The organism is Streptomyces flaveus, from assembly GCF_014647675.1.
Classification (GTDB): domain Bacteria; phylum Actinomycetota; class Actinomycetes; order Streptomycetales; family Streptomycetaceae; genus Streptomyces; species Streptomyces flaveus.
In genome coordinates this window covers 199,820-248,930 of sequence record NZ_BMPQ01000008.1, presented here as the reverse complement: position 1 = coordinate 248,930, position 49,111 = coordinate 199,820, and the positions used below count along the sequence as shown (strand labels likewise).

The window sequence follows — 49,111 nt, the reverse complement described above, 5'->3', positions numbered from 1 at the left end:
GCTGGATGACTACAACCTGGATGACTACAGCTCGGTGTGGTGGTCGTGGAAGAGGTCGGGGAGGTCGGCGTGGTTGCTTCCTACGAAGTAGAGGAGGAAGGCGACGAGCCTGCTGACTATCCCGTCGTTGTCGTTGTTGATCGCGTTGAGGTTCGCGTACATGGCGTCACCGCGCTCGTCCGCCTGGCCCATCGTCTCGTTGTTCTGGGCTTCGAAGGCCGGGTCCTCGGCGGGCAGGAAGGTGTTCGGGTCCGGCTGGTTGCCGCCGCTGCCGCCCGGCTGCGGGTCGCCCTCCGTCTCCTCGGCGACCGGTGCGAGGTTGTCGTCGACCGTGGTGCCGGTCGGGGGGATGGCCCCTGCCGCGTCGTCCGCGCCGGGGAGGCCGACGTAGGCGTAGAGGTGGAAGTTCGCGTAGTGGTCGTTGGTGTAGAAGACGAAGCCGTTGGCGTTGTCCCGGACGATGCGCTCGGCGTTGCGGTGGGTGCGTCGGGTGGGCCGGAAGTCGATGTCGTACTCGGTGAAGCTGGGCGCCACCGCGTTGGGGTAGTTGGCCTGGATGTACGCCGTGAGCTGGCCGTCCCGGTCGCCGTAGGTGCCGCCACGGTAGATGAAGCCGGTGATGCCGTTGGAGGGATTGGTCTCCTGCGAGGCCTTCTTGTCGGAGGGCCAGCCCTTGGCGGTCCAGAAGGCGGTCATCTCGTCCAGTTTCGAGGGGAAGCCGCCGAAGTTCTTGCCGTCGTCGACGGCGGCGATCGCCGTTCCCTGTGACTGGGGGCCCAGGGCGGTGAAGCCGCCCAGAAGCGTCGCGACTGCGAGGAAGAGCACCAGGAACTTCGCCGTGAACCGGCGCGAAGCAGGGGGGCGGTGCCGGTGGGCAGAGCCGTTGGGTGCGGCCGGCTCGGTGGCCGCCGTGAGGTCTGGGGTAGGCATGTGCTGTTCTCCAGATGGATTGTGTGGATCGTGCGGTTCGCGCGCCGGATCCGGCTGTCCTCCGCGGACGGAGGAACAGATGGACGATCTGCCGACGAGCGTCGTGCCTGACCGACGCTGGCAACCGGAAGGTTGATTGGCACGTCCCTTTCACCAGGGCAATCAACTTCGTGGACAGCCCCGGATTGTTCGCCGGGCCGTTTCGTCGCCGCTGTCAACGGCCGATGTCACAGAGGGGAAGGGTTCACGCCCGAGCGGCGCGATACGTACGTTTGCCGCCCTGAACGTCTTTTTCGCCGGCCCTACAGCCGCGTACTGCCACAGCCACGTGCGCCACAGGAAAGAGGACGGATTCGTGGGACGTCCCGAAAGAACGGTGGACCCGGCGGCCGGTCCGGTGCAGCGCCTCGCCCACGAGCTGCGGGAGCTGCGCAAGTCAGCCGGCGGCCCGTCGTACCGGACCATGGCCCGGACGGCAGGGTTCTCGGCGACGACGTTGTCCCAGGCGGCGGCCGGACAGCGGCTGCCGTCGCTGGCCGTCGTCCAGGGTTACGTACGAGCCTGTGGGGGCGAACCCGGGGAGTGGGAGCCGCGGTGGAAGGCGGCCGAAGCGGAGGCCGCGGAGATCCCCGTGGACGGGGAGGCCGACGAGGACGCGGCGCCGCCGTACCGGGGTCTCGCGCGCTTCGAGCCAGCCGACCGTGACCTGTTCTTCGGCCGGGACCGGCTGGCCCACGAGCTGTGCGAGCTGGTGTCCGAGCAGCGGTTCGCGGTGGTGTTCGGGGCGTCCGGAAGCGGGAAGTCCTCGCTGCTGCGGGCCGGACTGATCCCGCGTCTTCAGGACAAGATCGCGGACCGGGGGAGTCCGGCGGTGCTGCGGATCCTCACTCCGGGGGACCGGCCCGCCGCCCGGTACGAGCACCTGCTGGCCCCGGCCGAGGACGAGCCGGAGAGCTGGGTGGTGGTGGACCAGTTCGAGGAGGTCTTCACCCTGTGCCGGGACAAGGCCGAGCGGGCTCGCTTCATCGACCTGCTGCTGGCCGCCCGGAAGCCGGACAGCCGGCTGCGGGTGCTGATCGCGGTGCGGGCCGACTTCTACGCCCGGTGCGCCGAGCACCGGGAGCTTGCAGACATGCTGCGCGGCGCGGCACTGCTGGTCGGGCCGATGACGGCGGACGAGCTGCGGGAGGCGGTCGTCAAACCGGCGCAGGCCGCCGGTCTGCTGGTGGAGCGGGAGCTGACCGCCCGGATCGTCGAGGAGGTTCTCGACCAGCCCGGCGGGCTGCCAATGCTCTCGCACGCCCTGCTGGAGACCTGGCGGCGGCGCCGCGGCCGACTCCTCACCCTGGCCTCGTACGAGGCGGCCGGCGGCGTGGGCGGCGCGATCGCGGCCAGCGCCGAGGAGGTGTACGGGCAGCTGACCGCGGACCAGGCGGACGCCGCCCGGCGCCTGCTGCTGCGGATGGTCGAGCCGGGTCGCGGAATCCCCGACACGCGGCGCCCCCTGAACCGGGCCGAACTCGACGCCTGGGCGTGCCCCTACGTGCCGGTGGTGGTGGAGAGGCTGGCCCGCGCCCGCCTGCTTACCGTCGACGAGGAGGACGTCCACCTCGCCCACGAGGCGCTGATCACCTGCTGGCCCCGGCTGCACGGCTGGATCGAGGAGGACCGCGAGCGGCTGCGCCACCACCGGGCGCTGACCGAGGCGGCCCGCGCCTGGCTGGAGCACGATCGTGACCCGGGCGCGCTGTACCGGGGCGTCCGGCTGGCCCGCGCGGAGGAGCTGTTCCCGGAGCCCGCGCGCGACCCCGAACTGACCGGAGCGGAGCGGGAGTTCCTCGTCGTCGCCTTCGAGGCCCGTGACGCGGAACGCCGGGCCGCCGCCCGCTCGACGCGCCGGGCACGGGCCGCGGTGGGCGTGCTGTCGGCCGTACTCGCGGTGGCGCTCGTCGCCGGACTGGTCGCGTGGCTGGAGCACCGCGACAACCAGCGGCGGCGCACCGACGAGGCGGCCCGCCGTATCGCCGCCGTCGCGGAGTCCCTGCGTACGACCGATCCCCGCACCGCGCAGCTGCTGGGCGTCGCCGCCTGGCGCGCGGCCCGGCTGCCGGAGACCCGGCGGGCTTTGCTGGGCTCACTCGGCCAGCCGGAACCCGATTCCTTCAGCGACCCGGCGCCGGGCGACGGTCCCCGACGCTTCCTGACCGACTCGGGCCGCAGGTTGCTCAGCATCGAGGGACGCACATGGCGAACCTGGGACGTGGTACGGCACCGGCAGCTCGCCTCAGGTCGCCTGCCGGGGGACGGCAAGGTGATCGGCGCCGCTCCGGACGGGCGGTTGCTGTCGATCGTCGGGAACGACGGGGGGACGCGGCTGTGGGACACAGCCGCCGGGCGGTGGCGCGGCAAACGGTTGCCTTCCTCGGCCTTCGTGGACTTCTCAGGGACCAGTTACCTCGTGGGCGACACGAGCGACTACAAGGTGCAGGTGCGCTCGTCCGCCGACGGTGGCCTGCGGTTCGAGACGCAGGCGGCGAGTACCACGGTGGTGGCGCCGAGCACGGACGGCCGACTGGTCGCGTCCTGCCCCGACGAGGGTCCGCCCCAGGTGCGGGACCTCAAGGAGGGGCGCACGCTGCCCGGGAGCTGGGAACGGGACGGCGAGATCTGCGGCCAGGACCGGTCGCAGCTCGTGCTCGACGGCGGCGAGCGAAGCGAGATGGGGGTCCCCCCGGCCGAAGGCTGGGGGAGGCTTGCCGCGATCACCTGGACCGGGGTGCATGTATTCGATGTCCGGTCGGGGCGAGGGCTGGCAGACCTCGTGGATCCGGGGGTGAAGTACGCCTCCTTCAGCAAGGACGGGAAGTTCTTGGCGACCGCCGACGGGGAGGAAGTCAGGGTGTGGCGCCTCACCGGCGACGTGTCGACCCCGGTGTTCCGGCACTCCCTGAACAACCAGCACCCGTCCGGCGGCCTGGCCTGGGACCCGGACCGCCCCGTCCTGCGGTACCTGGAGGGCGGCACGGTCCATTCCCTCGACGTCGCGCAGGCCGTGACGCCCGCTTGGCGCGATGAACCGCTGCACGGGGAGCGCCTCAGCCCGGACGGCCGTACCCTCGCCACCGCCCGCCGCACCGGTGACCGCTACCGCTTCGAACTGCGCGACACGGGCAACGGCAAGCTGCTGCGGACGCTGCCGTCCCCGCCGCTCCCTGTCTCCCGCGACCCCGAGGAGCCGGTGCTCCTGGGGAACACCTCACCACTGCTGGCGTTCGGCCCCGACGGCAAGACGCTCGCGTACGGAATCTCGGAGCCCGGCAGCGAGGCGTCCTCGCGGCCCATCGCGATCTGGGACGTCGCGAAGGGCCGGGCCCGCACCACGCTGGACCTGGGGACGAGGACATCGGCATCCCCGGTGCTCACGCTCGCCCTGGGCCCGGACGCCCGCACGCTCTACGCCACCCGCGCCCCGGGCATCGGCGAGCTGAGCAACGAGGTCTGGGACACGGCGGCCCACCGTAGAACGGCGGTCCTGCCGGCCCTGTCCAGCAGCAACCTGGCCGTACGCCCCGACGGCCGGCTCCTGGTCGGCGACAACCGTACGGCTTCACTGCCGGACGGCAAGGTGACCGGACGGGACCTGGTCCAGGGCAACGGGATCGACGCCCTCGCCTTCGCCGCGGACGGTTCGCGGCTGGTGGCCGGGGACCAGACGGGCCGGGTGGCGCTGTGGGACGGGAAGGTCCGGGAGCGAGCCGGGATCCTGCGGAACGTCTTCCCGGCCCCGGTCAGCGTGGAGTCCGCCGACGACTCCGCCGGCGATCCCCTCGGCGACAGCTCGGAAGCCGTGAGCGCCCTCGCCGTCAGCCCCGACGGGAGCACCCTCGCCGTGGGCGGCGAGGCGGGCAGCCTCCAGCTCTGGGACATCGCCACCCAGCAACCCCTCGGCGGCCCGCTGACGACGCCGGGCGAGAAGATCGACACGGTGGCGTTCAGCGCCGACAGCGGCACGGTGTACGCCGGGAGCGCACACGTCCCGCTCCAGCGGTACACCATCGCACCGTCGAAGGCGGTCGAGACGGTGTGCGCGAGGCTGGCGGAGAGCGGTGATCCGGCCGGTCTGACGCGGGCGCAGTGGAAGACGCACGTGGGGGACGTGCCGTACCGGAGGGTGTGCGGCGATTGACGAGGCCGTCGGGCAGCTGACGCACCCGACGGGCGGTTGATTGCCCTGATGGAGAGGCTGGCTGATCAATTCCCGGGCGCTGAGGATCGAGCCGTCGCTGTCCCGGTCATCCCCCTCTTCCCCCCGGCCGGGACAGCGGCCGTAACACCCGACGAGGGTGTCGAACGATCCGACGGGAGAACCCATCCATGAAGGCTCTCAAGACCGGCCGCCGTCGCCTTGCCCTGCTGACGCCCGCCCTGGCCCTCTTCCTGATCCCCTTCTCCACAGGGACGGCCGGCGCCAACACCAGCCCCGGCTGGGGTGACGACAAGCCCGACGTGATCTGGGACTGCAACAACGGCGAAGCCGACTCGTGCCAGTACCACGAGGTCAACGCGTGGACCGAGCTGGGCAAGCGGCGTGAGGTCGGCAACCCGGTGTACAACTGCGCGGGCAGTGCCGACCTGGGCTACGACCGCATCTTCAGGATCGACCGCACCACCGAGTACTCCTTCAGCCAGACGACCGGGGTGGAGGTCAAGGCCGGCTTCTCGGACGTGCTCGAAGGAGGCATGTCCGCCAGCGTGTCGCAGGAGGAGGCCTGGAAGGCGGGCACCACGGTCAGCGCCAGCACCACCCTCAGGGGAACCATCAAGCCCGGTGAGGCGGGCGGCTACTGGTTCGCGCCGTACGAGCGGAACTCCCAGGGCTGGCTCGAGGTCCACTACGGCAAGCGCAAGCACGGCCACTACCACTGGTACTACCCGGGCCAGGGCTCCACGGGCGTCCACATCAAGACGCCGGTGACCCTGCCGGACGGCACGATCAAGGGGAAGTGGTACTGGGCGACCTGGAAGTGCTGACGCCTTCCGGTCCTGTTTCCTGAGAGCTCTCCCGAGTTCTTACGAGACCCTTGCGCACCGCTTACGAGACCCTGACGCGGCCCCGGAACCGGTTCGTCTCACGTCCCCCACTGACCACTCTGGTCCTGTTCGCAGGGCGCGGACGTGGGGGACGAGAGACCGAGGAGCCGGGCGTGGGAACGTACGACAGGAATGGCCGTCGCAGTGGTCACAAGAGTGGGCACCGGGCGAAGTCCAGGACGCGGCGGGTCATGATCGGGGCCGGGGTGCTCGCCTCGGTGGGGGCGGTGACGGCGGCGGTGTCCGTGGCCAATGCCGGGCAGTACGCCCGCACCACGTCCGCCGGAGCCGATCAGGCCGTGTTCGTGCAGGGCAACGAGCTGAACGGGAACATGATCCATGTGTTCGCGCGGGGTGACGACGGAAAGCTGTCCCCCGCGGGGGAGTTCGCGACCGGCGGCAAGGGCGGCGACCAGGTCGACGCGCCCACCGACTCGCTCGCCTCGCAGGGCTCGCTCGTCTACGACGACGCCTCCGGGATGCTCCTCGCCGTCAACGCGGGCAGCGGCACGGTGACGTCGTTCCGAGTCGAGGGCACCGAACTGAAGGATCCGAAGCAGGTGGATTCCGGAGGGGATTTCCCGGCGAGCATCGCGGTGCGCGGAAAGGTGGCGTACGTGATGAATGCGGGTGGAGCGGGCAGTGTTCAGGGCTTCACGATCACCGAGAAGGGGCTCAAGTCGCTGAAGGGCTCGCAGCGTTCGCTGGGGCTGGACAACGAGGATGTGCCGCGTTTCGACACCTCGCCCGGTGAGGTCGAGTTCACTCCGGACGGGCGCAGTCTGGTGGTCACCACCAAGGCCGCGAACACGGTCGAGGTGTTCCCGTTGAAGCGGAACGGGGTGCCGGCTGTCGACGAGGCGGTCGTCAACAAGTCCGCGGGCGGTGTGCCGTTCGCGATCAGCTTCGACAAGTCGGGCAAGCGGATGCTGGTCGCGGAGGCGGAGAAGTCGACGGTGACCGCGTATCAGGTGCGGCGCAGCGGCAAGTTGAAGGTGCTGCAGGAGCCCCTCGCGAACGGTCAGGAGACGCTGTGCTGGCTGGTGCGCGCCGGTAACTACTTCTACGGCGGCAACACCGGGAACTCGACGGTCAGCGGCTACCGCATGGCCAAGAGCGGCGAACTCGCCCTCACCAACGAGGTAGGCATCGCCACCCCGCCCTCCGCCAACTCGCAGGGTGTGATCGACCTCGCGGTGACCGAGGACGAGAAGTTCGTCTACGTGCAGAACGCGGTCTCCGGCACCGTCGACGGCTTCCGTGTCGAGAAGAACGGCGCCCTCACGAAGGTCACGACCGCCGAGGATCTGCCGGTCTTCGCGGAGGCCGGCATGGAGGGCATCGCCGCGAAGTGACTTCGTGAAATGACCGCGAAGTGACTCCGTCGGGCAACGGGCTTTTGGCCCGGGTCACCCGCCGGCCCGGGTCTTCTCGCCGGGTATCGGCAGTCCCGCCGCCGACGCGATGACGTTGGCGGTGCGGAGTCCTTCCTCGTACGGGATGCCGCCGTGGACGGGGCGGCAGCGGCCCAGTTCCGGGGCGTACTCGGCCATGACCGCGCCCGAGTGGTCGGTGGTGAGTTCGGTGAGCGGGGCCGGGCGGCCGCAGTCGGCGAGGACCGACTGGAACTCGAGGGCGTTGTTGAAGTCGCAGACTCTGTCGGCGGTGCCGTGGACCAGGTGGATCGGCAGGGGCGGTGCGGTGGCGCAGACGGCCATGGGGGAGGGGAGGCCGAGGAGGGGTTCGGGCTGGTTGTAGCGGGCGGCGATGCCGACGACCGCTGCGGGGCGCCAGCCTTCCGGCGGGTTGGGCTGGAGGGCGGTGGCCATGGCGGCTCGGCCGCCGAGGGACCAGCCGACGAGTACGACGCGGGCGGGGTCGGGGACGTAGTCCCAGGTGAAGCGGAGGGAGGCCGCGAGGTGGGGGCGTCCGCCATCGGCGGCGTCGGGGCGCCAGTCGGGGACGATGACGGTGGCGCCGAGGCGGGCGACGGTGGCGGCGAGGGCGCCGAGGACGTCGCGTTCGGCGGGGCCGCGGCCGTGCCAGAGGAGGACGGTCGGGGCGTCGGATCCGGCGGCGTGGTGGATGTCGAGGAGCTGGCCGTCGGCGGTGTAGCGGACGGTGTCGATGACGGTGGTGTTCATGTGTGCCCCCTGCCTCAGCGTCCCGCGACCCGGTCGGCGACACGTGCCAGCCGGGACGACCGTGCGGCATGCGTGACGCGTTCGCGGCGGTCGGCGGCTCGATACGTCGCGTACATGCCGTGTACCCCGATCCAGCGCAACGGTTCGGGTTCCCACTTGCGGACTTTGTGGCCGACCCAGGGCAGGGCGGTGAGTTCGGTCGCGCCGGACTGGCCGGAGTCCTGCTGGATCAGGTCGCGCAGGGTACGGGCGGCGAGGTTGGCGGTGGCGACTCCGGAGCCGACGTAGCCGCCGGCCCAGCCGAGGCCGGTGGAGCGGTCGAGGGTGACGGTGGCGCACCAGTCGCGGGGGACGCCGAGGACGCCGGACCAGGCGTGGGTCACTTCGACGCCGGTGAGCTGTGGGAAGAAGCGGAGGAGGATGGCCCGTAGCGCCTCGATGGTCGCCGGCTGCGTACGGCCGTCGTTGTCCGTGCGGGAGCCGAAGCGGTACGGGACGCCGCGGCCTCCGAGGGCGATGCGGTCGTCGGCGGTGCGCTGGGCGTACATGTACGCGTGGGCCAGGTCGCCGAGGGTTTCGCGGCCCTCCCAGCCCACCGATTCCCACTGCTCGGGGGTGAGCGGTTCGGTGGCGATCATCGACGAGTTCATGGGGAGCCAGGTGCGTCTCTGTCCTTTCAGCGAGGCGGTGAAGCCCTCGGTGCAGCGCAGGACGTAGGGGGCGCGGACGGTGCCGTACGGAGTGACCGCGTGCTTCGGGCGGATCTCGGTGACGGGGGTCGACTCGTGGATGGTGACGCCGAGTGCTTCGACGGCCTTCGCGAGTCCCTGGATGAGCTTGACGGGGTGGAGGCGGGCGCCGTGCGGGGTCCAGGAGGAGCCGACGGCGTCGGCGACGCGGATGCGCTCGGCACTCTCGCGGGCGCCGTACAGCTCGCGGTCCTTCTCGCCGTACGAGAGCTCCGTCTCGTGGAAGGCCTTGAGGCGGGTCAACTGAGCGGGGGTGTAGGCGACTTCGAGTACGCCTCCCTGGTGGATGTCCGCGTCGATGCCCTCTTCCCCGGCGACCCGGACGACCTCCGCGACCGTCTCGTTCATCGCCTTCTGGAGGCGTACGGCGGCCTCGTGGCCGTGCACGCGCGCGTGGCGGTCGCGTCCGGCGATGCCGTTGTAGAGCCAGCCGCCGTTGCGGCCGGAGGCGCCGTAGCCGCAGAACTTCTGTTCAAGGACGGTGATACGGAGGAAGGGGGCGGCCTTTTTCAGGTAGTACGCGGTCCACAGGCCGGTGTAGCCGCCGCCGACGATGACGACGTCCGCGGCGGCGTCCGAGGGGAGTGGTTCGCGGGGTGTGGGGAGGCCCTGTTGTGCGTACCAGAACGATATGCCGCCGTTGACGACGGTGCGGGCGGGGTTGGTGTCGTGGGTGGCGCCCGCGCTTTCCGTGCTGCTCATGGAGCGCGACGTTAGCCGTTGGGGGCAGTGGGTGTCTCCTCCGGATTCCGAACTCAGGGCTCCAGGACCACTTTTCCGATCGTGCCGCGATTCTCCAGCGCCCGGTGCGCGGCTGCCGCCTCGGTGAGGGGGAAGCGCTGGACGGCCGGGGTGAGGCGGCCGGCGGCGGCCTCGGTGAGGGCGCGGAGTTCCAGGGTGCGTACGGGGTTGGGGCCGCCCGCCTTCATCATCATCACCGGGCCGAGGACCTCTTCGGACACGCCCTCGACGATGAGCGGGCCGCCGTCGTGCAGGCCCTCGCCGGACCAGCCGAAGACGACGTGCTTGCCGCCGGGGCCGAGGAAGCCGACGGCCGTACGGGCCACCTCGCCTCCTACGCCGTCGAAGACGACCGTGGCCTTCCGGCCCCAGAGGAAGTACTTGACCTCGTCGGGCCAGCTCGGGTCCTTGTAGTCGACCGCGAGATCGGCGCCGTTCTTCTCGACGCGGGCCACCTTCTCCGGGCCGCCGGCGAGGCCGATCACGGTGGCGCCCGCGTGCTTGGCGTACTGCACGAGGAGGGTGCCGATGCCGCCCGCGGCGGCCGGGATCACGGCCACGGAGTCGGGGCCGAGCTCGGCGAACTGGAGGATCCCCATCGTCGTACGCCCTGTGCCGATCATGGCGACGGCCTGCGCGAAGTCCAGGTTCTCGGGGATCTCGTGGAGGCGGTCGGCGTCGGTGACGGCCAGTTCGGCGTACCCGCCCGGGGCGAAGCCCAGATGCGCCACGACCCGCTTGCCGAGCCAGAGCCCGGCGACGCCCTCGCCGAGGGATTCGACGGTGCCGGCGACTTCGCGGCCGGGGATGGTGGGCAGGGCGGGCAGTTCGGGCAGCGGGCCTTGCATGCCCTCGCGGATCGCGGTGTCGAGGAGGTGGACGCCTGCCGCGGCGACGGCGATACGGATCTGGCCGGGGCCCGGTGCGGGGGCCTCGACCTGCTCGTAGGTGAGGTTCTCGGCCGGGCCGAAGGCGTGCAGGCGGATGGCGTGCATGGGGAGTCTCCTCGGGTCAGCTGGTGCGCTGTCGTGCCCTCAGCCTCGTACCTCAAGCTTCCTTGAGGTCAAGCCCTGCCCTGCGCCGGATGTCGAAGGCGAGGGACACGGCCGTCAGGGCGCTGTTGAAGGACACCTCGGAGAGGACGCCGGGCGCCGCGACCTGGTCGCCCGCGAGGTAGACGCCGTCGCCGCGGTCGACGGCGGGCCGGTCGCGCCAACTGGTGCCGGGGAGGTCGACGGCGCCGGTACGGCCGCCCGCGATGGCCTCGCGGCGCCAGGTCACGCGCTCGCGCCAGCCCGGGAAGCCGAGGTCGAGGAGTTCCTCGGCGCGGGCGATGCCGGTGGCCCGCGACTCGTGGGGCGCGATCGGGATCTGGCCCTGGACGAGCTGTTCGCCGGCCGGGGCGAGCGTACGGTCCTGGGCGGTGAACCGCTCGATCCAGCCCGCCGCGTCCAGGTCGGACACGGCGAACGCGTCGCCCCGGCGGGTGCGTACGGCCAGATCGATCAGGACCGTACGACCGCTCGTCCAGGTCAGCGAGTCGTCGCGGAGGAGTCGGCGGGCGGCGTCGAGGGAGGTGGCGACGATGACGGGCCCGTGCCTGCCGTGCTCGTCGAGGCTGTCGACGCGGGAGAGGGTCTCCATGCGCACGCCCAGGTTCCAGGCGCGGGCCGCCATCCGGTCGATGACGCTCGCCCAGCCGCCGCGCGGGTAGTGCGCCTCCGGGGGCAGCTTCGTGGCACGCCGCAGCCGTTCCTGCACGAAGGCGGCAGAGAGGGCGCCCGGATCGTGGTGGAAGAGGGCGACGGCGGAGTAGTACGCGGCTGCGTTCGCGCCCTCCTCTCCGGCGATCTCGGTGGCCCAGGTCCTGAAGTCGACGTCCACGGGCGCTTGTTGGGACGTACGGCGGAGGAGCTTGAGCATCGCGAAGGGCGGGGTGCGGCGGAGGGCGCCCTTGTGGCGGAGGCGCAGTCGGGCCGCTTCCAGGGGTGGGAGCGGGGCGAGTTCGCCGATCAGGCCGCGTTGTTCGAGCCAGGTCCAGTGGGGGCCGCCCTTGTAGAGGGCGTGCGGGCCTTCGTTCGTCTTGTACGGCCCCTCCGCGGTGCGGGCGCGGCCGCCGAGGGTGTGATGGGCCTCGTAGATGGTGACCTTGGCGCCCGCCTCGGCGGCGGTGATGGCCGCGGTCAGGCCGGCGAAGCCGCCGCCGACGACGGTGATGCGGTGCATGGCTGGGGGTCTCCCTCTGGTCCGGTGCGTGCGTGTGGGCGGGTGCGCGCGTGTGCGTGACTCGTAGGTATGACTCGTTGAGGGCGTCGGTATGTGACATCGAGGGTGTTTGTGCAGGTCAGAGGGTTTGTCAGTGGTGGGGTGCAGGATGGAGGGCATGGTGAGGCGGGCGACGGATGAGAAGACGGTGGTCAAGAGGGCACGGCGTCCCGAGGTGCGGCTGCCGCCCCTTGTGCCGTACGGCGGCGAGCTGGAGCCGGACGGGGACTATGACGGCCTGGAGTTCCGGGAGGCGGACTTCGCCGGGCAGGACGGCGCGGGCGCTCGCTTCATGGACTGCGCGCTGACGGGGTGCGCGCTGGACGAGACGCGACTGCGCCACGCGCGCGTGATGGACTCCGTCCTCACGGGGATGCGGGGCGTCGGCACCGATCTGGCCGAGGTCACCCTCCGCGACGTGGAGCTGGTGGACGCGAGACTGGGCGGCGTCCAACTGCACGGTGCCGTACTGGAACGGGTACTGATCCGCGGCGGCAAGATCGACTACCTGAACCTGCGCAAGGGTCGGCTCCGGGACGTCGTCTTCGAGGGCTGCGTGCTGGTGGAGCCGGACTTCGGGGGAGCGCGACTGGAGCGGGTGGAGTTCGTCGACTGCGTGCTGAAGGGGGTGGACTTCAGCGCGGCGACACTGACGGATGTGGACCTTCGGGGGGCGGCTGAGGTGGATATCGCGCGGGGGGTGGACCGGTTGGCGGGGGCGGTGATCAGTCCGGCGCAACTGCTGGATCTGGCGGCGGTGTTGGCGGCGGAGATGGGGGTTCGGGTGGTCTCCGAGGGGTGAGCGGTTGGGTTCGTGGGCGGGTGTGCGAAGCCTTGTCGTCTGTGGCATGTGCGGGCCCGGCCCGGATCGAACGATCCTGGGACGGGCCGCGTTTCGCCTGCCGGTCAGCTCGACGTACTCGACGTACTGGCGAACATGCCGGGCTCGTACGAGCCCCCCGGGTTGTGCACGATCACGTTCATCCGGGTGGCCGCGTTGATCAGGGAGACCAGGCAGACCAGCGCACCGACCTGGTCGTCGTCGAAGTGCTTGCGCACCTCGGCCCAGGTCTCGTCGGACACGCCGTGGTCGCCGAGCCGGGTGCCTTCCTCGGCGAGCGCCAGCGCGGCCCGCTCGGCCTCGGTGAACACGGTGCTGTGGCGCCAGGCGGCGACCAGGTTGAGCCGGAGCGCGGTCTCACCGGCGGCCGCGGCCTCCTTGGTGTGGATGTCGACGCAGAGACCGCAGCCGTTGATCTGGCCGACCCGCAGTGCCACCAGTTCCCGCAGTGTCTTCGGCAGCGTCGACTGTTCCAGGGGCAACGAGGCGTTGTAGAACCGCTTGGCGACCTTCGCGGCGGTCGGGCTGTCGAACAGGTCGAAACGGGGTTCCATGACGTCGTCCTCACTCGTGGTGTTGCGTGCTTCTGCACTGGACGAACACAAGATGCCGACGGCCCGATCCTTGTGACGGCGCGGTGATGTGGCGTGCGTCACCGGTCGTGGGTGTCACAAAGCGGCGAGGGTCGGCGTCTGGTGTACGGCGCAGTCGAGAGCGAACGGGCAGGAGCCAGCGATGAACGACCGAACTACGAGCGACCGGACGAGGGACACGTCCGAGCCGGTCGCTCGTGGCGACCACATGGACGGCGTCACCCAGACGTTCGTCGCCCACCGCAACCTGCTGTTCACCGTCGCCTACGAGATGCTCGGCTCGGCCGCCGACGCAGAGGACGTCCTGCAGGAGACCTGGTTGCGGTGGGTGGGCGTCGATCTCGACACCGTGCGGGATCAGCGTGCGTACCTGGTCCGGATCACCACCCGGCAGGCGCTGAGCCATCTGCGCACGCTCGGCCGGCGCAAGGAGTCCTACGTCGGCCCCTGGCTGCCCGAGCCGCTGCTGACCGCGCCCGATGTGGCCGAGGACGTCGAGTTGGCCGACAGCGTCTCGATGGCGATGCTGCTGGTGCTGGAGACCCTCACCCCGACCTGTGGGCACCTCCCACGCCCTTAAGGCAGTGGGGGAGGGCGGTGTTCGTACTGCGCGAGGTGTTCGACCTCGGGTACGACGAGATCGCCGAGGCCGTCGACAAGAGCCCGGCCGCGGTCCGCCAGATCGCCCACCGGGCACGGGCCCACGTCGCTGCGCGCCGACCGCGAGGGGTCGCTTCCGCTGCCGAGACTCGCCGCACCGTCGAGGCCTTCCAGCGGGCGGTCGAAACGGGCGACCTGCAACGCCTGCTCGACATCCTCGCGCCGGACGTCGTCCTGCTGACCGACGGCGGCGGAGTCGTACCGGCCGCACTGGCGCCCGTCGTGGGGGCCGACCAGGTGGCCCACGTGCTGGGCAGGATCGCCGCCGCGATGTCGCTGCAGCCGACGCAGGTCAACGGCGACCCGGCGCTGATCGTCCGGCTGGGCGGCGAGATCGACACCGTCATGGCGATGCGTATCGACGACGGCCTCATCACCGGGCTCTACGCCGTGCGCAATCCCGAGAAGCTGTCGCATCTGGAGCGGGAGACCACCTTGCGCCGCTAGGGCCTGTTCTCGGTTCTGATCTCGGTTTGGGTGATGGGGGCCCGCGCCAGTGGGTGGCCTGGTAGCAGACCGGTTGGCGCGTGGTGATCTGGTCGATGGCGAGTGGGAGTTGGTCGGGCCACTGCTTTCGGTCGGGGGAGCGCGGCCGCTGTCTGGAGGGCTGCGGGAGCCGTTTGATGGGGTGGTGTGCTTCCAGGCGCTGCTGAAGGCGATGATCGCCGAGGCCGGTGCGTGGGAGCTGATGGATGTGAACCGGGTCAGCGTGGACTCCACGGTGGCCCGGGCCCATCAGGACGTGGCCGGAATGGTGGTGGATCCGGAGTTGCTGCCAGTGCTGGAAGAAGCTCGCACGGTGGCCGCCCGGTCGCCCACGACGCCGCCTGTACAGCACCGTTTCGAGCCTGATCTCCCGGTATCGACTGGAGGCCTGTTGATCACCGTCGACGGCATCAATCTGAGCAGCTCCGACATCGCGGCCCTCGCATACGGAGAGGCATCTGTCCGGCTCGCCGACGAGGCGCGGTCACGGGCTGCGCGATCCTTCGAACACGCGGTGCAGATCAGCACCGAACGCATGGTGTACGGCAGATCGACAGGTGTGGGCGCCAATCGCGACATCGCCATCGACGATGCGAACGCACATGCCCTGGCCCTCCTGCGCAGCCACGCCACATCCGCGGGGCCGCTCCGGAGCCCGGAACGCGTACGCGCGATGCTGGCCGTACGCCTCAACCAGCTCGCCGCCGGAGGCAGCGGGGCGGCGCCTGATCTCCTCGACGGGCTGGTGGTCATGCTCTCGGCCAACGCACTGCCGCCCGTGCGCGAAGTGGGCAGCATCGGCACCGGTGACCTCCCGGCGCTCGCGGTCACCATCCTCGCGCTGCTCGGAGAGGTCCCCACGTCCACGGCGCTTTTGGCGCCGGTCGCCTGCGGCCCGAAGGACGCCATGCCGGTCATCAACAGCAACGCCGCCGCGATCGCAGATGCTGCGCTCGCCCACGCCTCGCTGGCCTCGCTGTCACGGTCCGCGATCACGGTGGCGGCGCTGACGTTCGCGGCGGTGGACGGCAATCCTGAGGCGTTCGCCGAGGTCGTCGAGCAAGTGACGCCATTCAGCGGGGCACGCGAGGTGTGCCGGTCGATGCGCCGGCTCATCTCCCCAGTGACAGCACCCACGCGCATCCAGGACCCGCTGGGACTGCGCACCATGCCGCAGGTGCACGGCGCGTTCATCGACGCCCTCTCCCGCCTCGACGACGTCGTCTGCCGTATGGCGAACGCCCCGTCCGAGAATCCCGCACTGCTGCCCGGTCACGGTGTTGCCCATCACGGTGGCTTCCACGCCGTGTACCTGGCGCAGGCACTCGATGCGACCGTCTCGGCGGCAGCCCAGTCGGCGCAGCTGGCAATGGCCAGAGTGTCCATGCTCACCGAGCCCGCGTTCACCGGATTGGCGCCGTTCCTCGGGGCGGGGGCCGCAGGCGCGTCGGGTGTGATGGCCTGCGAGTACGTCGCGGCCTCCGCGCTCGGCTCGCTGAGAGCCCTTGCCATGCCGACGGCAGTCCAGAGCGTGACGCTGTCGCGCGGGGTCGAGGAAGACGCGAGTTTCGCTTCGCACGGTGCGCGGCAGGCATGGACCGCGGCGGACGACTACCGGACTGTGCTGGCGTGTGAACTCGTGGCCGCCGTACGTGCCTTGCGACTGCGCGGTGCGCGGTTGGACGATCTCTTTGACGACCTGACGCTGGAGATGGCCGACCGTGACCTCACCGCCGACATCGCCGCGGCGGCTCGCCTGCTGCCAAAGCTCGCCGACATCCCGCAGGGGACGCGAATCGCTTGATCACGGTCTTGGCACGGGCATACGAGAACGCCATGTTGATACGAGTGGTGACTGCTCCATCTGGTTCCGCTGAGGTTTGGCATCGGGCGTGTGTCGAGTCGGTTGAATACAGCCGGGAAGGGGCGGGCCCTGGGGAAAGAAAACCGCCGCCCACGCACCCGCACCCCGTTCAGTGCATCCTCGGGAAACGGGCTTGGAGGGTCCAGATCGCCGAGTTCTCCGCGAGAGCGTCATGCAGATCGCACAGATCGGCGATCAGATCGTGCAAGAAGTCCCGCGCCTCACGCCGGAGTTCGGCGTGCGAGAAGCTCAGCGCAGGCTCCTCCACCGGCATCCAGTCGGCTTCGATGTCCACCCACCCGAAGCGCCGCTCGAAGAACATCCGGTCGGTCGACTCGGTGAAGTCCAGCTCGGCGCGCTGCGGGCGCGAGGCCCGCGAGCCCGCCGGATCCCGGTCGATCCGCTCCACGATGTCGCACAGCGCCCACGCGAAGTCGAGTACCGGTACCCATCCCCAGGCTGTGGACAGTTCCCGGTCCGCCTTGGTGTCGGCGAGATAGACGTCGCCGCAGAACAGATCGTGCCGCAGGGCGCGGACGTCCGCGCGGCGGTAGTCGGTCTGCGGAGGATCCGGGAAGCGGGAGGAGAGGGCGTAGCCGATGTCGAGCACGTACGTGATGGTGTCACGCCCGCTCGGGCCCCTGACGTGCCCCGATCCCAGCCCCGATCCTCGTAGGATCGCGAACGTGCCCCGACCCGCCCGCCTCGTACCGGCCGTCGCGTCCGCCCTCGCACTCGCCCTCACCCTGACCGCGTGCGGAGGCAGCAGCGCGCGGGACAAGATCGGCGCCTCCGGCCTGAGCGACCCGTACTTCCCGAAGGCGGGCAACGGCGGCTACGACGTAACTCACTACGCCCTCACCCTGACCTACGACCCCAACTCCCGCCGCCTGACGGGAACGGCGGAGATCGAAGCGCGGGCGAAGCAGGACCTCACCTCGTTCAACCTCGACCTCAAGGGCATGAAGGTCACCGCGGCCGAAGTCGACGACACGTCCGCCCGCTTCCACCACAGCGGCGACCACGAACTGACCATCCGCCCGCCCGACGCCCTCGACAGAAACGCCACCTTCCACACCACCGTCCACTACTCCGGCCGCCCCGAGACCATCACCGACCCCGACGGTTCACGAGAGGGCTGGCTGAGGACGGCGGACGGCGCCCTCGCCCTCGGTGAACCCACCGGCTCGATGGCCTGGTTCCCCGGCAACCATCACCCGAGCGACAAGGCGACGTACGACATCACGATCACCGTCCCCGAGGGCCTGAAGGCGGTGTCCAACGGGGAGTTGAAGCGCGAGAAGACGGAGAAGGGCCGCACGACCTTCGCCTGGCACGTCGGGGAGCCGATGGCGACGTATCTGGCGACGGTCGCGATCGGCGAGTACGACGTACGCCGCTCGAAGACCGCGAACGGCCTGCCGGTGTACGTGGCCGTCGACCCCGACCAGTCGAAGGCGAGCGCCAAGGTCCTCGCCCGTATCCCCGAGATCATGCGGTGGGCGGAGGAGAACTTCGGCCCGTACCCCTTCTCCTCCACCGGCGCGATCGTCGACCGCGCGAACGACGTGGGCTACGCCCTGGAGACCCAGACCCGCCCCGTCTTCCCCGGCGCCCCCGACACCGCCCTCCTCGTCCACGAACTGGCCCATCAGTGGTACGGCAACTCCGTCACCCCCGCCTCCTGGCGCGACATGTGGCTCAACGAGGGCTTCACGACGTACGCGGAGTGGCTCTGGCAGGAGGACCACGGCGGCGACACGGCCCATGAGACCTTCGACGCGCTGTACGACCACGGCGAGGAGACATACGAGGACCTGTGGGCCTTCCCACCCGCGAGCCCGACGAGCGCCGCGCACATCTCCGACGACCCCGTCTACCAGCGCGGCGCCATGGTCCTCCACAAGATCCGCGAAACGACCGGCGACGCCACCTTCCACGACATCCTCCGCGGCTGGCCGACCACCCACCGCCACGGCAACGCGAACACGTCCGACTTCACGGCGTACGTGGAACAGCAGGCACCGGACGAGGACTTCAGCCCGATCTGGGACGACTGGCTGTACGGGTCCGGAAAGCCGAACCACGCCTGACCGCACCCGCGTCAGGCGTCACTTCCGAGGTCCCGGCGCATGGCGGCCTGCGCCAGCTTGACGGCACTCCGGTGTGCCATCTGTGCCTCCTGGAACGCGGCTGAGCCGAGGCCATTTCCCGAGGCGAGGACGTCCATCAGCCGGCGCAGGCTGTAGAACGCGTCGTCGATCGCGGCGACGATCTCCGGGGCGGCGAAGAGGGCCGCCGTGTCGCGCGCTTCATTGCACCCCGAGGCCCGGAGCGCCTCCCGTACCGCCGCGTCCAGTGCCGGCGCCTCCCACCGCTGGTCCCCGAAGGCCACGGCGCGCATCGACTCGTGCGCCTGCCGGAAGGCGGTCAGGCAGGCGACGTAGATCTCCTTGCGCTCCTGCCTTGCACGTTCGGCCGAGTCGCGGCGCCACCGTGCCCGTTCGGCGAGCAGCGTCGCACCGACGCCGACGAGCGCGCCAAGCCCCGTACCGGCCAAGGTCATCCATTCCACACGAGGTGCTTGCCCCCTGCGCCCCTGTGCGTCACGCCTCGCGCCCGTCCAACTCCGCAAGCAGCCGCGGCAGTTCGGGCGGCCACACGGACTCCGCCGCGTCGGCCAACTCCTTCCGGGTCCACCACTTCCAGCCCAGCATGCCCTCCGCGCTGCGCAGCGCGCGGATGCGGTCGTCGCCGTCCGGCTCGCGGCGCGGCCCATACGCCACGTAGATGTGCTCGTGCTGGCGGACGGGGACGTTCATGCGTGTGAAGTCGTGCTCCCAAGTGCACAGCAGGGGCCCGGGGGTGAGGTCGGTCCAGCCGGTCTCCTCGCGGAGTTCGCGCAGGGCGCCCTCGCGTGGGCTCTCGCCGGGTTCGAGACCGCCGCCGGGCATGGCCCAGTGGATGCCGACCTCTTCGTTGTCGTACCGGAAGAGGAAGACTGAGCCCTCCGGGTCGAGTACGGCGATACGGGCGGCCGGACGTGGGATGCGCGGTTCGAGAGACATGTCTGCAGGCTAGGACCTGTGCCGGCCGGTCGCGGTCGGCTAATTGCGTTGTCCGGCCACGGCATCTGGGATAGCAAGGGCGCGTGATACGTGGCGACAGGGTCGGGTTACGCACTCGGCAAGACAGTGATGTTCCGGTTTTCCAGGCCGAGTTGTACGACGACGTGGTGACGCGATCGCGCACCAACCCCCGTCCGTGGCGGCCCCTCCCGCCGGACGCGGCGGAGTCTCCCGCCGCGGGCGCCGAGCCGTCGGATGAGAGGGCGTACTTCTCGGTGGAGGGGCTGGAGTCGCAGGAGTTGGCCGGCGAGGCCCTGCTGTGGGGCATCGACCTGCACAACAGGACGGCCCACCTGGGGATCACCCTGCTCCCCGCCTTCCGAGGACGTGGCCTGGCGGCCGACGTCCTCGGTGTCCTGTGCGAGTACGGTTTCGCGGTACGCGGCCTGCAACGGCTGCAAGTTGAGCCCCTCGCCGACAACACCCCCATGATCGCGGCCGCGACCAGAACCGGCTTCACGCTCGAGGGCACCCTGCGCCGCTCCGCCTGGGTGTACGGCGCCTTTGCCGACGAGGTCGTCCTCGGGCTCCTCGCCGAGGAATGGGCACCTGCGAGGAAGGCCGGAGACGACCGATGAAGGCGTCCCAACGTGATCTGCTGCGCTGGCAGTTCGAGCTGACCTGGTCGCTCTTCGAGTACCACCTGGAGCGGCTGGAGCCCGAGGACTTCCTGTGGGAGCCGGTGCCTCACTGCTGGACGGTGCGCCCGAACCAGGAAGGGACATGGGTGCCGGACTGGGCGGATACCGAGCCCGAGCCCGTGCCGGTCCCCACGATCGGCTGGCTGAGCTGGCATATCGGCTGGTGGTGGAGCGTGAGCATCGATCACGCGCAGGGACGTACGCCTCGGGAGCGGACCGAGATCACATGGCCGGATGACGGCAGGGCTGCCGTCGAGTGGCTGCGCGGCCTCCGCGGTGACTGGCTGGCGGTACTGGACCGCCTCACCGACACGGAGCTGGACGCCACGGCCCCGTTCCCCTGGCAGAACGACCCCGAGCACACTGTCGCCCACATGGTCACCTGGGTGAACGCAGAACTGATGAAGAACGTCACCGAAATCGGCCAACTCCGCTTGCTGCGCGCCGCGTCCGCGGCGTGAGTCCGCCAGCCGTCATCCCTCCAGCGGCACGCAAGGGCCGCACGCCCCGACTCTCCGCGATGCGGTGTACGTCAGTCAGGGACTCGCTCATCCGCGAGAGCAGGAACCCGAGCTGGTCGTGCACCTTGATCGTTTTTTGGGTGGCGCCTAGGCTCCCATGCCCATGGGGACAGGGGGGACGGACCGTGGTCGCAGGCCGCGGCGCGACCGGCTGGTCAGACGTCGTGCGATCGCGGCCCTGCTGGCTGGGACCACAGGGTTGGCCGTTCTGGGCGCAGTGCTCGTCGTCCTGCCGGGTGTGGTGGTCGACCACGATCTCGCCGGGGCGAGCGTCGCTGCGCAGGACCGGCTGAAAGCGGTGAACGATGTCCGTACGACGCTTCTGCAGGCCGTGGGCGGCATGGTCGTGCTGTTCGGCGCGTACGCCACCTGGAGGCAACTGCAAGTCAGCCAGGCGGGCTTGCGCGCCACCCAGGAGGGCTATGTCACCGACCGGTTCAGCACGGCCGTCGATCAGCTCGGCAGCGACAAGCTGGCAACACGCATCGGCGGACTCCACGCACTGTGGCGCATCGCCGAGCACTCCGCCCGCGACCGCGAGGCCGTCATCTCCATCCAGGCCGCGTACCTGCGTACACACCTGCCCTGGCCGCCCGCCGGACCGGAAGCTCCAGCAGCGGACGTGCCCATCAACGACGTCGCGCCGCTGGAGATCCGAGCCGCCGACGCCCAAGTGGCGCTGACCGGCCTCGGCGTGCTGTGCCAGCACCGGGAGGAGTCTTGGGTCAACCTCGGCGTCACGGACCTGCGCCGGGCCGACTGCGACGGGCTGTGGCTGCCCGAGGTCAACCTCGACCGCTCCTGCATGGAGGCGGCGAGCCTGTACCACGCCAACCTGACGCAAGCCTCTCTCGTATCGGTCAACCTGCGGCACGCCGAACTCAAGACGGCGATCCTGCGCCGGGCCCGCTGCGTTCTGACCGACCTGCGGGGCGCCCGGCTGGTCGAAACCGACTTGCGTGACGCGGACTTCACCGAGGCCGACCTGCGCGAGGCGAACCTGCGCAAGGCCGACGCAGGCGGCGCTGTCTTCCGCCGCGCCGACCTTCGCCTGGCCGACTTGCGTGGCTCCGACCTGAGCACGGCCGACCTTCTCCAGGCACGTCTGACCGGCGCGCTGGCCAGCGAGCACACTCGCTGGCCAGCCGGTTTCGACCACTCGGCCGCCGGAGTCGTTGTCACCGAGGATCCCGGCCCCGAACCTCCGCCACTGCTCCAGCCCCCGGGGATAACCACGCAGCACCCGCCCCTGCGCTCCATGCCGTGACCGAAGGGCCCGGGGGCGTTGTCAGAACTCAGAGACATCGCCCCCGGTGAAACCGGGCGCTCTCTGCTCTGAGCGACAAGTGGTCTGGCTCGTCGTGGTTACTTCTGCGCCGCGGGCGCGCAACGGCTCCCAGGACCAGGGAGGTTGAGTTCCGCCAGGTAGTCGTCCACTGCGTCACGGGTGCAGTCGCTACGACCGTAGACGCTGTGTCCCGCGCCTTCGTACGGCAGCAGGACGGTCGTCTCGCGGGTCTGCCGGTGGATGTTGGTCGCCCAGGCGTAGTTGTTCGCCGGGTCGTGCAGTGAATGCAGCATGAGGATCTTGGGTGCGTCGGTGATGTGGAGACGGTGCTGTGGGTTGTTCACCTTTTCCGGCCAGCCGATGCAGCCCGCTACTGCGGCGTGTACGCGGGGGGTGCCGCGCATATGGGGTGCGGCCTGGAACTCGGCTTCGGTGAGGGCGGCGTATTGCCGGTAGTTCTTCGGCCGGAGGTTCCAGTCCTGGCAGAACACCGCGTGGAACGGTTCCGCGGTTGTCTGCTGCCGCGCTGCCTGCGACGTCCGCGGTTGAGGTGGCCCACCGCCGGTAAGCCGCGGTGCCTGCCGCTCCTGGGCGTCCAGCTTCGCCAGGTAGGTGGCCAGCTCGTTCCAGTCCGGGCCGTAGAACGCCTTGAAGGCGAACAGGGTGATGTCGTTCGCGGTGAGAGTCTGATCCGGGTTCTCCGGGTCGCGTATCTCCCCTTGGTCCGCGCGGGCGAGCAGGCCGTCCCATACGGCGGTGATGTCCCGGCCGTGCAGTGTGCAGGAGCTGGTGGACTTGCACCACTTCACGAACTGGTGGAAGGAGTCCTCCGCGGTGGCCGCCGAGGAGGTGATGAACTCCCGGGCGCCGAGGCTGTGGTCGACGTTCGCGGTGAGGGCCATGGCCCGGATCCGGTCGCCGTACTCCTCCGCGTACTGCTGGCCGATCAGTGTGCCGTAGGAATGGCCGAAGTAATTGATCTTCTTCTCGCCCAGTGATCTGCGGAGGGAGTCCATGTCCCGGACGACGCTCAAGGTGTCGGCGTGGTCGAAGACCGGACCGGTGTGCTGACGGCAGTCCTCGCGTAACGAGCGGTTGTACTCGGCGAGTTGATCGAACTCCGCCTGGTTGCGGGGGTAGGCCGACGGCCGCCTGTTCAGCAACTCCGTCGAACACTTCACCGGCTGACTGCCGCCGACACCCCGCGGGTCGAACCCGACGATGTCGAACTTGGCCTGGGTGTCCGCACTGAAGTGGGACGTGGCACGCCGTACGGCGAAGTCCACACCCGAATCGCCGGGCCCGCCCGGGTTCACCACTAGCACACCGACCCGACGATCCGGATCGGTGGCCTTGCGACGGGCCACCGCGAGATCGAACGTCTCTCCCGACGGGCGAGTCCAGTCGACGGGCAGGCGCAGGGTCCCGCATTCCGCTGCGGCGTCCTGCGCACAGGGCTTCCAGTCGATGGCGTCAGGCGACGTCGCGTTCCCGACGGGACTGCCGACGTCCTTTGTTTCCACAGCCGGCGCCGATGTCCCGGCAGCTAACACTCCGGCAGCGAGCGCTCCAGCGGCGAGCACTCCGGTGAGCGCTCTGAAGAGCGGTTGCATGCAGTTCCTTTCGACGGTCTTGCCGGTTGACCACGGGGCGCCCTCGGTCACCGTGGCAGCCCGCCAATCGGGGTCACAACCGTGCGGGACCGGAATCAGGGAAGAGGCAGGGACATGATCGGGGTGGTCCTCAGGGTGGTGCCTAGGGGATTCCACCTGTGGCCCTGATGGCCCGTGGACTTGCATGGGGTACGCGCAAGCCGTCATCTCTCCAGCGGCGCGCTGGGACTTTGAAGCTCGAACCAGACGTGCTTGCCGGTCCGGCCGGGGCTGTACGCCGGGCCGACGCCCCATGCGTGCGCGAGGGTTTGTACGAGGAGTAAACCGCGCCCGTCTTCGCTGTCCTGTGCGGCTTCGGAGGGCGGCAACAGCAGCCCCGCGGGCCCGTCGTCGTACACGGCCACGCGTACGCCGTCGGCCAGAACCGCCGTCTCCAGCTTGATGGTTGGCGTACCGGTGTGCTGTACGGCATTGGTGATGACCTCGGTGGGGACCCACTGCGCGGACGGCGTCGCCGGTGGCATAGCCGAAGAACTGCTTCTGCCGGGGCATGCGCAGGCGGGGGAAGCCGTCGTTTGACCGAGAAGGCAGCCTTCCACAGATGTCAGCCAGCCTCAGGTGTGCAAAAATCGCACACATGGAAGCGGTGCAGAGCTGGGATGAGGTAGGCGAGCGGATCGCTGAGGCGCGCTTGGCTGCGGATATGAGCCAGGGCGACCTGGCCTCTACGGTCGGGCTCGATCGCACAGCCATAGTGCGCATCGAAGCCGGGGAACGTCGTGTTTCCGCTCTTGAGCTTTCTCGTCTGGCCCAAGCGCTGGGAGTCCCTCTGGCGCACTTCCTCTCCCGTCCGCCAGCGCCTCTCGTGTCCCGTCGAGCCGCACTGGAGGACGTGTCGCACGAGGCGACTCGTGCCAGCTACCGGCTCGATGCCTGGCTCGAGCAGCACGCTCGAAACGCTCATTGGCTTGTCTCGGAGGGCTTTCTCACCCCTCCACAGCTGGACTCCTCCGGGCAGCGGACGGAAGGCCAGGTCGACCCGGGTGAGCTCGCTGCGGCAGCCCGGCAGGCTTTGGGCATGCCGTCGGGCCCGCTTGGGCCGATGGCAGACGTTGTGGAGCAGCTGGGTCTCTTCCTGACCGTCGTGAACGAGCCGGCCGAGGGGGCTTCACTCCTGCAGGACGGTTATGGGGTAGCTGTCATCAGCGGAGAAGCGCAGCCCGGAAGGCGGCGGTGGACGGCTGCCCACGAACTTGGACATCACCTTCTGCAGGACGAGTACCACAGCGATGCTGGTGTGGCAGCAGGCCGCGATGAGCGCGAGCGACAAATTGACCGGTTCGCTGAGTGCTTCCTCCTGCCTTCCCAGGATGTGCAGAGCGCGTGGCAGGAAGTTACAGAAGCCAAGAAAGCCAGGTCTGTCATGCTTGCCCTGGCAGCCAACTACCGAATGTCGTGGAGCGCAGTCGTAAATCGTGTGCGCAACCTGGGGCTGATCGACAGCGGTGAAGCCAGACGGCAGAAGGCGAACTCGCCCACGCGTGGAGATTTCCTGGCCGTACTCGGCGAACAGCCTATCCCCGATCTTGAGCCTGGTGCGACCGGTAAATTGTGGCGCAAAGCGGTGCTGGGCGCCTGGGATGCGGGCGCCATCACGGCTCCACGCACAATTGAATTGCTCTATGGTGCACTCGCGGCGGATGAACTTCCCACGCGTAGCCTGGAGGAGCCACTGCCGTGAGTGCGCCTTCTGTCGCTACAGGCGTGACCGCCAACTTCCTTGCCTGGGATACGTCTCCTCTTTTTCACGCGATCAAGGCGGGAAAACTCGATGTCCTCGGCGACGTCGCCCGAACCTGGCAAGGCGGGGGACGGCGGAATGTGACCACCCAGACAGTGGTGGACGAACTGAGTACCTACGGGCTGAGCCTGGCGAGTGCTGATTGGCTGGAGATCGTGCATGTCGATCACCTGAACGAACTCGCGGCACTCGTGAAGTGGATGGATCGGGTTTCTGGCAGTAAGTCGAACGAAGGAGAAGCTACCGTCCTGGCATGGGCCGAGGTCAACGGGGCGATTGCGGTGATCGATGACGGAGACGCTCGGAGAATTGCTCTCAGGCACTCTCTCCCCGTCTGGGGATCACTGCGCGTAATAGCGACCGCTGTGAGCGAGGGACACATAACGGAATACGTGGGAAATAACCTGGTCGACGCGTTGATCAATAGTGGTGCACGCTATCCCTGCGCTCGCGGTCAATTCATCAGCTGGGCCAAGCAGAACGGACTGCTGTAGCCGTACGGAATTACGTTCAGCGGCGCGCCAGTCGAATCCTGGCCAGGCGCAAAAGGGCGGAGCCCCCAGTCACCAAGTGACCGGGGGCTCCGACAAAAACAGGCATGCCGAACCTCAGACGTTCACGCCGAAGTCCTGGGCGATTCCCACGAGGCCCGAGGCGTAGCCCTGGCCGACCGCGCGGAACTTCCACTCGGCGCCGTTGCGGTAGAGCTCGCCGAAGACCATGGCGGTCTCTGTGGCGGCGTCTTCCGAGAGGTCGTAGCGGGCGATTTCCGTGCCGCCGGCCTGGTTGATGATGCGGATGTAGGCGTTGCGGACCTGGCCGAAGTTCTGGGAGCGGGTTTCGGCGTCGTAGATGGAGACCGGGAAGACGATCTTGTCGATGTCGGCGGGAAGGCCCGCGAGATTGACGTTGATCGCCTCGTCGTCGCCCGCGCCCTCACCCGTGCGGTTGTCGCCGGTGTGGACGATGGTCTGGTCCGGGGTCTGCTTGTTGTTGAAGAAGATGAAGTGACCGTCCGAGTAGACCTTGCCCTCCGGGTTGACCGCGATGGCCGAGGCGTCCAGGTCGAAGTCGGTCCCCGTGGTGCTGCGGACGTCCCAGCCGAGGCCCACGGTGACAGCGGTCAGGCCCGGAGCCTCCTTGGTGAGCGAGACGTTGCCACCCTTGGACAGGCTTACAGCCATTGTTGGGAGTCCTTCCATCGTTGACGTACGTACGACAAGTGCGGTGCGGTTGAACTCGGTGCTTCGTACGGGGACGAAGCTACCGTCACCCCTATGAACGCCGCGGGGGGTCCCCCAGGTTCCGCCCTCTTTACTTTCTTTACCCGAGAAGCCCAGGGCCCTGGAAAAAGCACGTGACGTGGACCGGACACACACGCGACCATGGAGCCATGTCTGGTCCCTACGTCATCCGCGGCTCCGTCTCGCTCCCCGAGGCCGAGCTGGTGTGGCGTTTCTCGCGCTCCTCGGGGCCCGGTGGCCAGCATGTCAACACGAGTGACACTCAGGTGGAGGTCCGGTTCGACCTCGCGAAGACGGAAGCCCTGCCTCCGGTGTGGAAGGCCCGCGCCCTCGAACGGCTCGCCCCGAAGCTCGTCGACGGAGTCGTCAGCGTACGAGCCTCCGAGCACCGCTCCCAGTGGCGCAACCGCGAGACCGCCGCCGTACGCCTCGCCGCCCTGCTAGCCGAAGCCACCGCTCCGCCGCCCAAGCCCCGCCGGCCCACCCGTATCCCCCGCGGCATCAACGAACGCCGGCTGAGGCAGAAGAAGCAGCGATCCGACACCAAGCGCGGGCGCTCCGGGCGCGACTGGGGACCGTAAGCGATCGAATTTCGCTGGTTCGGTTACCCCAGCTGCCGGTAGCGCCCCTTGAAGTACGCCAACGGCCCCCCGTCCGCACTCGGCACCGACGCCGCCAGCACCCGCCCGATCACCAGCGTGTGATCGCCCGCGGGCACCCGTTGCTCCGTCCTGCACTCCAGGGTCGCCAGGGCACCGCCCACGAGCAGCGCCCCGGACGCCTCTCCGCGTACGTACGGAATGTCCTCGAAGAGGAGGCGGTCGGAGATACGGCCCTTCATGGCGAAGCGGCCCGCGATGTGGCGCTGGCTCTCGGAGAGGACCGAGACCGCCCACAGGGGCTGCTCGTCGAGCAGGTCGTCCATGCGGGAACCCTCACGCAGGCTGACCAGGACCAGGGGCGGGTCCAGGGACACGGACATGAAGGCGGTCGCCGTCATCCCGACGTCCTCACCGCCCGGCCCCTCGGGATCCAGCGCGGGCTCGTGCGCGGTCACCAGCACCACGCCCGCGGCCAGCCGGGACATGGCGGCGCGGAACTCGTCGTCACTCACCCCAACAGCATGCCCGTCAGAGGTGGGGGTCAGGGGCACACCTGGGGCAGGAGGAGTCGTCAGCACCCGGAAAACGCTAGTCCCCTCGCTCCGGCCCGCGCATCGGACCAGCGCCCGAGCCAGGTCCTAGGACCGACGACCGACGATCGACGACCGCTGACCGACGGCCGGATGATGTCCGACCGACGTCCGCCCGGGCCAGGTAACCTCGCAGACTCCGCATAATTGCGTTCAGTAAACGCACGGTGAAAACGCAGAATCTCCACTCAATTGCTCACGTTCAGTTGTGACTTGAGTCACAAGAGCCATATTTTGTTGACCCTGTGTACCGAGTGGGGAGCGCGCTGTGATTCAGTGGCGGAGACGCTGCAGTCGATAGGCGACCCAGGGATCAGCCAAACAATCAGTAGGCGACCAGTCCACCGTCGACAGTCGATCAGTACCAGTACAGACGAGATACACAGACGAGAAGCGCAGTCGAGAAGCCCGGATAACTCTGGAGTTGCTGTCGAGGTCTCGGGGAGAGCGAGCATGGAGACCGAGTCGGAGCCGTACGTCCGTCTTGCGACCCTGCGGCAGCTGCATCAGGTCATGGCCGACATGAACACGGCACGCAGCCTCGCCGACACGCTGCAGACCGTCGCCGACGGAGTCGTGACGGGCCTGGGCTACGAAATCGCCGCCGTCAATCTCGTACGCCCCGATGGAGACCTCGTCGTCGCCGCCTTCTCGGGCAACTCCGCCGCCGAGGCACTCATCACCGGCCGCGTCGGCTCCCGCGCCTCCTGGGATCGCCGGCTGAGCATGGGCGAGGCCTGGGGCGACCTGCGTTTCATACCCCACACCGAGGGCTGGGTCCTCGACGACGACGACGTCCCGCAGTGGTACACCGACGGCCCCGCGCCCCGCTTCGAGGACGAGTGGCACCCCTCCGACCGCCTCTTCGCACCCATGTACACGCCGGGCGTACCCGGCGGCGCCTGCGGTGAGCTGATCGGCGTACTCTCCGTCGACCGCCCGCGCAACGGACGCCTCCCCGGCGCCTGGGGACGCGAGGCCCTGCAGATGTACGCGTTCCAGGCGGCCATCGCGATCAGCAACGCCCGGCTCAGGGCCAACATGCAGCGCGCCCTCGTCCGCCTCGAGCGGGAACAGCAGGCCCTGCGCGCCAGCGAGGAGAGCTTCCGCCAGGCCTTCGAGTACGCCCCCTCCGGCATGGCCATCGCCGAGATGGGCGGCGACCAGCACGGGCGCATCCTGCGGACCAACGACGCCCTGTGCCGCCTGCTGGGCCGCCCCGCCTCCGCGATGCGCCGCTACTCCTTCTCCGACCTCGTCCATCCCGAGGACATCGGCACCCTGCTGCGTACGTCCGCGGAGGGCGGTCGCGCCGAACTGCGGCTCGGGCGCCGCGACGGGACGTACGTCTGGGTCTCCCTGCGCAACAGCGTGGTCGCGGACGCCACCGACGGGCCGCGCTTCCTGCTCACCCACGTCGAGGACATCGAGGAACGCAAGCGCCGCGAACTCCAGCTCGCCCACCGCGCCTCGCACGACTCGCTCACCGGACTGCCGAACTCCGCCGAACTGCGCTCCCGGCTGTCCGCCCGCCTGTGCAGCCGCCCCACGTCCGTGGCACCCAGCCCGGTGGACACGCTGGACGCGGCCTTCGCGCAGCACGGCGAGTACGGGGAGCAGGGCTTGGCGCCCGTGTACGACTCGGACGGGCACGGTTTCGACTTCCGGCCGCCCCCCGAGGCCTTCGGCGCGTACGACCATCACGTGCACACCATCGCGCCGCAGGGCGAGACGGACGACGGCACGAAGGGGCTCGCGGTGCTCTTCTGCGACCTCGACGGCTTCAAGTCGATCAACGACCGCTTCGGGCACAACGCCGGCGACGCGGTGCTGATCGAGGTGGCGCGACGGCTGAGCGGCGGCGTGCGGGACGGGGACACGGTCGCGCGCCTCGGCGGCGACGAGTTCGTGGTCCTCGCCGACGGTCTCGGCCGGGCCGACGCGCAGGACCTCGCGGTCCGGCTGCGCAACGAGATCATCCAGCCGATACGGGTCGACGGCCGCGCGATGCGGGTCGGGGCGAGCTTCGGCATCGGATGGGCGCATTGCGGCATGACTGCGGACGAAGTGTTGAAGTCCGCTGACGAGCGGATGTACATAGAGAAACGGTCTCGTCCCAAAGCTCACCGGCGTGCGGGCTGAGGCGCAGGTCAGCGGTGGTGTGCGAGCTGAATCACCCGTTTGGGGCGTCTGGAGCGGGTAGGCTCACCCTTCTGTTCACCCATCGCATCTGCACCACACCCGTTGAGGAGACCTAGGGATGACGCCCGGCAACAACGGCGCGAGCACGCCCGAGGACGACGACCCGTTCGGCTATCTGTACGCCGACGGTCAGGCCGCCGGAGCCATGCCGCCCGACGGTGGCGGCGGCTACGGCTACCCCGGTTCGGTCAACCGGGTGCGGGCGGTCGGCGAGCGCCAGTACGGCCAGCAGGCCCAGCAGCAGGCTTCCCAGACAGCCCCGACCGCGCAGTACGCGCAGGCTCCGGCCCAGCAGGGGCAGGGTACGTACGGTCAGTCGCACTACCAGGCGCCGGAGACGTTGCCCGGCGGCTCACCCACGACGCGCACGCCGCTGCCGGGCAGTGGCTTGGGTGGTGGCGGTGGCGGCCGTGGCCGTGGTCCCAACACCAAGGGGCTCCTGATCGGCGCGATCGCCGTGGTCGCGGCCGTCGTGATCGGCATTGGCATCGCGATGGCCGGCGGCGACGAAGATCCCGGGGGCAACGACGCGGCGGGGTCGAAGCCGTCGGCCGGGCAGAGTGCTGAGCCGAGCTCGCCGGCTTCGAAGCCGGCGCAGGATGAGGTCGAGCTGCCGAAGATCGACGCGAAGGCGCTGCGTCTGGTGGACGGCACGACCATCGACACCCAGTTCGACGGCGCCAAGGCGGGCGGCGGTGTCTATGTGACAGGCTTCAACAAGGTCGGCGCCAAGGTCGTGTGGACCGTCAGGGACATCGAGAAGGCCGGCACCTACCGGCTGGACGTGCGCTACGGCATCCCCGGTGTCGACGCCAACGCGACCGTCGTGGTCAACGGCAAGGCGAACACCTCACCGCTGAACATGAAGAACTTCATCGGTGAGAAGCAGGCCCCGAAGGGCGACTGGGAGAAGGGCTGGCAGACGACCTGGACCCCGGTCAACCTGACCAAGGGCTCCAACATCATCGAGATCGCCTGCGCCGAGGGCAACCAGTGTGACGCGGTGTTCGACCAGCTGTCGCTGAGCAAGAGCTAGCAGCAGGTCCCCAGACGGCCATGCTCTTCACAACAACGAGTGGCTGAGCGGGTCAGCCGAGCGATGTCGTCAGCGCCCTCAGTAGGTGCACGACCCCCGCCGGGCCGTCCACCACCAGGTCCGCGCGCTTTTCCAGCTCCGTCACCTCGTTGCTGCCGCTGCACACCAGCAGGCCGGGAACGCCGTTCGAGCGGAGTTCCTCGACCGCGGCGAACGCCGGGAGGTCGCCCAAGTCGTCGCCGGCGTATGCCACCACCCCGGCGCCGACCTCTCGTACGTACTCGCGTAGCGCGACGCCCTTGTCCATGCCCGGTGGGCGGAGTTCCAGGACCAGGCGGCCCGGTTCGACGACCAGGCCGTGGCGGGTGGCGAGGTCCGTGAGGGGTTCGCGCAGGGCCTCGAAGGTGGCCTGTGGGTCCTCGGCGCGGCGGGTGTGGACGGCGACGGCGCGGCCCTTCTCCTCGATCCAGGTGCCCTGCGAGGCGCCGGAGCGGTCGAGGACGCCGGGCAGTTCGGCGCGGACGGCGGCGACGCCGGGGTGGGGCGGGGGCGCCGTGACGGTGCCGGTGACCGCGTCCCAGCGTTCGGCGCCGTAGTGGCCGAGGACGACGAGGTGTTCAAGGCCGGGTACGCCCGCGAAGCCTCCGTGGCGGACCGCGACGTCGGCCGGGCGGCCGGTGACGACGGCGACGGAGGCGACCTTCGGGGCGAGGGCGGCGAGCGCCGGGACCGCGTCGGGGTGGGCGCGGGCCTGCTCGGGGTCGGGGACGATCGGGGCGAGGGTGCCGTCGAAGTCGAAGGCGAGTACGGCCCGTTCGGGCCGCGCGAGGATGGCGTCGAGGCCATCACGTCCGGCCGGCGTCGCAGGAGTCGGCAATGGCGTCGGTGTCTTCGAGGGATCCGCTTGGCTGCCCATACGGCGACCCTATCCGTCAGCGATCTGTCAGCGCTCGGCCCGGCGGGCGTCCCGTATTCGGCGCAGCCGGTTCACGGTCACCGGGTCATGGGCCAGAGCACGCGGCGCATCAAGCAGGGCGTTCAGCAACTGGTAGTACCGAACCGGCCCCATCCCCAACTCCTCCCGTATGGCCCGCTCCTTGGCCCCGGGAGAAGCCCAGCCCCGCCCCTCCAGCGCAAGCACGTCAAGCTCCAACGGGGTCAGCTCCTCTGCCATACGTCGACGCTACCGCGCCCCTGAAAAGAGGCGGCCGCAGGCCCCTCTTTTCAGGGGCGCGGGGCTGTATCGATTTGCGGCTCCGCCGCGGGGCGCGACCAGCCACAACGCACCCGCACCCGCCAAACGACACCGAGCCCCGAGCTACTAGGCACCCTGCGCAACCAGCGGAGCTACTCCGCGTTGTCGGCCGCCGAAGCCGCCCGCTGCAGCGACCCCAGAACCGCGGCGGGCCGCGCATTGGGGCCCACCGCCTTCCCGATCTGCTGCTTGATGTCGGCGCTGACCTGCGCCCAGGACGTCTTGGCGACGGGATACAGCTCGGCGTTCTCAAGCTCGGACAGGAACGGGTCGAGATCCTTGTCGTTCTTGTCCGCGGCCATCGCGTCGGAGGCGGAGGTGGTCACGGGCAGCAGGTTGTACTCGTGGGAGAACTCGAGCACGTTCTTCTCGCTGTAGACGAAGTCGAGGAAGTCACCGATCTCCTCGCCGTTGCCGTTCTCCTTGAACGCCATCATCCAGTCGGCGACGCCCATCGTGGCCTTGGCCCTGCCGTCGATGCCGGGCATCGGCACCATGCCGTACTCCACGCCCTTCTTCTCGGCGGCCTGCATCAGCGAGGGGTGACCGTTCAGCATGCCGACCTCGCCGCGCGTGAACGCCTCGAAGGCGTCGGCGCGGTTGAGCTTGCCGGGCGGGGTCGGCCCGGTGAGGCCCTTGCCCACCAGGTCGTTCTTGAGCCAGTTGAAGGTCGCGATGTTCTGGTCGGAGTCGAGGCCGTACGAGCCGACGGTGGCGGTGTAGCCGTCGCCGCCGCTCAGCAGCCACATCATGGTCTCGGCCTGGGCCTCCTCGGGTCCGAGGGGCAACGCGTACGGCGTCTCGACTCCGCGGGACTTCAGGGTCGTGGCGGCGGCGGCCAGTTCGCTCCAGCTCTGCGGCGGGGTGAGGCCGGCCTCGTCGAAGAGCTCCTTGTTGTAGAACAACAGCCTCGTGGAGGAGGCGAACGGCATGCCGTACTGCACCCGGCCCACCTCGCCCGCCTCGGCGAGTCTCGAGACGAAGTCGGCCTGGACGGGTATGGAGAGCAGTTCGTCGGCCTCGTACAGCTGACCCTTCGCGGCGTAGTCGGCGTACGCGCCTATCTGCGCCATGTCGGGTGCGTCCCCGTCGGCGACCATCTGTTTGACCTTGGCGTCGACCTCGTTCCACGAGTAAACGCTGACGTCGACCTCGATGCCGGGGTTCTTCTTCTCGTACGCCTTGACCAGCTTGTCCCAGTACTTCTGGGAGCTGTTCGCCTCGGAGTCGCCGTAGTCGGCGGCCACCAGCGTGAGCGTGGCGTTCTGGGTGGCCGCGGTGTCGCCGGAGCAGCCGCCGAGTGCAGCCGTCACGCCCATTGCGGACACCATCGAGATGAAACCTGTCACTCGTCGCCGCACCGCTGTTTTCCTCATCTGTCGTACTCGTCACGGAAGTTGAAGACCGGATAACCGGAATGCAAAGGTCTACAGTACGCGAGTGGACTAGACCTCTCGTGGGGTCAGGGGCGAGACTGTACCTGTGAAACACGTCATCGCCCTCGATGTGGGCGGCACCGGGATGAAGGCCGCCCTCGTGGGGGCCGACGACGCCCAGCCCTCCGCGGGCCGTATCGACCAGCGGCAACCGCAGCCCACCACCGTGCTGCACCAGGCCCGCCGCGCCACGGGCCGGGAGCGCGGCCCGGACGCCGTGGTGGAGTCGATCCTCGGCTTCGCGGCGGACCTGCGCGCGCACGGCGAGCGCCACTTCGGCGAGCCCGCGTCCGCCGTCGGCGTCGCCGTCCCCGGCATCGTGGACGCCGAGCGGGGCATCGCGGTGTACGCGGCCAACCTCGGCTGGCGTGACGTACCCCTGCGGGATCTGCTCGGCGAGCGGCTGTACGGCGTCCCGGTCGCCCTCGGGCACGATGTGCGCACCGGCGGGCTCGCCGAGGGGCGGCTCGGGGCGGGGCGGGGAGCCGACCGGTTCCTGTTCGTGCCGCTCGGCACCGGGATCGCGGGCGCGATCGGTATCGACGGCCGGGTGGAGGCGGGCGCGCACGGCTTCGCGGGCGAGATCGGCCACATCGTCGTACGCCCCGGGGGCACCCCGTGCCCGTGCGGGCAGCGCGGCTGTCTGGAGCGGTTCGCGTCCGCGTCGGCGGTGAGCGCGGCCTGGGCCGAGGCGTCCGGCGATCCTCAGGCGGACGCGGCCGACTGCGCGAAGGCCGTGCAGTCCGGGGACCGGCGGGCGGCGGCGGTCTGGCAGGAGGCGGTGGACGCGCTCGCGGACGGCCTTGTCACCGCGCTCACCCTGCTGGACCCGCGCACGCTGATCATCGGTGGCGGCCTGGCCGAGGCGGGGGAAACCTTGTTCACACCGCTACGGGCGGCGGTCGAGCGCCGGGTGACCTTCCAGAAGCTGCCCACCATCGTCCCGGCGGCGCTCGGGGACACGGCCGGCTGCCTGGGCGCCGGGCTGCTGGCCTGGGACCTGCTGTCCACCACCCCTACTGCCCCCTCGGAGGTAACCACCTGATGGCCACTAGCAAAGTGCTCGCCGGTGCCCAGGTGGTGCTGCCCACCGGAATCGTGGACGGCGGACGCGTGATCGTCGAGGGCACGCGTATCGCCGGGAGTGCTCCCGCGGACGCCGACGTACTGGACCTGACCGGCCACTGGCTGGTGCCGGGTTTCGTCGACATCCACAACCACGGTGGCGGCGGCGCGTCCTTCACCTCCGGCACGGTCGACGAGATCCTCAAGGGCGTCCACACGCACCGCCTGCACGGCACCACGACGATCGTCGCGTCGACCGTCACCGGCGGCATGGACGCGCTCGCCCAGCGCGCCGGGCTGCTCTCCGAACTGGCCGAGCAGGGCGACATCGCGGGCATCCACTTCGAGGGACCGTTCATCTCGCCCTGCCGCAAGGGCGCACACTCCGAAGAACTGCTGCGCGACCCGGACCCGGCGGAGGTCCGCAAGCTGATCGACGCGGCGCGCGGCCGGGCCAAGATGGTGACGCTCGCCACGGAACTGCCGGGCGGCGTCGACTCCGTACGCCTCCTCGCGGAGCACGGGGTGATCGCGGCAATCGGGCACACGGACGCGACGTACGAGCAGACGGTGGAGGCCATCGAGGCGGGCGCCACCGTGGCGACGCACCTCTACAACGCGATGCCCGTCCTCGGTCACCGCACGCCCGGCCCGATCGCCGCGCTCCTGGAAGACGAGCGGATCACGGTCGAGCTGATCAACGACGGTACGCATCTGCATCCGGCGTCCCTCCAACTGGCGTTCCATCACGCGGGCGCGGACCGGGTGGCGTTCATCACGGACGCGATGGACGCGGCCGGTTTCGGCGACGGCCGTTATCTGCTCGGCCCGCTGGAGGTCGAGGTCAGCGAGGGCGTGGCACGCCTGGTGGAGGGCGGCTCCATCGCGGGCTCGACCCTGACCCTCGACCGCGCCTTCAAGCGGGCCGTCACCCTGGACCGCCTGCCCGTCGAGGACGTGGTCGCCGCCCTCTCGGCCACCCCGGCCAGGCTGCTCGGCCTGTACGACCGGGTGGGCTCGCTGGAACCGGGCAAGGACGCGGACCTGGTGATCCTGGACGCCGACTTCGCCCTCAGGGGCGTGATGCGCCGGGGAGAATGGGTGGTTGAGCCCCAACTGGGCTGATTCTGCCGTTTGTTGAGCCGAGCGGCTGGCCTGCGGAACTGGGCCGACCGCCGTCTGGCTGGCATGATCGGTCATCCGGACAAGGCCGGACAAGGCAAGCGCGCACTCGGGGGAGGTCGGCCCGGATGATCCTCACGGTCACGCTGAACACCGCTCTCGACATCACCTACCGCGTACCGTCCCTGCGCCCGCACACCTCGCACCGCGTCACCGAGGTCACCGAACGCCCCGGCGGCAAGGGCCTGAACGTGGCCCGGGTGCTGGCCGCGCTCGGCCACGAGGTGACGGTGACGGGTTTCGTGGGCGGGGCGACTGGGCGGGCCCTTCAGGACCACCTCACGTCCACACCGGGCGTCGTGGACGCGCTGGTCCCGGTGACGGGCCCGACCCGCCGCACTATCGCGGTGGTCGACACTACGACCGGTGACACGACTCAGCTCAACGAGCCGGGCCCGCTCGTCTCCCCCGCGGAGTGGCGGGCGTTCCAGGACGCATACGAGGACCTGCTGCCCGCCGCCTCCGCGGTGGCTCTGTGCGGCAGCCTCCCGCCCGGGGTGCCGGTAGGCGCGTACGCCCAACTGGTCCGCACGGCCAGGTCGTTGTCGATCCCGGTCATCCTCGACACCAGCGGCGAACCGCTGCGCCGTGGCGTCGCCGCCCGCCCCGACCTCGTCAAACCGAACACCGACGAACTCGCCGAACTCACCGGCTCCCACGAGCCGCTGCAGGCCACACGCGACGCCCGCCGCCGCGGCGCCCACGCGGTGGTCGCTTCCCTGGGCGCGGAGGGCCTGCTGGCCCTGAACGCGGAGGGGCACTGGCGAGCGACGCCGCCAGGCCCGGTCGAGGGCAACCCGACGGGCGCAGGCGACTCGGTGGTCGCGGGCTTGCTGTCGGGGCTGGTGGAGAACTTGCCGTGGCCGGAGAGGCTGGCCCGCGCGGTGGCCCTGTCGACGGCGACGGTACTGGCGCCTGCGGCGGGTGAGTTCGACGGGCGGGCGTATGACGAGTTGGTGGGGCGCGTGACGGTGACCGGCGAGGCTTCGGTGGCGTAAATCGGCCAACCATGGCCGATTGTCATGATCACAACACCGCCTTCAGGGCATACGATCGGCAGTCGACCAAAGATCCATTTCTCGATAGGGGGAACCTCATATGAGCGTGCTCAGGAAAAGCCTGGCGACGGTGGCTGTGGCCGGCGCGTTGCTGGGCGGCACCTTTGCCACACCGGCTGCGGCGGCTGATCCCAACACCTGCCCGAGCGGGAAGGTCTGCGGATGGTCAGGGACGAACAGGACTGGAACCAGGACCGTCAAGTCTGTAACGCCCGGCTGCTATCCCTTCACCACTGCCCGGTCCGTCTCGAACCAGACGTCCTATCGCATTGAGTTCTGGAGCATCACCACCGGCTGCAACAACGGCACCCGGCGAGTCACTCTGGGGCCGCGCACCTACTCAGACAACACCCGTGGCGCCGTTACGGGGATTGCAGTCTACGCACGTTAGTGCGGCGGCCTTCATGCCGGTGAGCCTGAAGGTGCACCGTCGGTGCAGGCCAAAGGCGGTGATGGAACCCCGGCGGACGCTGTTTGACCTCAACTCTCCAGGGTGGTTGAGGGATTGATCCTCAGAGGGGGCAGGCTAGTGGTACGCACGGCCGCCTGCCCCCCCTGAAGAGCCCTGGGAACCATCCAGGGCGGGTGGGGCCCGACGGCTCTTGCCCACGTCTGCCGCCTTCCCCTTGGAAGGCTCCCGCGACGGCCTTCCAAGCGGGGACGGGCGGATCCGCCTCCTTAGATTGCCGCCCCCACGCACACAAATCGCCGCAGCCTTCGGCGGCCTTCGCGTAGTTCTTCAAACTGACCGCTTGGGCTATCGGCCCAGGGCTGGGGACGGGTAGGGGCGGCGGGGACGCAATCACGCGTCCAGTGCACGCAGTTGGTCCAAGAACCACTGGGCCGGAGGAAGCGCAGTAGCCGCACCGGCCAGCCGCTTCGTACGTTCCGCCCGCTCGTCCAGCGGCATCGACAACGCCTCATGCAGGGCACGGGCAGTGCCCGAGACGTCGTACGGGTTCACCACAATCGCATCCTCGCCCAGCTCCTCGTACGCCCCCGCCTCCCGCGAGAGCACCAGCGCGCACCCCTCGTCGGAGACGACCGGCACCTCCTTGGCGACGAGGTTCATGCCGTCGCGGATGGGGTTGACGAGGGCCACGTCGGCCAGCCGGTACGCGGCCAGCGAGCGGGCGAAGTCGTCCTTCAGGTGCAGCACGACCGGGGTCCAACCAGGCGTCCCGTACTGGGAGTTGATCTCGTCCGCGAGCCGCTGCACCTCGGCCATGTAGTCGCGGTACACGGCCAGGTCCTGCCGCGACGGATACGCGAGGGCCACGTGCACGACCCGCTCACGCCACGACGGCTGGTCCTCAAGGAGCTGCCGGTACGCCAGCAGCCCCCGCACTATGTTCTTCGACAGCTCCGTCCGGTCCACCCGCACGATCGCCTTGCGGCCCGCGCCTATCTGCTCCCGCAGCGCGACGATCCGCTCGTTCACATCGGCCTCGTGCGACCGCTTCCGCAGGAAGTCCGCGTCCGCGCCGAGCCCGTGCACCCCGATCCGCGTACCCGACGGGATACCCGGCCCCAGCACGGCATGACAGCAGTCGGTGAACGCGTCCGCCCACCGCTGGGTCAGGAACGCCGCCCGGTCGGCACCGAGGATCCCGCCGAGCAACTGCGCGGCGATGTCGTCGGGCAGCATCCGGAAGTACTCCGGCGGCGCCCACGGCGTGTGCGAGAAGTGCCCGATTCGCAGGTCGGGGCGCAGCTCGCGCAGCATGCGGGGGACCAGCGTCAGGTGGTAGTCCTGCACGAGCACGGCGGCGCCCTGTGCCGCCTCCTCGGCGAGCGCGTCGGCGAAGGCCCGGTTGTACGTCTCGAACGACGCCCACTGCCTGCGGAACTCCGCGTCGAAGGCCGGCTCCAGCGGCGTCTGGTACAGCATGTGGCTCACGAACCACAGCACGGAGTTCGCGATGCCGTTGTACGCGTCCTCGTGTACGTCCGCCGGGATGTCCAGCATCCGTACGCCCTCTTCGCCGACGCCGCGGCGTACGGCCTCGCGGTCGCCGTCGCCCAGGGCCGAGCACACCCACAGCGCGCCCGCCTCCGGGCCGATTGCCGAGAGGCCGGAGACCAGGCCGCCGCCGCCGCGCTTGGCTTTGAGGGTCCCTTTCTCGTCCAGGGTGTACGAGATCGGGCCCCTGTTGGAGGCGACGAGGATCTGGGCTTGCGTTGATGCCATAGGGCTCAACTTAGCCCAGGGTGGCTTCGCTCAAACGTGCGCCTTCGCGCCGCGGGTTCCGCAGGGTGCCTATTAGCTCGGGGTGGGCTGTCGTGTGGCGGCTGCGGGGGCGTCGTGGCTGGTCGCGCCCCGCGGCGGAGCCGCAAATGTCACAGCCCCGCGCCCCTGGAAGAGGGGCCTGCGGCCCTCTTCCAGGGGCGTGATCGCTACGCCGCCTTTCGTTCCGCGTACTCCTCGATCTCCGCCATCGGCGGTCGTTCCTCCGTGTCCACGGAGTACGTACGCGGTGCGAATCCCGCCTCGACCCTCTCGAACTGCGTGATCCGCGGCCGGACCATATGGCCGCGGGCCAGCCGCAGCTGGGCCGTGCGGTAGATCGCGGCGGCCATGCGGCCGAGGGCCTGGCCGTCCTGGTGGCGGTGTTTGCGGACGCCCACGTCGACCTGGGCGAGGGCGTCGAGGCCCACGAGGTGCAGGGCGTCGACCAGCATGCCCAGCTCGACGCCGTAGCCGACCGGGAACGGCAGTTGCTCCAGGAGCGAGCGGCGGGCCGCGTACTCCCCGCCGAGCGGCTGCACGAAGCCGGCCAGTTGTGGCCAGTGCATGTTCAGGATCGGGCGGGCCATCAGTTCCGTGACGCGGCCGCCCTGGCCTGCGGCGGTCCTGCCGGAGGTGGGATCGCCCGGCAGGTTCAGCGGGCGGTCGTACATCGCCTTGACGAGGTCCACGCCCGGATCGGTGAGCAGCGGACCGACGATCCCCGAGACGAAGTCCGCGGAGAACTCCTTCAGGTCGGCGTCGATGAAGGCGACGATGTCCCCGCTCGTGACCAGCAGCGAGCGCCACAGGACCTCGCCCTTGCCGGGGACGGCGGGGATGCGCGGGAGTATCTCGTCCCGGTGCACGACCCGGGCGCCCGCGTCGGCGGCGACCTCGGAGGTACGGTCCGTCGAGCCCGAGTCGATCACGACGATCTCGTCGACGAGCGGCACCTTCTTGGTCATCAGCTCGCGGCGGATCACGGCGACGATCTCGCCGACGGTCTCCTCCTCGTTGAGCGCGGGCAGTACGACGCTCACCGTGGAGTTGGCCGCGCGCTTCGCGGCGATGAGCTTCTTCAGCGGGCGGTCGTCAACGGACCAGGAGCGCGTGTTCAGCCAGCGCTCGACGTTTTCCAGCACGTGCGGCTCTCCCTTGCATCGGACCGGGTCGCGAGTGCCCACTGCGGCAGAAGGCTGATGTGACTGTCATCTCGCGGTTCGGACTGGTCTCTCCACGATCCAGGCCTTCGGTTACAGTCTTGAACAACGCTGATGACCATCGCATGTCGCGGGTCGCCCAGCCGACAACCACATACTCACAACCGAATAGCGCTCATCCAGAGGGGCAGAGGGATACGGCCCGTTGAAGCCCCGGCAACCCTCCAGCCGGTTCTCGTACCGATCGAAGATGATCGATTCCGCGAGGCTCCCGGCTAGTGAAGGTGCCAAATCCGTCTCACGGCGAGATGCGTCGTGAGGAAGATGAGGAAAGGGCCTCGCCTCACATGGCTGCGCAGACAGTTGCAAGCACCACGAACGCTGAAACCTCCGCCGACTCGGCGCCCTCCACGAACTCCGCAGACCTCGGCCCCGCCGCAGCGCTCTCCTGCCGCGAATGCGGCCACCGCGTCCCGCTCGGCCCCGTCTTCGCCTGCGAGGAGTGTTTCGGCCCGCTGGAGATCGCGTACGACTTCTCGGCGTACGACACCGAGGAACTCCGTAAGCGCATCGAGGCGGGCCCCGCGAACATCTGGCGGTACGCGCCCCTCCTGCCCGTCCCCGCGGACGTGGCCACCAAGCCGAACATCAACCCCGGCTGGACCAAGCTCGTCAAGGCCGACAACCTCGCGCGCGAGCTGGGCGTCGACCCCGGCAAGCTCTTCGTCAAGGACGACTCCGGCAACCCGACGCACTCCTTCAAGGACCGTGTCGTCGCACAGGCCCTGGAGGCCGCCCGCGTCTTCGGCTTCACGACCCTCTCCTGCTCCTCCACCGGCAACCTCGCCGGTGCCGTGGGTGCCGCCGCCGCCCGCGCCGGCTTCCGTTCCTGCGTGTTCATCCCGCACGACCTGGAGCAGGGCAAGGTCGTCATGGCCGCGGTCTACGGCGGCGAACTCGTCGGCATCGAGGGCAACTACGACGACGTGAACCGCTTCTGCTCCGAGCTGATCGGCGACCCGGCCGGCGAGGGCTGGGGCTTCGTCAACGTCAACCTGCGCCCGTACTACGCCGAGGGCTCCAAGACCCTCGCGTACGAGATCTGCGAACAGCTCGGCTGGCAGCTCCCCGACCAGCTGGTGGTGCCCATCGCCTCCGGCTCGCAGCTCACGAAGATCGACAAGGGTCTGCAGGAGCTGATCAAGCTCGGGCTGGTCGAGGACAAGCCGTACAAGATCTTCGGCGCCCAGGCCGAGGGCTGCTCGCCGGTGTCCGTCGCCTACAAGGCGGGCCACGACGTCGTACGGCCGCAGAAGCCGAACACGATCGCCAAGTCGCTCGCCATCGGGAACCCGGCGGATGGTCCGTACGTGCTGGACATCGCGCGGCGTACCGGTGGCGCGGTGGAGGACGTGAACGACGAGCAGGTCGTCGACGCGATCAAGCTGCTGGCGCGGACCGAGGGGATCTTCGCGGAGACCGCCGGTGGTGTGACGGTGGGGGTGGCGAAGAAGCTGATCGAGAACGGTCTGCTGGACCCGAGCCTGACGACTGTCGTCCTCAACACCGGTGACGGTCTCAAGACCCTCGACGCCGTGGCCGGCACGGGTCTTACCGCCACGATCCGGCCCAGCCTGGACTCGTTCCGTGAAGCCGGGCTTGGGTAAAGCCTGTTAGTCGTTCGTCTGCGGGCCGGTGGGGGCTGGTCGCGCCCCGCGGCGCAGCCGCAGATGTCACCGCCCCGCGCCCCTTCGGGGGCGCTCCATACCTGACCGGAGGTCATAACCCCATGAGCGTCAACGTCCGTATCCCCACCATCCTTCGCACCTACACCGGCGGCAAGGCCGAGGTCGCCGCCGAGGGCTCGACCCTCGCCGAGGTCATCGCCGACCTGGAGAAGAACCACACCGGTATCGCGGCGCGCGTTCTGGACGACCAGGGCAAGCTGCGTCGGTTCGTCAACGTGTACGTGAACGACGACGATGTGCGGTTCGAGCAGGGGCTGGAGACGGCGACGCCCGACGGGGCCGGCGTCTCGATCATTCCGGCCGTCGCCGGAGGCTGATCGTTACCGTCGGTAATGCCGGTAACTCAGGGTTCATCGAATTGCCCTCTCCGCGAGATAAGCGGAGGGGGCAATTCTGCATGGTTGAGCGCGATACAGTTGGGGAACCTGGTGCTCCCCCGGACCGAATGCATGTGCATTTCTGTCTGAGGTCCGATTAGAAATAGCCAAAATGTGCAGGTCTTTTGTGTCTTTTGCTCCTTTTGTGGAGCCCGACTTGCCCAACTCTAGGGTGAATTCTCCGTACATTCCGGATCGGCCATGCCCAGATTTCTCGTCCGATTGACCTGTTGCAGACGGCAGTTGGGCAGATACATTCAGCCGCGGTCGACGCGTTCCGGCGCACACCCCCAACCGTTGGGGGGTGAGGTCTGACCCGGATCCGCGAAGTGTGGATCTGTGCAAGGGCCAGTAATAGGGGAGTTAGGCATGGCTCAGGGCACCGTCAAGTGGTTCAACGCGGAGAAGGGGTACGGCTTCATCGCGGTCGACGGTGGTGCGGATGTATTCGTCCACTACAGCGCGATTCAGATGGACGGCTACCGCACCCTGGAGGAAGGTCAGCGAGTCGAGTTCGAGATCTCGCAGGGCCAGAAGGGGCCGCAGGCGGACATGGTCCGCGTGGCCGGCTGAAGCACGCGCCGACTGATCTGCAGCGACACGTTCTTCTTTCGAAGGGCTCGTACCTCAAGGGGTACGGGCCCTTCGGCATGCCTGCCGGCCTCTCCCGGTCATCCCCTCGGCGGGCCTCTCGCTCCCCGGTAGACGCTTGCACTCGAGGGGGGCGAGTGCTAATCATTGGCGTTAGCACTCTGAAGGTGAGAGTGACAACGAGGACCGGGTCGGTGAGGCCCGCAGGCCAAGTGGGGCAAGGAACCACGGGGCAGGCAGGCCGTCCGTCGCGGGCGCCAGCACGGTCCGGAGCAATCCACCCCAGTCCGGGAGGACCACTTCACATGGCCAAGATCATCGCGTTCGACGAGGAGGCGCGGCGCGGCCTCGAGCGCGGGATGAACCAGCTCGCCGACGCCGTCAAGGTCACCCTCGGCCCCAAGGGCCGTAACGTCGTCCTCGAGAAGAAGTGGGGCGCCCCCACGATCACCAACGATGGTGTTTCCATCGCCAAGGAGATCGAACTCGAGGACCCGTACGAGAAGATCGGCGCCGAGCTGGTCAAGGAAGTCGCGAAGAAGACGGACGACGTAGCCGGTGACGGTACGACGACCGCGACCGTCCTGGCCCAGGCGCTGGTCAAGGAAGGCCTTCGCAACGTCGCCGCCGGTGCCAACCCGATGGCCCTGAAGCGCGGTATCGAGAAGGCCGTCGAGGCGGTCTCCGGTGCCCTGCTCGACCAGGCCAAGGACGTGGAGACCAAGGAGCAGATCGCTTCGACCGCCTCCATCTCCGCCGCCGACACCCAGATCGGCGAGCTCATCGCCGAGGCCATGGACAAGGTCGGCAAGGAAGGCGTCATCACCGTCGAGGAGTCCCAGACCTTCGGTCTGGAGCTGGAGCTCACCGAGGGTATGCGCTTCGACAAGGGCTACATCTCGGCGTACTTCGCCACCGACATGGAGCGTATGGAGGCCGTCCTCGACGACCCGTACATCCTGATCGCCAACTCGAAGATCAGCGCCGTCAAGGACCTGCTGCCGCTCCTCGAGAAGGTCATGCAGTCCGGCAAGCCGCTGCTGATCATCGCCGAGGACGTCGAGGGCGAGGCCCTGTCGACCCTGGTCGTCAACAAGATCCGCGGCACCTTCAAGTCCGTCGCCGTCAAGGCTCCGGGCTTCGGTGACCGCCGTAAGGCCATGCTCGGCGACATCGCCATCCTCACGGGCGGCGAGGTCATCTCCGAGGAGGTCGGCCTCAAGCTGGAGAACGCGACCCTGGACCTCCTGGGCCGCGCCCGCAAGGTCGTCATCACCAAGGACGAGACCACGATCGTCGACGGCTCCGGCGACACCGAGCAGGTCGGCGGCCGGGTCAACCAGATCCGCGCCGAGATCGAGAACTCCGACTCGGACTACGACCGCGAGAAGCTCCAGGAGCGCCTGGCGAAGCTGGCCGGCGGCGTGGCCGTCATCAAGGCCGGTGCCGCCACCGAGGTCGAGCTCAAGGAGCGCAAGCACCGCATCGAGGACGCCGTTCGCAACGCGAAGGCTGCCGTCGAGGAGGGCATCGTCGCCGGTGGTGGCGTGGCCCTGCTCCAGGCCGCCACGGTCTTCGAGAAGCTGGAGCTCGAGGGTGACGAGGCGACCGGCGCCAACGCCGTGCGGCTCGCCCTGGAGGCCCCGCTCAAGCAGATCGCCGTCAACGGTGGTCTCGAGGGCGGCGTCGTCGTGGAGAAGGTCCGCAACCTTCAGGTCGGTCACGGTCTGAACGCCGCGACCGGCGAGTACGTCGACATGATCGCCGAGGGCATCATCGACCCGGCGAAGGTCACGCGTTCCGCCCTGCAGAACGCCGCGTCCATCGCCGCGCTGTTCCTCACCACCGAGGCCGTCATCGCCGACAAGCCGGAGAAGGCGGGCGCCGCCCCGGCCGGCGGCGGCATGCCGGGCGGTGACATGGACTTCTGAGCCCGGGCTCGGTAGTTCATCGCAGTACGCGAACGAGGGCGGCACCCCACTCCAGGGGTGCTGCCCTCGGGCGTTTCCCGGCTCCCACGGGAGAGAGTCTGGAGTGGGAGCCCGGAAACGGTCAGGCGATTCAGGCGATGTTCTTGAACGCGTCCCGCAGCCGCATCTCGTTGTGGCCGTTGCCGTCGTAGTCGTCCGAGTACGTCAGCGTCAGCCGGCCGTTCGCCGCCAGTGCCACGGCCGGGCCGCCCTGGCCCCCGCCGGTCACCACGTTCATCCGGGTGGGGACCAGCCGGCCTGCCGTCGTGCCGTCCGCGTTGAAGCCTCGGGCCCAGACGTCATCCTGGCCGGCGTGCAGGGTCGCGGGGTTGCCCACGACCACGTCGAAGGCCTCCTTCCACGCCACGACGAAGCTGCCGTCGTCGGCGACCGCCACATCGGCGTCGGCCTGCGCGGAGATGGGCCGCTTGCTGTCGACGTACGGGCCGGTCTCGGTGGCGTCCTCGGTGGTCCGCCGGTCCGCTGCCGCGGGCGTGCCGGTCGCCGAGAAGACGCGCTGCTGGATCCGCTGGGGCCGGACCAGCGTGCCGGCGCCGGTGATGTACTCGTCCGTCCACGCCACCACGAACCGGCCGTCACCGGCCGACGCGACCGCGGGCCTGGACTGCTGCCCGTCCGTGAGCGAGTTGGCCACCTTGCGGCCGACGGCGACGCCACCCGTGGTGTTCAGTTTCGCCACATCGATGTTGAGGCCGCCGTTGCCGTCCGCGTCCTCCTCCCAGGCGATCACCATGTTCCCGGCGTCGTCGATCGCCGCGTCGGGCCGGCGGTTGGACCCGGCCGCGCCCGAGTTGATCGTGCTGACCTGGACGTCCTGGTAGCGCGCGGCGCCGGTCGGGGACCAGCCGCTCGCGTACACCTGGTTGAGCGTCGAGCCGTCGGCCGTGCTCTCCCAGGCGATGCCGTAGGAACCGTCGCCGGCCACTGCGACCGTCGGCCGCAGCTGGTCCCCGTCGCCGGAGGCGTGCGGGCGCGGCAGGGTCGTGACCGTGCCGTCCGGGGTGATCTTTCGCACGGCGATGTCGGCGTACTTGTTGCCGTCGTCGTCCTTGGCCCAGACGACGATCGCGTTGCCCTGGTCGTCCACGCCCACATCGGGCTTCTGGTGCGACCAGGTCGTCCCGGTTCCGCTGTTGCTCAGCAGCTTCTCGTCCCACAGGGGTACGCCGTCGCGGTACATGCGGATGTATACGTCGGTGCCCAGCTCGGTGTCCGAGGCGTCGTGCCGGTCGCCCTGCTCGTACACGACCGCCGTGTACACGGACGAGGTGCCGCCGGACGCGATCGCGCTGTAGTGCTGGTCGCCGTTCGCGTTCACGTTGACGCGGGAGTAGTGCTGGGACGTCGAGCCGAACTTCGTGGCGTCGATGTCGACCACGCCCGCGCGGGCCTTGTTGAAGTTGGCGACGAACGCCTGGTAGGTCCCCGCGTCGTCGATGCGCAGGATCGTCTCGTCGTTGGTTTTCAGCGAGCCCGCGGTCCAGTTGTGGGAGCCCGTGTACACGTGCTGCATCTGGGTGCCGTCGGCCTTCTTCCACTCCGTCAGCAGGTACTTGGAGTGCACGGTGCCGCGGTTGCAGGACGACGTCGCCGAGGCCTTGTAGCGGCAGCCGCCGGGGCGGTTGCCGTAGGCCGGGATGTCGAGGCCGGCCATTTCGTTGACGCCTCTGTTGCCGCCGCCGTCGCTGAGGTCGCGGATGTTCGCGTCGATGGCGCAGCCCTGGGCCCGCTTGGTCTCCAGGGCCTCGTAGACGGCGGGGCGGGTGGACCGCTGGTCGAGCTCGGCCGCCGAGATCCTGATCCGGCCGTCGCGCTCGCAGTCGACCTGGTCGATGAAGGAGGCGAGGATGTCGGCGTTGCCGTAGTGCGCGGCGTCCGAGGCCGTGTCGCGCGGGGAGAAGTACGCCTCGACCGGGGAGCTCGGGTCACCGGTGGTGTGGTCGTACGTCGTGTGCGCACTGTCGCCTGTGTGCTCGACCTGGTCGTTGAAGTGGTTGCGGTAGCGGGTGGCGAGGGTCGCGTTGCCCGCCACGACGACGGCGTTGTTGATCTCCCCGTCCTGGCCGCCCGCGAGGTTCTGCGAGCTCTGCCAGACGACGTTCTTGCGGCCGTCGGTGAGCGCGTCGAGGACCATGTACTTGTCGTGGTTGATCGCGCGCGTGTCGTCCGAGCCGTTGCCCAGGCAGCCACGGCTGCACCAGGTGAGGGTCGAGCCGCCCGTCAGTGTCAGCTGGTCCAGGTCGCTGGAGCCGCGGTTCGCCCCCTCCGAGACGATGCGCAGGGTCACACCGCGCTCCTGGGCGGCGGCGAGCTTCGCCCGCAGGTCCGAGCTGTTGAACCAGAACATGCCCATGTAGAGCTTCGAGCCGGGCGCCGCGAGATCGATCAGCTCACCGGCTCCGGTGCTGATCGAGAAGTCGTAGGCACCGGTGGGCCTCGGGTAGTTGAAGACCGAGGTGTAGTTCCCGGAGACGACCGTTTCCGCCTGGGCGGTGGTCGTGGGAGCGAGCAGGGTCGCTCCGAGGGCGAGGGGGACGGCGAGAGCGGCCGTCCACCGTATCTGTCTACCCATCTGTTCCCTTGCGTTCGGATGAAGTTGGGGCCAGCACACCTTATAGAGCCGGTGGGGCCGGGGTGCGGGGCCGGTGTGTGGCCGGGATCACGGGCGCGCGGAGGCGGGGCGGCGGAATGTCGTCGCGGGTGAGGTGGTTGCCCCGAGGAATGGTTTATGCATGCGCACATACCACTCGGAATGCCCTGATCGCTTCACTCGATTCACTTCACTCGATGTCTTCCAGACCTCTCCGAGGAGCCCTCCACGTGACTGCCACGACCGCCACCGGCTTCAGCGATTCGACCGCCTCCCGCGCGGCCGAGATCCTCTCGCGGCCCGTCTCCCTCAACGGCCTGACCGTTCCGAACCGGATCGTGATGGCGCCGATGACCAGGCGGTTCTCCCCGGGAGGCGTGCCGGGCGAGGACGTGGTCGGCTACTACGCCCGGCGCGCCGCCGCGGGTGTCGGCCTCATCGTCACCGAGGGCACGTACGTCGGCCACGAATCGGCCGGGCAGAGCGACGACATCCCGCGCTTCCACGGTGCGGAGCAGCTGGCCGGGTGGGCGAAGGTTGCCGAGGCCGTGCACGCGGCGGGCGGGACGATCGTGCCGCAGCTGTGGCACATCGGCATGGTGCGGTCCGCCGGTGAACCCCCGTACGCGGATGCTCCGGCCGTCGGACCGTCCGGCATCCGCCCCGACGGCACCGAGGGCACGGGCAAGGCCATGACCCAGGCCGACCTGGACGAGGTCATCGCGGCCTTCGCCGAAGCCGCTGCCGCCGCCGAGCGGATCGGCTTCGACGGAGTCGAACTGCACGGCGCGCACGGCTACTTGATCGACCAGTTCCTGTGGTCCGGCACCAACCGCCGCGCCGACGAGTACGGCGGCGACCTGGTGTCCCGTACGAAGTTCGCGGCGGAGATCGTGGCGGCGGTACGCGCGGCGGTGTCGCCCTCCTTCCCGGTCATCTTCCGGTACTCGCAGTGGAAGCAGGAGGCGTACCACGCGAGGCTCGCGGAGTCCCCGTCGGAACTGGAAGCCTTGCTGACCCCGCTCGCCTCGGCCGGCGTGGACGCCTTCCACGCCTCCACGCGCCGCTACTGGCACCCGGAGTTCGACGGCTCGGGCCTCAACCTGGCGGGCTGGACGAAGAAGCTCACCGGCAAGCCCGCCATCACCGTCGGCTCGGTCGGCCTGAACGGCGACTTCATCAAGGCCTTCGTGGGCGAGGGCGCCGCGGTCAAGGGCATCGACGACCTGCTGGACCGCCTGGAGAACGAGGAGTTCGACCTGGTCGCGGTCGGCCGCGCGCTGCTTCAGGACCCGGAGTGGGCGGCGAAGGTGCTGGATGGGCGCTTCGGGGAGTTGGGGGCGTATGACCCGGCGTCGCTGCGCACGCTGAGCTGAGTTTGTTAGCGGTACGTCGAGG

The 49,111-nt window shown here is 69.4% G+C and carries 42 protein-coding genes, 1 pseudogene and 1 riboswitch; of the genes and pseudogenes, 24 read left to right on the top strand and 19 right to left on the bottom strand.

What is annotated here, in order from left to right:
- Positions 1-24 precede the first annotated feature (24 nt).
- Positions 25-930: a ribonuclease domain-containing protein gene (locus IEZ21_RS19120; protein ID WP_189323117.1), complete on the bottom strand. Its 906-nt coding sequence runs from the start codon at positions 928-930 to the stop codon at positions 25-27.
- A gap of 355 nt (positions 931-1,285) precedes the next feature.
- Between IEZ21_RS19120 and IEZ21_RS19115 the strand changes: the two genes are divergently transcribed.
- From IEZ21_RS19115 to IEZ21_RS19105, 3 genes are all read left to right on the top strand, one after another.
- The gene (locus IEZ21_RS19115; RefSeq protein ID WP_189323116.1) at positions 1,286-5,116 is read left to right on the top strand and encodes an nSTAND1 domain-containing NTPase; all 3,831 of its coding nucleotides are present in this window, start codon (positions 1,286-1,288) and stop codon (positions 5,114-5,116) included.
- Positions 5,117-5,304: 188 nt separating this feature from the next.
- Complete coding sequence (locus tag IEZ21_RS19110; protein ID WP_189323115.1) at positions 5,305-5,961, top strand: hypothetical protein; 657 nt, start codon at positions 5,305-5,307, stop codon at positions 5,959-5,961.
- A 251-nt stretch (positions 5,962-6,212) separates the two neighbouring features.
- Entirely contained in the window at positions 6,213-7,376 is a 1,164-nt protein-coding gene (locus tag IEZ21_RS19105; RefSeq protein WP_189323114.1) for a lactonase family protein, read from the top strand.
- Between the two features lie 54 nt (positions 7,377-7,430).
- Here the strand turns inward: IEZ21_RS19105 and IEZ21_RS19100 are convergent, their stop codons facing one another.
- Genes IEZ21_RS19100 through IEZ21_RS19085 form a run of 4 tightly spaced genes read right to left on the bottom strand, consistent with a single transcriptional unit; the run spans position 7,431 to position 11,881 of the window.
- Entirely contained in the window at positions 7,431-8,165 is a 735-nt protein-coding gene (locus IEZ21_RS19100; RefSeq protein WP_189323113.1) for an alpha/beta hydrolase, read from the bottom strand.
- A 14-nt stretch (positions 8,166-8,179) separates the two neighbouring features.
- Positions 8,180-9,616: an NAD(P)/FAD-dependent oxidoreductase gene (locus IEZ21_RS19095; protein ID WP_189323112.1), complete on the bottom strand. Its 1,437-nt coding sequence runs from the start codon at positions 9,614-9,616 to the stop codon at positions 8,180-8,182.
- A gap of 53 nt (positions 9,617-9,669) precedes the next feature.
- Positions 9,670-10,650, bottom strand: a complete 981-nt coding sequence (locus IEZ21_RS19090; protein WP_189323111.1) for a zinc-binding dehydrogenase — start codon at positions 10,648-10,650, stop codon at positions 9,670-9,672.
- Between the two features lie 52 nt (positions 10,651-10,702).
- The gene (locus tag IEZ21_RS19085) at positions 10,703-11,881 is read right to left on the bottom strand and encodes an NAD(P)-binding protein (protein WP_189323110.1); all 1,179 of its coding nucleotides are present in this window, start codon (positions 11,879-11,881) and stop codon (positions 10,703-10,705) included.
- Between the two features lie 157 nt (positions 11,882-12,038).
- Here IEZ21_RS19085 and IEZ21_RS19080 point away from each other — a divergent pair, with 157 nt between their 5' ends.
- Positions 12,039-12,722, top strand: a complete 684-nt coding sequence (locus IEZ21_RS19080; protein WP_189323109.1) for a pentapeptide repeat-containing protein — start codon at positions 12,039-12,041, stop codon at positions 12,720-12,722.
- A 104-nt stretch (positions 12,723-12,826) separates the two neighbouring features.
- Here IEZ21_RS19080 and IEZ21_RS19075 read toward each other — a convergent pair whose 3' ends face one another.
- Complete coding sequence (locus tag IEZ21_RS19075; protein ID WP_189323108.1) at positions 12,827-13,315, bottom strand: carboxymuconolactone decarboxylase family protein; 489 nt, start codon at positions 13,313-13,315, stop codon at positions 12,827-12,829.
- Between the two features lie 181 nt (positions 13,316-13,496).
- Here IEZ21_RS19075 and IEZ21_RS19070 point away from each other — a divergent pair.
- Positions 13,497-14,461, top strand: a pseudogene (locus IEZ21_RS19070) (RNA polymerase sigma-70 factor).
- 184 nt (positions 14,462-14,645) lie between these two features.
- Complete coding sequence (locus IEZ21_RS19065) at positions 14,646-16,304, top strand: aromatic amino acid lyase (protein ID WP_213089319.1); 1,659 nt, start codon at positions 14,646-14,648, stop codon at positions 16,302-16,304.
- A 169-nt stretch (positions 16,305-16,473) separates the two neighbouring features.
- On the opposite strand, the gene IEZ21_RS19060 is transcribed toward IEZ21_RS19065, so the two are convergent.
- The gene (locus IEZ21_RS19060) at positions 16,474-16,974 is read right to left on the bottom strand and encodes a hypothetical protein (RefSeq protein ID WP_189323106.1); all 501 of its coding nucleotides are present in this window, start codon (positions 16,972-16,974) and stop codon (positions 16,474-16,476) included.
- Between the two features lie 76 nt (positions 16,975-17,050).
- On the opposite strand from IEZ21_RS19060, the gene IEZ21_RS19055 reads away from it, so the two are divergent.
- A complete protein-coding gene (locus IEZ21_RS19055; protein WP_246567888.1) occupies positions 17,051-18,457 on the top strand; it encodes a M1 family metallopeptidase in 1,407 nt (468 codons plus the stop codon).
- A gap of 11 nt (positions 18,458-18,468) precedes the next feature.
- Here the strand turns inward: IEZ21_RS19055 and IEZ21_RS19050 are convergent, their stop codons facing one another.
- Positions 18,469-18,939, bottom strand: a complete 471-nt coding sequence (locus tag IEZ21_RS19050) for a hypothetical protein (protein ID WP_189323105.1) — start codon at positions 18,937-18,939, stop codon at positions 18,469-18,471.
- 31 nt (positions 18,940-18,970) lie between these two features.
- Positions 18,971-19,432, bottom strand: coding sequence for an NUDIX hydrolase (locus IEZ21_RS19045; RefSeq protein WP_189323104.1), 462 nt, complete (start codon positions 19,430-19,432; stop codon positions 18,971-18,973).
- Positions 19,433-19,515: 83 nt separating this feature from the next.
- On the opposite strand from IEZ21_RS19045, the gene IEZ21_RS19040 reads away from it, so the two are divergent.
- The 3 genes from IEZ21_RS19040 to IEZ21_RS19030 all read left to right on the top strand — a co-directional run bounded on the left by IEZ21_RS19040 (position 19,516) and on the right by IEZ21_RS19030 (position 21,921).
- Entirely contained in the window at positions 19,516-20,070 is a 555-nt protein-coding gene (locus IEZ21_RS19040; RefSeq protein ID WP_189323103.1) for a GNAT family N-acetyltransferase, read from the top strand.
- Positions 20,067-20,594, top strand: a complete 528-nt coding sequence (locus IEZ21_RS19035) for a DinB family protein (protein WP_189323102.1) — start codon at positions 20,067-20,069, stop codon at positions 20,592-20,594. The genes IEZ21_RS19040 and IEZ21_RS19035 overlap by 4 nt, the downstream gene beginning before the upstream one ends.
- A 259-nt stretch (positions 20,595-20,853) precedes the next feature.
- Positions 20,854-21,921 carry a pentapeptide repeat-containing protein gene (locus tag IEZ21_RS19030; RefSeq protein WP_189323101.1) on the top strand — a complete coding sequence of 356 codons (1,068 nt, stop codon included), beginning with the start codon at positions 20,854-20,856 and terminating at the stop codon, positions 21,919-21,921.
- Between the two features lie 98 nt (positions 21,922-22,019).
- Here IEZ21_RS19030 and IEZ21_RS19025 read toward each other — a convergent pair whose 3' ends face one another.
- Both IEZ21_RS19025 and IEZ21_RS19020 read right to left on the bottom strand, forming a co-directional pair.
- Positions 22,020-23,555, bottom strand: a complete 1,536-nt coding sequence (locus IEZ21_RS19025) for an alpha/beta fold hydrolase (protein ID WP_189323100.1) — start codon at positions 23,553-23,555, stop codon at positions 22,020-22,022.
- Between the two features lie 203 nt (positions 23,556-23,758).
- Complete coding sequence (locus tag IEZ21_RS19020) at positions 23,759-24,079, bottom strand: ATP-binding protein (RefSeq protein ID WP_189323099.1); 321 nt, start codon at positions 24,077-24,079, stop codon at positions 23,759-23,761.
- Between the two features lie 113 nt (positions 24,080-24,192).
- Between IEZ21_RS19020 and IEZ21_RS19015 the strand changes: the two genes are divergently transcribed.
- Positions 24,193-25,296 carry a helix-turn-helix domain-containing protein gene (locus IEZ21_RS19015; RefSeq protein WP_246567886.1) on the top strand — a complete coding sequence of 368 codons (1,104 nt, stop codon included), beginning with the start codon at positions 24,193-24,195 and terminating at the stop codon, positions 25,294-25,296.
- A 23-nt stretch (positions 25,297-25,319) separates the two neighbouring features.
- Positions 25,320-25,850, top strand: a complete 531-nt coding sequence (locus IEZ21_RS19010; RefSeq protein ID WP_189323098.1) for a PIN domain-containing protein — start codon at positions 25,320-25,322, stop codon at positions 25,848-25,850.
- Positions 25,851-25,964: 114 nt separating this feature from the next.
- Here the strand turns inward: IEZ21_RS19010 and IEZ21_RS19005 are convergent, their stop codons facing one another.
- Positions 25,965-26,540 carry a TerD family protein gene (locus tag IEZ21_RS19005; RefSeq protein WP_033322366.1) on the bottom strand — a complete coding sequence of 192 codons (576 nt, stop codon included), beginning with the start codon at positions 26,538-26,540 and terminating at the stop codon, positions 25,965-25,967.
- Positions 26,541-26,749: 209 nt separating this feature from the next.
- Between IEZ21_RS19005 and arfB the strand changes: the two genes are divergently transcribed.
- Positions 26,750-27,181, top strand: coding sequence for an alternative ribosome rescue aminoacyl-tRNA hydrolase ArfB (arfB, locus tag IEZ21_RS19000; RefSeq protein ID WP_033322368.1), 432 nt, complete (start codon positions 26,750-26,752; stop codon positions 27,179-27,181).
- 23 nt (positions 27,182-27,204) lie between these two features.
- On the opposite strand, the gene IEZ21_RS18995 is transcribed toward arfB, so the two are convergent.
- Positions 27,205-27,714 (bottom strand): flavin reductase family protein, encoded by a 510-nt coding sequence (locus IEZ21_RS18995; protein WP_033322370.1) that lies wholly within the window; start codon positions 27,712-27,714, stop codon positions 27,205-27,207.
- Positions 27,715-28,245: 531 nt separating this feature from the next.
- Between IEZ21_RS18995 and cdgB the strand changes: the two genes are divergently transcribed.
- Both cdgB and IEZ21_RS18985 read left to right on the top strand, forming a co-directional pair.
- Positions 28,246-29,934 carry a diguanylate cyclase CdgB gene (cdgB, locus tag IEZ21_RS18990; protein WP_189323097.1) on the top strand — a complete coding sequence of 563 codons (1,689 nt, stop codon included), beginning with the start codon at positions 28,246-28,248 and terminating at the stop codon, positions 29,932-29,934.
- A gap of 118 nt (positions 29,935-30,052) precedes the next feature.
- Positions 30,053-31,030: a CBM35 domain-containing protein gene (locus IEZ21_RS18985; RefSeq protein ID WP_189323096.1), complete on the top strand. Its 978-nt coding sequence runs from the start codon at positions 30,053-30,055 to the stop codon at positions 31,028-31,030.
- Between the two features lie 52 nt (positions 31,031-31,082).
- Here the strand turns inward: IEZ21_RS18985 and otsB are convergent, their stop codons facing one another.
- From otsB to IEZ21_RS18970, 3 genes are all read right to left on the bottom strand, one after another.
- On the bottom strand, positions 31,083-31,946 hold the full coding sequence (gene otsB / locus IEZ21_RS18980; protein WP_189323095.1) for a trehalose-phosphatase: 864 nt from the start codon (positions 31,944-31,946) through the stop codon (positions 31,083-31,085).
- 27 nt (positions 31,947-31,973) lie between these two features.
- Complete coding sequence (locus IEZ21_RS18975; protein ID WP_033322383.1) at positions 31,974-32,204, bottom strand: DUF3263 domain-containing protein; 231 nt, start codon at positions 32,202-32,204, stop codon at positions 31,974-31,976.
- Between the two features lie 173 nt (positions 32,205-32,377).
- Positions 32,378-33,604: an ABC transporter substrate-binding protein gene (locus tag IEZ21_RS18970; protein WP_246567884.1), complete on the bottom strand. Its 1,227-nt coding sequence runs from the start codon at positions 33,602-33,604 to the stop codon at positions 32,378-32,380.
- Positions 33,605-33,767: 163 nt separating this feature from the next.
- On the opposite strand from IEZ21_RS18970, the gene IEZ21_RS18965 reads away from it, so the two are divergent.
- The 4 genes from IEZ21_RS18965 (at position 33,768) to IEZ21_RS48815 (ending at position 37,417) form a co-directional block, all read left to right on the top strand.
- Complete coding sequence (locus IEZ21_RS18965; protein WP_189323093.1) at positions 33,768-34,766, top strand: ROK family protein; 999 nt, start codon at positions 33,768-33,770, stop codon at positions 34,764-34,766.
- Positions 34,766-35,911, top strand: coding sequence for an N-acetylglucosamine-6-phosphate deacetylase (nagA, locus tag IEZ21_RS18960; protein WP_189323092.1), 1,146 nt, complete (start codon positions 34,766-34,768; stop codon positions 35,909-35,911). Before IEZ21_RS18965 ends, nagA begins: the two co-directional genes overlap by 1 nt.
- A 125-nt stretch (positions 35,912-36,036) precedes the next feature.
- Positions 36,037-36,966, top strand: coding sequence for a 1-phosphofructokinase family hexose kinase (locus tag IEZ21_RS18955; RefSeq protein ID WP_189323091.1), 930 nt, complete (start codon positions 36,037-36,039; stop codon positions 36,964-36,966).
- A 100-nt stretch (positions 36,967-37,066) separates the two neighbouring features.
- On the top strand, positions 37,067-37,417 hold the full coding sequence (locus tag IEZ21_RS48815) for a peptidase inhibitor family I36 protein (RefSeq protein ID WP_189323090.1): 351 nt from the start codon (positions 37,067-37,069) through the stop codon (positions 37,415-37,417).
- 411 nt (positions 37,418-37,828) lie between these two features.
- Here IEZ21_RS48815 and IEZ21_RS18945 read toward each other — a convergent pair whose 3' ends face one another.
- Positions 37,829-39,217: an alpha,alpha-trehalose-phosphate synthase (UDP-forming) gene (locus tag IEZ21_RS18945; RefSeq protein WP_189323089.1), complete on the bottom strand. Its 1,389-nt coding sequence runs from the start codon at positions 39,215-39,217 to the stop codon at positions 37,829-37,831.
- 206 nt (positions 39,218-39,423) lie between these two features.
- Entirely contained in the window at positions 39,424-40,398 is a 975-nt protein-coding gene (locus IEZ21_RS18940) for a glucosyl-3-phosphoglycerate synthase (protein WP_033322388.1), read from the bottom strand.
- A 190-nt stretch (positions 40,399-40,588) separates the two neighbouring features.
- Positions 40,589-40,747: riboswitch (SAM riboswitch) on the top strand.
- A 16-nt stretch (positions 40,748-40,763) separates the two neighbouring features.
- Here IEZ21_RS18940 and thrC point away from each other — a divergent pair.
- From thrC to groL, 4 genes are all read left to right on the top strand, one after another.
- Positions 40,764-42,083, top strand: a complete 1,320-nt coding sequence (thrC, locus tag IEZ21_RS18935; protein ID WP_189323088.1) for a threonine synthase — start codon at positions 40,764-40,766, stop codon at positions 42,081-42,083.
- A gap of 122 nt (positions 42,084-42,205) precedes the next feature.
- Positions 42,206-42,481 (top strand): MoaD/ThiS family protein, encoded by a 276-nt coding sequence (locus tag IEZ21_RS18930; protein WP_033322392.1) that lies wholly within the window; start codon positions 42,206-42,208, stop codon positions 42,479-42,481.
- Positions 42,482-42,910: 429 nt separating this feature from the next.
- On the top strand, positions 42,911-43,114 hold the full coding sequence (locus tag IEZ21_RS18925; protein ID WP_003986833.1) for a cold-shock protein: 204 nt from the start codon (positions 42,911-42,913) through the stop codon (positions 43,112-43,114).
- Positions 43,115-43,437: 323 nt separating this feature from the next.
- The gene (groL, locus tag IEZ21_RS18920; protein ID WP_033322395.1) at positions 43,438-45,063 is read left to right on the top strand and encodes a chaperonin GroEL; all 1,626 of its coding nucleotides are present in this window, start codon (positions 43,438-43,440) and stop codon (positions 45,061-45,063) included.
- Between the two features lie 130 nt (positions 45,064-45,193).
- On the opposite strand, the gene IEZ21_RS18915 is transcribed toward groL, so the two are convergent.
- Complete coding sequence (locus tag IEZ21_RS18915; protein WP_189323087.1) at positions 45,194-47,695, bottom strand: phospholipase D-like domain-containing protein; 2,502 nt, start codon at positions 47,693-47,695, stop codon at positions 45,194-45,196.
- 248 nt (positions 47,696-47,943) lie between these two features.
- Here IEZ21_RS18915 and IEZ21_RS18910 point away from each other — a divergent pair, with 248 nt between their 5' ends.
- The gene (locus IEZ21_RS18910; RefSeq protein WP_246567882.1) at positions 47,944-49,089 is read left to right on the top strand and encodes an NADH:flavin oxidoreductase; all 1,146 of its coding nucleotides are present in this window, start codon (positions 47,944-47,946) and stop codon (positions 49,087-49,089) included.
- The last annotated feature ends 22 nt before the right edge of the window (positions 49,090-49,111 follow it).

Coding starts and splice junctions, on each gene's coding strand:
- IEZ21_RS19090 (WP_189323111.1), bottom strand. CDS start 10,650: ATGCACGCCATCCGCCTGCACGCCTTCGGCCCGGCCGAGAACCTCACC.
- IEZ21_RS19075 (WP_189323108.1), bottom strand. CDS start 13,315: ATGGAACCCCGTTTCGACCTGTTCGACAGCCCGACCGCCGCGAAGGTC.
- IEZ21_RS19020 (WP_189323099.1), bottom strand. CDS start 24,079: ATGCCACCGGCGACGCCGTCCGCGCAGTGGGTCCCCACCGAGGTCATC.
- IEZ21_RS19110 (WP_189323115.1), top strand. CDS start 5,305: ATGAAGGCTCTCAAGACCGGCCGCCGTCGCCTTGCCCTGCTGACGCCC.
- IEZ21_RS18955 (WP_189323091.1), top strand. CDS start 36,037: ATGATCCTCACGGTCACGCTGAACACCGCTCTCGACATCACCTACCGC.
- IEZ21_RS19005 (WP_033322366.1), bottom strand. CDS start 26,540: ATGGCTGTAAGCCTGTCCAAGGGTGGCAACGTCTCGCTCACCAAGGAG.
- IEZ21_RS19045 (WP_189323104.1), bottom strand. CDS start 19,432: ATGTCTCTCGAACCGCGCATCCCACGTCCGGCCGCCCGTATCGCCGTA.
- IEZ21_RS19120 (WP_189323117.1), bottom strand. CDS start 930: ATGCCTACCCCAGACCTCACGGCGGCCACCGAGCCGGCCGCACCCAAC.
- arfB (WP_033322368.1), top strand. CDS start 26,750: ATGTCTGGTCCCTACGTCATCCGCGGCTCCGTCTCGCTCCCCGAGGCC.
- IEZ21_RS19025 (WP_189323100.1), bottom strand. CDS start 23,555: ATGCAACCGCTCTTCAGAGCGCTCACCGGAGTGCTCGCCGCTGGAGCG.
- cdgB (WP_189323097.1), top strand. CDS start 28,246: ATGGAGACCGAGTCGGAGCCGTACGTCCGTCTTGCGACCCTGCGGCAG.
- IEZ21_RS18970 (WP_246567884.1), bottom strand. CDS start 33,604: ATGGGCGTGACGGCTGCACTCGGCGGCTGCTCCGGCGACACCGCGGCC.
- IEZ21_RS19035 (WP_189323102.1), top strand. CDS start 20,067: ATGAAGGCGTCCCAACGTGATCTGCTGCGCTGGCAGTTCGAGCTGACC.
- IEZ21_RS18985 (WP_189323096.1), top strand. CDS start 30,053: ATGACGCCCGGCAACAACGGCGCGAGCACGCCCGAGGACGACGACCCG.
- IEZ21_RS19015 (WP_246567886.1), top strand. CDS start 24,193: ATGGAAGCGGTGCAGAGCTGGGATGAGGTAGGCGAGCGGATCGCTGAG.
- otsB (WP_189323095.1), bottom strand. CDS start 31,946: ATGGGCAGCCAAGCGGATCCCTCGAAGACACCGACGCCATTGCCGACT.
- IEZ21_RS48815 (WP_189323090.1), top strand. CDS start 37,067: ATGAGCGTGCTCAGGAAAAGCCTGGCGACGGTGGCTGTGGCCGGCGCG.
- IEZ21_RS18925 (WP_003986833.1), top strand. CDS start 42,911: ATGGCTCAGGGCACCGTCAAGTGGTTCAACGCGGAGAAGGGGTACGGC.
- IEZ21_RS19105 (WP_189323114.1), top strand. CDS start 6,213: ATGATCGGGGCCGGGGTGCTCGCCTCGGTGGGGGCGGTGACGGCGGCG.
- IEZ21_RS19095 (WP_189323112.1), bottom strand. CDS start 9,616: ATGAGCAGCACGGAAAGCGCGGGCGCCACCCACGACACCAACCCCGCC.
- IEZ21_RS19100 (WP_189323113.1), bottom strand. CDS start 8,165: ATGAACACCACCGTCATCGACACCGTCCGCTACACCGCCGACGGCCAG.
- IEZ21_RS19085 (WP_189323110.1), bottom strand. CDS start 11,881: ATGCACCGCATCACCGTCGTCGGCGGCGGCTTCGCCGGCCTGACCGCG.
- IEZ21_RS18945 (WP_189323089.1), bottom strand. CDS start 39,217: ATGGCATCAACGCAAGCCCAGATCCTCGTCGCCTCCAACAGGGGCCCG.
- groL (WP_033322395.1), top strand. CDS start 43,438: ATGGCCAAGATCATCGCGTTCGACGAGGAGGCGCGGCGCGGCCTCGAG.
- IEZ21_RS18975 (WP_033322383.1), bottom strand. CDS start 32,204: ATGGCAGAGGAGCTGACCCCGTTGGAGCTTGACGTGCTTGCGCTGGAG.
- nagA (WP_189323092.1), top strand. CDS start 34,766: ATGGCCACTAGCAAAGTGCTCGCCGGTGCCCAGGTGGTGCTGCCCACC.
- IEZ21_RS19080 (WP_189323109.1), top strand. CDS start 12,039: ATGGTGAGGCGGGCGACGGATGAGAAGACGGTGGTCAAGAGGGCACGG.
- thrC (WP_189323088.1), top strand. CDS start 40,764: ATGGCTGCGCAGACAGTTGCAAGCACCACGAACGCTGAAACCTCCGCC.
- IEZ21_RS18915 (WP_189323087.1), bottom strand. CDS start 47,695: ATGGGTAGACAGATACGGTGGACGGCCGCTCTCGCCGTCCCCCTCGCC.
- IEZ21_RS18930 (WP_033322392.1), top strand. CDS start 42,206: ATGAGCGTCAACGTCCGTATCCCCACCATCCTTCGCACCTACACCGGC.